The sequence below is a fragment of the Pseudomonas sp. P1_A1 genome (assembly GCF_056406935.1).
The window spans coordinates 1-57,671 of sequence record NZ_JBFTZE010000009.1; the positions used below are offsets into that span (position 1 = coordinate 1).

Annotated in this window: 42 protein-coding genes, 1 rRNA gene and 1 pseudogene; 23 read left to right on the plus strand and 21 right to left on the minus strand. The window is 57.0% G+C overall.

Annotated elements, in window-relative coordinates:
* Window positions 1–71 precede the first annotated feature (71 nt).
* The 7 genes from rrf to yfiB all read left to right on the plus strand — a co-directional run bounded on the left by rrf (window position 72) and on the right by yfiB (window position 12,054).
* Window positions 72–187, plus strand: a 5S ribosomal RNA gene (gene rrf, locus AC1D2Q_RS15010).
* A gap of 156 nt (window positions 188–343) precedes the next feature.
* A complete protein-coding gene (recC, locus tag AC1D2Q_RS15015) occupies window positions 344–3,796 on the plus strand; it encodes an exodeoxyribonuclease V subunit gamma (protein ID WP_477813686.1) in 3,453 nt (1,150 codons plus the stop codon).
* Window positions 3,793–7,482, plus strand: coding sequence for an exodeoxyribonuclease V subunit beta (gene recB / locus AC1D2Q_RS15020; RefSeq protein ID WP_477813687.1), 3,690 nt, complete (start codon window positions 3,793–3,795; stop codon window positions 7,480–7,482). Before recC ends, recB begins: the two co-directional genes overlap by 4 nt.
* Window positions 7,479–9,587, plus strand: coding sequence for an exodeoxyribonuclease V subunit alpha (recD, locus tag AC1D2Q_RS15025; protein WP_477813688.1), 2,109 nt, complete (start codon window positions 7,479–7,481; stop codon window positions 9,585–9,587). Before recB ends, recD begins: the two co-directional genes overlap by 4 nt.
* Before the next feature lie 117 nt (window positions 9,588–9,704).
* Entirely contained in the window at window positions 9,705–10,280 is a 576-nt protein-coding gene (gene yfiR, locus AC1D2Q_RS15030; protein WP_477813689.1) for a regulatory sequestration protein YfiR, read from the plus strand.
* Window positions 10,277–11,545, plus strand: coding sequence for a diguanylate cyclase DgcN/YfiN (gene dgcN / locus AC1D2Q_RS15035; protein ID WP_477813690.1), 1,269 nt, complete (start codon window positions 10,277–10,279; stop codon window positions 11,543–11,545). Before yfiR ends, dgcN begins: the two co-directional genes overlap by 4 nt.
* Window positions 11,546–11,550: 5 nt before the next feature.
* Window positions 11,551–12,054, plus strand: coding sequence for an outer membrane lipoprotein YfiB (yfiB, locus tag AC1D2Q_RS15040; RefSeq protein WP_477813691.1), 504 nt, complete (start codon window positions 11,551–11,553; stop codon window positions 12,052–12,054).
* Here yfiB and AC1D2Q_RS15045 read toward each other — a convergent pair.
* Window positions 12,051–12,998: a LysR family transcriptional regulator gene (locus tag AC1D2Q_RS15045; protein ID WP_258672309.1), complete on the minus strand. Its 948-nt coding sequence runs from the start codon at window positions 12,996–12,998 to the stop codon at window positions 12,051–12,053. The two genes, yfiB and AC1D2Q_RS15045, sit on opposite strands and share 4 nt — an antisense overlap.
* 163 nt (window positions 12,999–13,161) lie before the next feature.
* Here AC1D2Q_RS15045 and AC1D2Q_RS15050 point away from each other — a divergent pair, with 163 nt between their 5' ends.
* Together AC1D2Q_RS15050 and mmsB are read left to right on the plus strand one after the other, a co-directional pair.
* On the plus strand, window positions 13,162–14,679 hold the full coding sequence (locus tag AC1D2Q_RS15050) for a CoA-acylating methylmalonate-semialdehyde dehydrogenase (protein WP_477813692.1): 1,518 nt from the start codon (window positions 13,162–13,164) through the stop codon (window positions 14,677–14,679).
* Between the two features lie 10 nt (window positions 14,680–14,689).
* The gene (mmsB, locus tag AC1D2Q_RS15055) at window positions 14,690–15,577 is read left to right on the plus strand and encodes a 3-hydroxyisobutyrate dehydrogenase (protein ID WP_019582621.1); all 888 of its coding nucleotides are present in this window, start codon (window positions 14,690–14,692) and stop codon (window positions 15,575–15,577) included.
* 94 nt (window positions 15,578–15,671) lie between these two features.
* On the opposite strand, the gene AC1D2Q_RS15060 is transcribed toward mmsB, so the two are convergent.
* Window positions 15,672–16,016: a cupin domain-containing protein gene (locus tag AC1D2Q_RS15060; RefSeq protein WP_007900627.1), complete on the minus strand. Its 345-nt coding sequence runs from the start codon at window positions 16,014–16,016 to the stop codon at window positions 15,672–15,674.
* A 155-nt stretch (window positions 16,017–16,171) separates the two neighbouring features.
* On the minus strand, window positions 16,172–17,056 hold the full coding sequence (locus tag AC1D2Q_RS15065) for a LysR substrate-binding domain-containing protein (RefSeq protein WP_477813693.1): 885 nt from the start codon (window positions 17,054–17,056) through the stop codon (window positions 16,172–16,174).
* Between the two features lie 97 nt (window positions 17,057–17,153).
* Here AC1D2Q_RS15065 and AC1D2Q_RS15070 point away from each other — a divergent pair, with 97 nt between their 5' ends.
* On the plus strand, window positions 17,154–17,918 hold the full coding sequence (locus tag AC1D2Q_RS15070; RefSeq protein ID WP_018929422.1) for a sulfite exporter TauE/SafE family protein: 765 nt from the start codon (window positions 17,154–17,156) through the stop codon (window positions 17,916–17,918).
* Here the strand turns inward: AC1D2Q_RS15070 and AC1D2Q_RS15075 are convergent.
* Window positions 17,908–18,222 (minus strand): putative quinol monooxygenase, encoded by a 315-nt coding sequence (locus AC1D2Q_RS15075; protein ID WP_305411048.1) that lies wholly within the window; start codon window positions 18,220–18,222, stop codon window positions 17,908–17,910. The two genes, AC1D2Q_RS15070 and AC1D2Q_RS15075, sit on opposite strands and share 11 nt — an antisense overlap.
* 159 nt (window positions 18,223–18,381) lie before the next feature.
* On the opposite strand from AC1D2Q_RS15075, the gene mdaB reads away from it, so the two are divergent.
* The 8 genes from mdaB to AC1D2Q_RS15115 all read left to right on the plus strand — a co-directional run bounded on the left by mdaB (window position 18,382) and on the right by AC1D2Q_RS15115 (window position 26,818).
* Window positions 18,382–18,972, plus strand: a complete 591-nt coding sequence (gene mdaB / locus AC1D2Q_RS15080; RefSeq protein WP_018929424.1) for an NADPH:quinone oxidoreductase MdaB — start codon at window positions 18,382–18,384, stop codon at window positions 18,970–18,972.
* 55 nt (window positions 18,973–19,027) lie between these two features.
* Complete coding sequence (locus AC1D2Q_RS15085; protein WP_018929425.1) at window positions 19,028–19,939, plus strand: LysR family transcriptional regulator; 912 nt, start codon at window positions 19,028–19,030, stop codon at window positions 19,937–19,939.
* A gap of 133 nt (window positions 19,940–20,072) precedes the next feature.
* Window positions 20,073–21,518, plus strand: a complete 1,446-nt coding sequence (locus AC1D2Q_RS15090; protein ID WP_477813694.1) for a SulP family inorganic anion transporter — start codon at window positions 20,073–20,075, stop codon at window positions 21,516–21,518.
* A gap of 139 nt (window positions 21,519–21,657) precedes the next feature.
* The gene (locus tag AC1D2Q_RS15095; RefSeq protein WP_477813695.1) at window positions 21,658–22,392 is read left to right on the plus strand and encodes a hypothetical protein; all 735 of its coding nucleotides are present in this window, start codon (window positions 21,658–21,660) and stop codon (window positions 22,390–22,392) included.
* 252 nt (window positions 22,393–22,644) lie between these two features.
* Window positions 22,645–23,994 (plus strand): GntT/GntP/DsdX family permease, encoded by a 1,350-nt coding sequence (locus tag AC1D2Q_RS15100; RefSeq protein ID WP_477813696.1) that lies wholly within the window; start codon window positions 22,645–22,647, stop codon window positions 23,992–23,994.
* Window positions 23,995–24,009: 15 nt separating this feature from the next.
* Window positions 24,010–24,870 carry a MurR/RpiR family transcriptional regulator gene (locus AC1D2Q_RS15105; RefSeq protein WP_477813697.1) on the plus strand — a complete coding sequence of 287 codons (861 nt, stop codon included), beginning with the start codon at window positions 24,010–24,012 and terminating at the stop codon, window positions 24,868–24,870.
* Between the two features lies 1 nt (window position 24,871).
* On the plus strand, window positions 24,872–26,329 hold the full coding sequence (locus AC1D2Q_RS15110; RefSeq protein ID WP_477813698.1) for an N-acyl-D-amino-acid deacylase family protein: 1,458 nt from the start codon (window positions 24,872–24,874) through the stop codon (window positions 26,327–26,329).
* Window positions 26,330–26,449: 120 nt separating this feature from the next.
* Window positions 26,450–26,818, plus strand: a complete 369-nt coding sequence (locus AC1D2Q_RS15115) for a glyoxalase superfamily protein (RefSeq protein ID WP_477813699.1) — start codon at window positions 26,450–26,452, stop codon at window positions 26,816–26,818.
* Window positions 26,819–26,830: 12 nt separating this feature from the next.
* On the opposite strand, the gene AC1D2Q_RS15120 is transcribed toward AC1D2Q_RS15115, so the two are convergent.
* The 6 genes and pseudogenes from AC1D2Q_RS15120 to AC1D2Q_RS15145 form a co-directional block, all read right to left on the minus strand.
* Window positions 26,831–29,620: an RHS repeat-associated core domain-containing protein gene (locus tag AC1D2Q_RS15120; protein ID WP_477813700.1), complete on the minus strand. Its 2,790-nt coding sequence runs from the start codon at window positions 29,618–29,620 to the stop codon at window positions 26,831–26,833.
* A complete protein-coding gene (locus AC1D2Q_RS15125; RefSeq protein ID WP_477813701.1) occupies window positions 29,617–34,146 on the minus strand; it encodes a SpvB/TcaC N-terminal domain-containing protein in 4,530 nt (1,509 codons plus the stop codon). Before AC1D2Q_RS15125 ends, AC1D2Q_RS15120 begins: the two co-directional genes overlap by 4 nt.
* Entirely contained in the window at window positions 34,143–37,973 is a 3,831-nt protein-coding gene (locus AC1D2Q_RS15130; RefSeq protein WP_477813702.1) for a Tc toxin subunit A-related protein, read from the minus strand. Before AC1D2Q_RS15130 ends, AC1D2Q_RS15125 begins: the two co-directional genes overlap by 4 nt.
* Window positions 37,974–37,999: 26 nt before the next feature.
* The gene (locus tag AC1D2Q_RS15135; protein WP_477813703.1) at window positions 38,000–41,419 is read right to left on the minus strand and encodes a Tc toxin subunit A; all 3,420 of its coding nucleotides are present in this window, start codon (window positions 41,417–41,419) and stop codon (window positions 38,000–38,002) included.
* Window positions 41,420–41,631: 212 nt separating this feature from the next.
* On the minus strand, window positions 41,632–42,495 hold the full coding sequence (locus tag AC1D2Q_RS15140; protein ID WP_477813829.1) for a methyl-accepting chemotaxis protein: 864 nt from the start codon (window positions 42,493–42,495) through the stop codon (window positions 41,632–41,634).
* Window positions 42,496–42,537: 42 nt separating this feature from the next.
* Window positions 42,538–43,551 (minus strand): annotated as a pseudogene (locus tag AC1D2Q_RS15145) (methyl-accepting chemotaxis protein); the annotation flags it as partial.
* Between the two features lie 260 nt (window positions 43,552–43,811).
* Between AC1D2Q_RS15145 and pmrG the strand changes: the two are divergent.
* The gene (gene pmrG, locus AC1D2Q_RS15150; protein WP_477813704.1) at window positions 43,812–44,483 is read left to right on the plus strand and encodes a lipopolysaccharide core heptose(II)-phosphate phosphatase PmrG; all 672 of its coding nucleotides are present in this window, start codon (window positions 43,812–43,814) and stop codon (window positions 44,481–44,483) included.
* A 34-nt stretch (window positions 44,484–44,517) separates the two neighbouring features.
* On the plus strand, window positions 44,518–45,381 hold the full coding sequence (locus AC1D2Q_RS15155) for a phosphatase PAP2 family protein (protein ID WP_477813705.1): 864 nt from the start codon (window positions 44,518–44,520) through the stop codon (window positions 45,379–45,381).
* On the opposite strand, the gene AC1D2Q_RS15160 is transcribed toward AC1D2Q_RS15155, so the two are convergent.
* Complete coding sequence (locus AC1D2Q_RS15160) at window positions 45,332–46,771, minus strand: ArnT family glycosyltransferase (RefSeq protein WP_477813706.1); 1,440 nt, start codon at window positions 46,769–46,771, stop codon at window positions 45,332–45,334. The genes AC1D2Q_RS15155 and AC1D2Q_RS15160 overlap by 50 nt on opposite strands.
* 192 nt (window positions 46,772–46,963) lie before the next feature.
* On the opposite strand from AC1D2Q_RS15160, the gene AC1D2Q_RS15165 reads away from it, so the two are divergent.
* The gene (locus AC1D2Q_RS15165; RefSeq protein WP_477813707.1) at window positions 46,964–47,488 is read left to right on the plus strand and encodes a GNAT family N-acetyltransferase; all 525 of its coding nucleotides are present in this window, start codon (window positions 46,964–46,966) and stop codon (window positions 47,486–47,488) included.
* 220 nt (window positions 47,489–47,708) lie between these two features.
* Here AC1D2Q_RS15165 and AC1D2Q_RS15170 read toward each other — a convergent pair whose 3' ends face one another.
* The 8 genes from AC1D2Q_RS15170 to AC1D2Q_RS15205 form a co-directional block, all read right to left on the minus strand.
* Complete coding sequence (locus tag AC1D2Q_RS15170) at window positions 47,709–48,116, minus strand: PIN-like domain-containing protein (protein WP_018929437.1); 408 nt, start codon at window positions 48,114–48,116, stop codon at window positions 47,709–47,711.
* Window positions 48,113–48,805 carry a DUF433 domain-containing protein gene (locus AC1D2Q_RS15175; RefSeq protein ID WP_477813708.1) on the minus strand — a complete coding sequence of 231 codons (693 nt, stop codon included), beginning with the start codon at window positions 48,803–48,805 and terminating at the stop codon, window positions 48,113–48,115. The genes AC1D2Q_RS15170 and AC1D2Q_RS15175 overlap by 4 nt, the downstream gene beginning before the upstream one ends.
* A gap of 430 nt (window positions 48,806–49,235) precedes the next feature.
* The gene (locus AC1D2Q_RS15180; protein ID WP_477813709.1) at window positions 49,236–49,604 is read right to left on the minus strand and encodes a DUF6124 family protein; all 369 of its coding nucleotides are present in this window, start codon (window positions 49,602–49,604) and stop codon (window positions 49,236–49,238) included.
* Between the two features lie 241 nt (window positions 49,605–49,845).
* Window positions 49,846–50,886: a DMT family transporter gene (locus AC1D2Q_RS15185; RefSeq protein WP_477813710.1), complete on the minus strand. Its 1,041-nt coding sequence runs from the start codon at window positions 50,884–50,886 to the stop codon at window positions 49,846–49,848.
* A gap of 156 nt (window positions 50,887–51,042) precedes the next feature.
* Window positions 51,043–51,300: a hypothetical protein gene (locus AC1D2Q_RS15190; protein WP_477813711.1), complete on the minus strand. Its 258-nt coding sequence runs from the start codon at window positions 51,298–51,300 to the stop codon at window positions 51,043–51,045.
* A gap of 35 nt (window positions 51,301–51,335) precedes the next feature.
* Window positions 51,336–51,710: a DUF6124 family protein gene (locus AC1D2Q_RS15195; RefSeq protein ID WP_477813712.1), complete on the minus strand. Its 375-nt coding sequence runs from the start codon at window positions 51,708–51,710 to the stop codon at window positions 51,336–51,338.
* Window positions 51,711–52,094: 384 nt separating this feature from the next.
* A complete protein-coding gene (locus AC1D2Q_RS15200; RefSeq protein WP_477813713.1) occupies window positions 52,095–52,262 on the minus strand; it encodes a hypothetical protein in 168 nt (55 codons plus the stop codon).
* A complete protein-coding gene (locus tag AC1D2Q_RS15205; protein ID WP_477813830.1) occupies window positions 52,259–52,984 on the minus strand; it encodes a zeta toxin family protein in 726 nt (241 codons plus the stop codon). The genes AC1D2Q_RS15200 and AC1D2Q_RS15205 overlap by 4 nt, the downstream gene beginning before the upstream one ends.
* A gap of 801 nt (window positions 52,985–53,785) precedes the next feature.
* Here AC1D2Q_RS15205 and AC1D2Q_RS15210 point away from each other — a divergent pair.
* Both AC1D2Q_RS15210 and AC1D2Q_RS15215 read left to right on the plus strand, forming a co-directional pair.
* On the plus strand, window positions 53,786–54,265 hold the full coding sequence (locus AC1D2Q_RS15210; protein ID WP_477813714.1) for a ComF family protein: 480 nt from the start codon (window positions 53,786–53,788) through the stop codon (window positions 54,263–54,265).
* Complete coding sequence (locus tag AC1D2Q_RS15215; protein WP_460154116.1) at window positions 54,266–54,961, plus strand: hypothetical protein; 696 nt, start codon at window positions 54,266–54,268, stop codon at window positions 54,959–54,961. It begins immediately after the preceding gene.
* Window positions 54,962–55,367: 406 nt separating this feature from the next.
* Here AC1D2Q_RS15215 and AC1D2Q_RS15220 read toward each other — a convergent pair whose 3' ends face one another.
* Together AC1D2Q_RS15220 and AC1D2Q_RS15225 are read right to left on the minus strand one after the other, a co-directional pair.
* Window positions 55,368–56,492, minus strand: coding sequence for a hypothetical protein (locus AC1D2Q_RS15220; protein ID WP_477813715.1), 1,125 nt, complete (start codon window positions 56,490–56,492; stop codon window positions 55,368–55,370).
* Window positions 56,493–56,494: 2 nt separating this feature from the next.
* Window positions 56,495–57,499, minus strand: a complete 1,005-nt coding sequence (locus AC1D2Q_RS15225; RefSeq protein WP_460154114.1) for a nucleoid-associated protein — start codon at window positions 57,497–57,499, stop codon at window positions 56,495–56,497.
* Window positions 57,500–57,671 lie beyond the last annotated feature (172 nt).

Here is a 57,671-nt window from a genome sequence, read left to right on the forward strand (position 1 = left end):
CACAAAAGCCGCACAAACTATCGCATACCCAATTTGCTGAAGCGTCGAAAGACGGTTCGGTACCCGAATTTCTTGACGACCATAGAGCATTGGAACCACCTGATCCCATCCCGAACTCAGAAGTGAAACGATGCATCGCCGATGGTAGTGTGGGGTTTCCCCATGTGAGAGTAGGTCATCGTCAAGATTAAATTCCGAAACCCCTATCTGCGTATGCAGGTAGGGGTTTTGTTTTGCCCGCAGGAAAGTTCGTACAGCAACATCGGAACGGTCCCGGCTGTCACAGTCTGCCGACAGTGCTAAGGTTCGGCCCTAGCTTTTGTATTTTCCCAAGGAAGCCTTTATGCCGGACGCTACGTCCCTCAGTGCTGGTTTTATGGTGGTTCACGGCAACCGCCTGGACGAGCTGCGCAGCCTGGTGGTCAGTTGGATGCGGCGCTACCCGCTGGCTCCCTTGGACAATGAAATCGCCCTGGTGCAGAGCAACGGCATCGCCCAATGGCTGAAGCTGGCACTGGCCGAAGACCCTGAAGATGACGACATGGGCGGCTGCGGAATCGCTGCCGCCATCGATGTGCAGTTGCCAGGCAGCTTCATGTGGCAGCTCTATCGCATGGTGCTGGGACGTGACGAAATCCCGGCCAAATCCCTGCTCGACAAAGCCCCGCTGACCTGGCGCCTGATGCGTCTGCTGCCACAGTTGATCAACCAACCGCACTTCGAGCCCCTGCAGCGCTTCCTTACGAATGACACCGACTTACGCAAACGCTATCAATTGGCGGAGCGGCTGGCCGATCTATTCGACCAATATCAGGTGTACAGGGCGGACTGGCTCGAAGACTGGGCAGAAGGCCGTCACCAATTACGAAATGGCAGAGGCGAAGCCAAAGCCCTGACTCCGGCCAACTGCTGGCAAGCAGAGCTGTGGCGTGCGCTGTTGCTGGATGTCGGTGAACAAGGCATGGCGCAAAGCCGCGCGGGTGTCCACCAACGCTTTATCGAGCGTATCAATGGTCTCGACAGAGCGCCCAGTGGATTGCCTTCCAGGGTGATTGTTTTCGGGATTTCTTCACTGCCAGCTCAAGCCTTGGAAGCACTTGCCGGGCTGGCTCGATTCAGTCAGGTCTTGCTGTGCGTACACAACCCATGTCGCCACCATTGGGCGGACATCGTCGCCGATAAAGACCTGTTGCGGCATCAATACAAGCGTCAGGCTCGCAAGCGCGGCATGCCGGTTGTGCTTGATCCGCAAACGCTCCATCAGCATGCCCACCCACTATTGGCAGCGTGGGGCAAGCAGGGGCGGGACTACATCAATCTGCTCGACAGTTACGACGATCCCAACAGCTATCGCTCGGCATTTCGGGATGGGCGCATCGACCTTTTCAGCGATAACCAGCCTCAGAGCATGCTCAATCAGTTGCAGGACGACATCCTGGAATTGCGCCCCCTGAACGAAACACGCGAGAGTTGGCCTGCCGTCGATCTGGCAAAGGACGAATCGATCCGTTTTCACATCGCCCATAGCGCTCAACGCGAAGTGGAGATTCTCCACGATCAGCTGCTCGCACGATTCAGTGCTGATCCAGACTTAAGGCCTCGCGACGTGATCGTGATGGTTCCAGACATCGACAGTTACGCCCCCCACATCCGCGCTGTCTTTGGTCAGCTTGATCGCCACGACCCGCGCTTCATTCCCTTCACGCTCGCGGATCAAGGCCAGCGCGGYAGGGATCCGCTACTGATCGCTGTAGAGCATCTGCTCAAGCTGCCCGACAGTCGTTTCCCCGTCAGCGAAATTCTCGATCTGCTGGACGTTCCGGCATTACGCGCTCGGTTCGGCGTAGAGGAACGTGACCTGCCGACCTTGCACCGCTGGATCGAAGGCGCAGGTATCCGTTGGGGGATGAATGCCGAGCAGCGTGCGGGTCTGGGCCTGCCGGGAGAACTGGAGCAAAACAGTTGGCGTTTCGGCCTGCGCCGGATGTTGCTTGGTTATGCGGTGGGCAGCGCCAGTGCCTGCGAGGGCATTGAGCCCTACGACGAGATCGGTGGCCTGGATGCTGCGCTCATAGGGCCTTTGGTCGCACTGCTGGATGCGCTGGAGATTGCCCATCAGGAACTCACCCAACCTGCGCCGCCCAAACTCTGGGGCATCCGTTTGCAAGCACTGGTGCAGTTGTTTTTCCAGGCCAGTAACGAACATGACGACTATTTATTGGCCCAGCTCGAAGAGTTGCGTGAGACCTGGCTTGAGACCTGCGAGTCGGTAGGTTTGCAGGACGAGTTACCGCTGACCGTAGTCCGTGAAGCCTGGCTGACTGGCCTCGACCAAGGTCGCTTGTCTCAGCGCTTTCTCGCCGGTGCCGTCAACTTCTGTACCTTGATGCCCATGCGAGCGATCCCGTTCAAACTGGTCTGCCTGCTGGGCATGAATGACGGCGATTACCCTCGCGCGCAGCCGCCACTGGACTTCGACCTGATGGGCAGCGACTACCGGCCCGGCGATCGTTCCCGGCGCGAAGATGACCGCTATCTGTTGCTGGAAGCCTTGTTGTCGGCGCGGGACCAACTCTATATCAGCTGGGTCGGCCGCAGTATTCGGGACAACAGTGAGCGCCCTGCCTCGGTATTGATAGGACAGTTGCGTGACCATCTCGCCAGCGGTTGGCGGTTGCACGATGACGATGATGATCTGCTTGAGTCCATGACTCAGGAACATCCGCTGCAACCCTTCAGTGCGCGCTACTTCCATGAAGGCGATGATTTGTTCAGCTACGCCAGCGAGTGGCAGGTACTTCATCAGTCCAGCGGCATGACGCCTGCCATCGAAGTTCTTGAACCCTACATTCAGGACGAGCCGCTGAGTCTGGGTCAATTGCAGGATTTCCTGCGCAATCCGGTACGGCATTTCTTCAGTCAGCGACTCAAAGTGTTCTTCGAGGCTGCCGAAGCGCCTTTGGCGGATGAAGAGCCATTTGTACTCGACGCGCTGCAACGCTATAGCCTCAGCGACAGCTTGCTCGAAGCAGCGCTCGGGCAATTGGACCAAATCGATCAGGTGCTGGAAGCGCAGGCGAAACGCCTGCAAAACAGCGGGCTCTTGCCCATGGCCGGTTTCGGCGAATGTCTGCAGCGAGAGTTGATCGAGCCGCTGCCGGATCTGTTGCAGCGCTATCAGCAGCTCCTGGCGTTATGGCCAACCCCGCTCACCAGCGCGTTGCCGGTGAGTCTGGAACTGCATGGGCTGCGCCTGGAGGGCTGGCTCAGTGGCCTGCATCAACGCGCGGACGGTGGTTTGCTGTCGGTCACCACGATTCCCAACAGCATCGGCTCGCTCAAGACCCGCAAATGGCATCGTCTGACACGACCATGGATCAATCACCTGGTTGCCTGTGCCAGCGGGATGCCGATGACCACCGCGTTGGTGGCCAGCGACGACAGTCTGTTACTGGCGCCGTTGGCGAAGGATGCAGCACTTGATGCCCTGGGTAATCTGTTGCTGGCCTGGCAAGCGGGCATGCGCCAGCCGTTGCCGATTGCTGTAAAAACAGCCTTCGCCTGGCTCGCTCAAACCGATCCGATCAAAGCCGACGCCGCAGCCCGCAAGGCCTATGAAGGTGATGGCCAGACCTCTGATGGCGAGCGCCGCGAAAGCCCGGCACTGGCTCGGCAATACGCCGACTACGATGTTTTGATTGCCGACGAGACCTTCCCCGATTGGTGCGACGCTTTGTATCGGCCGCTGCTTGAGGCTCCCTGGCGTTCATTGACCAGCGAGGAGGCGCGCTCATGACCACGAAAACACCGCTGGCCCTGGCATTCCCCTTGCGTGGAAGCCAACTGATCGAAGCCAGCGCCGGGACGGGCAAGACCTTCACCATTTCTGCGTTGTACTTGCGTCTGGTCCTTGGCCATGGCGACGAGTCGAGTGGTTTTGGCCGTGAATTGCTGCCGCCGCAAATCCTCGTGGTGACCTTCACCGATGCCGCGACCAAAGAACTGCGCGAACGTATTCGTACGCGACTGGCTGAAGCTGCGCGTTTTTTCCGCGATGAGACACCGGCACCGGATGGCCTGATTGCCGAGTTGCGCGAGCAATACCTCCCTGAGCAGTGGCCAGGTTGTGCAAGCCGCCTGGACATCGCTGCCCAGTGGATGGATGAAGCGGCGGTATCGACCATCCACAGTTGGTGCCAGCGCATGCTGCGCGAACATGCATTCGACAGTGGCAGCCTGTTCACCCAGACCCTGGAAACCGATCACAGTGATTTGCTTGGCGAAGTCCTGCGCGACTACTGGCGACTGTTCTGCTATCCGATGCAAGGTGATGCGCTGAATTGGGTTCGCGGCAACTGGGGTGGCCCGGCGGCGTTGTTGCCGCGCGTGCGTGGGTTGTTCGCCAGCGAACGTGACAGCGTCGAAGGTAAAGAACCTGCCGAGTTGATTGCCGAGTGCCTGGAGGAACGACGGGCCGCATTGCTCGAGCTCAAGATGCCCTGGCGCCAATGGGCCGATGAGCTGCTTGCCATCTGTCATCAGGGCGTCGCGAGCAAAAGCGTCGATGGTCGCAAGATGCAGGCGCGCTACTTCGAACCCTGGTTCGAAAAGCTCCGGGCCTGGGCCGAAGACGAATCTCTGGAGCAACTGGACATTGGCACCGGCTTCACTCGCCTGACTCCCGATGGCATGGCTGAAGCCTGGAAAGGTGAAGCTCCCCGTCATCCCGGTCTCGATGCGATGCCCGGCCTCAAGGCCAGTCTCGATGGCTTGCCGACCCCCGATGCCGCCGTGCTGCAACATGCCGCCCACTGGGTCGGTGCTCGGTTCGAGGAAGAAAAGCGTCGTCGCGCGGAAATGGGTTTCGATGACATGTTGCTGCGTCTCGATGCGGCGTTGCAGTCCGATGGCGGTGAGCGTCTGGCGACCTTGATCCGCGAGCAGTTCCCGGTTGCGCTGATCGACGAGTTTCAGGACACCGACCCGGTGCAGTACCGAATCTTCGAGAGCATTTATCGCATCGAAGACAACAACCCTGAATCCGGTCTATTTCTGATCGGCGACCCGAAGCAGGCGATCTATGCCTTTCGCGGTGCCGATATCTATACCTATCTGCGCGCCCGGCAAGCCACCACTGGCCGCCTGCATACCCTGGGTACAAATTTCCGTTCCAGTCATGGCATGGTTAACGCGGTGAACCATGTGTTCCAGCGCGCTGAATCTCGTGAGCAGGGGCGCGGCGCGTTCCTGTTCCGTGAGAAGAGTGGCGAGAACCCGGTACCGTTTCTACCCGTCGAGTCCCAGGGGCGCAAAGAAGTCCTGCACATTGAGGGTCAGGTTGTGCCTGCCCTGAACATCTGGCATTTGTCCTCTGACCAGCCACTGTCCGGTGTGGTGTATCGACAGCAACTGGCCGCCGCCTGCGCCAGTGAAATCACTGCGTTGCTCAATGGCGGTCAGCAGGGGCGTGCGGGCTTCATACGGGATGGTAAGGATCTCAGAGGCCTGCTGCCGGCGGACATTGCGATTCTGGTGCGCGACGGCAAAGAGGCGCAGGCCGTGCGCGGCGAACTTTCCGCTCGCGGTGTGCGCAGTGTCTACCTGTCAGACAAGGACTCGGTATTCGCCGCGCAGGAGGCCCATGATCTGCTGACCTGGCTCAAGGCGTGTGCCGAGCCGGATGTCGAACGTCCCCTGCGTGCCGCGCTGGCCTGCATCACGCTGAACCTTTCACTGGCTGAACTGGAGCGGCTGAATCAGGACGAACTGGCCTGGGAAGCACGGGTCATGCAGTTCCGCGGTTATCGCGAGCTCTGGCGCAAACAGGGCGTGCTGCCCATGTTGCGGCGATTGCTACATGATTTTCAGCTGCCCCAGGCGTTGATCGCGCGCAGCGATGGTGAGCGGATATTGACCAACCTGCTGCACTTGTCCGAGTTGCTGCAGCAGGCCGCCGCCGAACTCGATGGCGAGCAAGCACTGATCCGTCATTTGTCCGAGCATCTGGCGTTGTCTGGTCAGGCTGGCGAAGAACAGATCCTGCGCCTGGAAAGCGACGAGCAACTGGTCAAGGTCGTGACCATCCACAAATCCAAAGGGCTTGAATATCCATTGGTGTTTCTGCCGTTCATTTGCTCGGCAAAACCGGTGGATGGCAGTCGTTTGCCGTTGCATTACCACGATGCCACGGGCAAGGCGCAAGTGAGCTTGAAGCCGACGGCCGAGTTGATCGCCCAAGCCGACGATGAACGTTTGGCCGAAGACCTTCGTTTGCTCTATGTGGCCCTGACCCGGGCACAACATGCGTGCTGGCTGGGTGTGACTGATCTCAAGCGCGGCAATAACAACGGCTCGGTCCTGCACCGTTCGGCGTTGGGTTATCTGCTGGGCGGTGGAGCGCCATTGGCTGAGTCGGCAGGGCTGCGTCGTTGGCTGGAAGACTTGCAGCAAGATTGTGCGGCGCTGAAATACGGTGAAATGCCCGACGCGAGCGCCGAGCATTACCACCCGCCACGCAATGAAGCGACCTTGCTGGCCCCGCTGATACCCCGGCGCAAGGCCAGTGAAAACTGGTGGATCGCTTCTTACAGCGCCTTACGCATTGGTGACAGTCTGAGCGTGGGCAGTGACGAGGCACCGGAGAGCGCGCAAGCACAAAAGCTCTTTGATGACGAACGCCTTGATCCCGAAACACCACGAGAAGTCGCCGCTGGCGGCGCAGATATCCATCGATTCCCTCGTGGTCCGAACCCCGGCACTTTTCTTCATGGATTGCTCGAGTGGGCCGGTGACGAAGGTTTTGCCGCTGCACCGCAAACCGTGGAAGACGCGATCGCCCGTCGCTGCAACCGCCGTGGCTGGGAAGGCTGGATCACCACGCTGAGCGGCTGGCTACAGCACTTGCTTAAATCCCCATTGCACATCGGTGGCGGGCAGGCGCCGGTGGTGTTCGAGCAACTGACTCAATACCGGGTCGAGATGGAATTCTGGTTCGCCAGTCATAAAGTCGATGTGCTCAAGCTCGATGAGCTGGTACGTCAATACACCCATCACGGCGTGGCCAGGGTGGCCGCCGAACCGGTGCTGCTCAATGGCATGTTCAAAGGCTTCATCGACCTGACGTTCGAGCATGAAGGCCGTTACTACGTCGCTGACTACAAATCCAACTGGCTGGGCGTCGATGACGCGGCCTATACCGAGCAGGCCATGGAGCAGTCGATTCTCGACAACCGTTACGATCTGCAATACGTACTGTACCTGCTCGCCCTGCATCGCCAGCTCAAGGCCCGGCTGGTCGATTACGATTACGACCGACATGTCGGTGGAGCGTTGTACCTGTTTCTTCGCGGTACTCGAGCGGCCAGCCAGGGTGTGTATTTTGCCCGTCCGCCACGGGAGCTGATCGAGCGCCTGGACCGGTTGTTCCAAGGCAAGCCAGAGCCCAAGGCCGAGCCTGCCTGGGAACAGGGAGTATTGCTATGAGTCGCACTTTCGCCGATTTGCTGCCTACGCCGTTGGCGGCCGAAAGTCTGGCGGACCTGGCCCCTTTGAGTCGTGCTGATGACTTGTTGCTGCTGCTCACGCGCTGGGTCGAACGCGGCTGGCTGCGGGCGCTGGACAAGGCCTTCGTCGCGTTTCTCCATGAGCTTGCTCCCGACGATGATCCGCTGGTGCTGCTGGCCGCCGCGTTGATCAGTCACCAGTTGGGCCACGGCCATGTCTGTCTGGATCTGTTCGAAACGTTGAAAGAACCGGACTTCGCTTTGTCGCTGCCGCCGGAAGGTGATTTGCAAAGCGGGGCGATGTTGCTGCCGTCGCAATTGCTCGAGACGCTGGACGGTGCCCATTGGTGCAAAGTGCTGGCGTCCAGTCGTCTGGTGGCTCTGGCCGTCGATGGGCGTGAGGCTGCGCAACACCGGCCGTTGGTGCTGTCGGGCAAGCGCCTGTACCTGCGCCGTTACTGGGCTTACGAACGGCGCATCGACCACGCGCTGCGCCAGCGCCTGGCGGCACACGAAGCAACGCCGGGTGATTTGCCCCAACGCCTGACCGGGCTGTTCGGTCCAGCCAGGCTTGATGACGTGATCGACTGGCAGAAGCTCGCGTGTGCCCTGGCTACTCGAAGTGCATTCAGCATCGTCACCGGCGGCCCGGGAACCGGCAAGACCACCACGGTTGTGCGCTTGCTTGCATTGCTCCAGGCTCCCGCAGTGGAGGCCGGTAAACCGTTGCGTATTCGTCTCGCGGCACCCACCGGCAAAGCTGCCGCACGATTGACCGAGTCCATCAGCCAGCAGGTTCAAACCCTGAAAGTGCCTGAAACGGTGCGCGAGAAGATCCCGTCGGATGTGACCACCGTGCACCGTTTGCTCGGCAGTCGACCCGGCACCCGGCATTTCCGCCACCACGCCGGTAATCGCTTGCCGCTGGATGTATTGGTGGTGGACGAAGCCTCGATGATCGACCTGGAAATGATGGCCAACCTGCTTGATGCGTTGCCGCCCCATGCTCGTCTGGTGCTGCTCGGTGACAAGGATCAATTGGCGTCGGTAGAGGCCGGTGCCGTACTGGGCGATCTGTGTCGAGATGCCGAAGCCGGTTGGTACAGCCCGCAGACCCGCCAGTGGCTGGAGGCGGTCAGCGGTGAAAGCCTCGATGCCAGCGGTTTGCGGGAAGACACCCACGGCGCGCATCCACTGGCCCAGCAAGTCGTGATGCTGCGCCACTCACGGCGCTTCGGCGAGGGTAGCGGCATTGGTCAGTTGGCCCGTTGGGTCAACCAACAGCATCCCGAGGACGCGCGCAAGTTATTGGCCGCTGCAAGTCATGACGACGTATTTTCCCTGCCCCTCAAGGGTGAGCAGGACCGGGCGCTGGAGCGCTTGTTGCTCGAGGGCCATGGCAGGGGGCCGCAAGGTTATCGGCATTACCTGAGTCTTTTGCGCAGTCAGCGACCACCGCTCGACCGCCCGCTCGACGATCCATGCTGGGCCGATTGGGCTCGCGTGGTGCTGCAGGCCTTTGACGCTTTCCAGCTGTTGTGTGCCGTACGCAAAGGGCCTTGGGGCGTGGAAGGTTTGAATCAGCGCGTGACCGATGCGCTGCTCAAGGCTCGGCTGATCGACAGCGACCATCAGTGGTACGAAGGTCGGCCCGTGCTGATGACCCGCAACGACTATGGCCTGGGTTTGATGAACGGCGACATTGGTATTGCCCTCAAGCTGCCGGAGCGTGAAGGCCCCGAGGCCGGGCGGCATGTGCTGCGTGTGGCCTTCCCGCGCAATGACGGGCAGGGCGGTGTGCGCTTTGTCCTGCCAAGCCGACTCAACGATGTCGACACGGTGTATGCCATGACCGTGCACAAATCCCAGGGCTCGGAATTTGCCCATACGGCGTTGATTCTGCCGGATGTTTTGAATCCTGTGCTTACCAAGGAACTGATCTATACCGGGATAACCCGGGCCAAAGACTGGTTCACCCTGATTGAGCCTCGAGCCGGCGTGTTCGAAGAGGCCGTGCGGCGCAAGGTCAAGCGCTTGAGTGGGTTAATGCTGGAGCTGGAAGAGGGGGCCTGGCCGAGCCATTGAGGGGCGGTGCCAGACGTCCGAATCTGTCCGATGTGCCGTGGTGTGTCGCCTCGCTGGGGTTTCAGTGCTGTGCTATCGTTGCGGCATCATCTTGTTGCGACGGTAGAGAATTCCTGCATGAAGTTGGCTGTCTGGGCGACAGAGCGTGTCGTTGGCTGCAAACAAGTGCTGCTTGCCAGCCTCCTCTGTTTGTTGACGGGCGTTGCCTGTGCTGAGTCGGAAACTATCGTGAGCAAAGCCGACCAACGTGCCAGGTCGGTCACTCAGGTGGTACTCGGGATCCTCAGTTATGCCCGATGGCCTGTTGAGCCCCAACAACTGCGCCTGTGCGTGGTCGGCCCCACTGAATACACCGATGACCTGGTCAAAGGCACCACACAAGCCACGGGTCGACCGGTTGCTGTACGACGGTTGCTGGCCGATAACCCGGCCATCGCCAGTGAATGCGATGCGGTGTACATCGGCAAGCTGACCAGCGATGAACGCAGTCGGCTATTTGCCTCATTGACGGGGCGCCCGGTGGTGAGCATCAGCGAAGGCGGCGATCAATGCACTGTCGGCAGTCTGTTCTGTCTGCGGGTCGGTGATGAACAGGTGTCCTTCGAGGTCAACCTCGACTCGGTCGCCCGCAGCGGTGTGCGCATTCATCCCAGTGTGCTGCAACTGTCGCGCCGCAAGCCGGCGGCGCCATGAATCTATTCAAATCTCGCATACGTCCGACCCTGGGGTCGGTTATCGGCCGTGGACATTTGATCGTCGCCCTGGTGGGCGTGGCCATGGCCAGTGTTTCACTGACCCTGCTGGGTGTTCTGGCTTTGCGGGTCTATGCCGATCACAACCTGCATCTGATTGCCCGTTCGATCAACTACACCGTGGAAGCCGCGGTGGTGTTCAACGACAAGGCCGCCGCCACCGAAGCGCTGGCATTGATCGCTTCCACTGAAGAAGTGGCTGATGCACAAGTGATGGACGAGCAAGGCGAGTTGCTCGCACGTTGGCAACGACCGGAAACGGGATGGCTCTCCGATCTTGAAATGCAGGTCGCCCGAACGATTCTGGAAAAACCCATCAGTATGCCGATCACTCATCAAGGTCAGGAAATCGGCAGCATCTTGCTCATCGGACACGGCGGCAGCCTGATGCGCTTTTTGCTCAGCGGTCTGGTGGGAATCGTCTTGTGTACCGCTGTCAGTGCCTGGGTAGCGCTTTATCTGGCGCGTCGGCAATTGCGAGGGATCACCGGCCCGTTGCGCAGCCTGGCTGCCGTGGCTCACGCCGCCCGTAGCGAGCGTGCCTTCGACCGGCGCGTACCGCCCGCCGACATTGCCGAACTCGACAACCTGGGCAACGACTTCAATGCTTTGCTTGACGAGCTCGAGTCCTGGCAGACCCATCTGCAAAACGAAAACGAAACCCTGGCCCACCAGGCCAGCCATGACAGCCTTACCGGGTTGCCGAACCGGGCATTTTTCGAAGGCCGCCTGATGCGCACCTTGCGCAATGCGGGCAAGCTGGATGAGGGAGTGGCCGTACTGTTTCTCGACAGCGACCGGTTCAAGGAGATCAACGACAACTTCGGTCACGCTGCCGGTGATGCGGTGCTGATCGCCGTGGCGACCCGGGTTCGTGCGCAGTTGCGTGAAGAGGATCTGGTTGCGCGTCTGGGCGGCGATGAGTTTGCCGTGCTGTTGACGCCGCTGCACAAGATAGAAGACGCCGAACGGATTGCCGACAAAATCATTGCCAGTATGGACGCGCCAATCCCGTTGCCGGGCGGTACCCAGGTGTTGACTTCACTCAGCATCGGCATCGCCGTGTACCCGGATCATGGGCTTACGCCGGGTGCGCTGCTCGATGCTGCCGACGCCGCGATGTATCAGGCCAAACGCCTTTCCCGAGGCGCTCACCACACGGCAGGGTCGGAGCACTCTGTCGTCCATCTTCAAACCAGGAGCTAATTTTTGTGTTCACATTCACTCAGCGTTCTCTGCGATTTTTTACGATTACCTTATTCATGACCTTGCTGGCATTGACCGGTTGCCAGACGACACCGCAGAAAGGACTGACCCCGGCGCAGATCGCTGTACTCAAGCAGCAAGGTTTCGAGATGACGGATGAGGGCTGGGCCTTCGGCCTGTCCGGCAAAGTGCTGTTCGGTAGCGATGTCGAACACCTCAACCCCGCCAGTACCCAGATCGTCGAACGCATTGGCAAGGCGTTGTTGGGCGTGGGAATCGAGCGAGTGAGGATTGACGGTCATACCGATGCCTCGGGCGAGGAATCCTATAACGAACAACTTTCCCTGCGTCGCGCGAAAAGCGTTGAAACGGTATTGACCGCTGTCGGCATAAAAGAACAAAACATCCAGCTGCGCGGCCTGGGCAGCAGCAAGCCCGTCGCCTCCAACGCCACCGCGGCCGGGCGCACCGAGAACCGCCGGGTGTCGATCGTGGTGAGTGCCGATTAATCGGCGAACACCATCTCCCGACTTTCCCCCATCAACAGTGCATGATTCTGCTCGGTGACGGTACGGATGTAGTCCCACAACAAGGTAATCCGCTTGAGCTTGCGCAGGTCCTCCCGGCAGTACATCCAGAACTGCCGGGTGATGGTGATCTCTTGCGGTAACACCGGCAGCAACCGCGGGTCCTGAGCCGCCAAAAAGCACGGCAGAATCGCCAGTGACCGTCCTTGCTGCGCCGCCACGAACTGCGCGATCACACTGGTGCTGCGCAGATTGGCACTGGCACCGGGCAGCACATTCGCCAGGTACAGCAGCTCCGAGCTGAACGCCAGATCGTCCACATAACTGATGAATTGATGCTTGCTCAAATCTGCCGGGCGGCGGATCGGTGGGTGCTTGTCCAGATAATCCTGGGTCGCGTACAGCTGCAATCGATAGTCACAGAGTTTGCAGCAGACATAAGGGCCGTGTTCCGGCCGCTCCAGCGCAATGACGATGTCTGCCTCGCGCTTGGACAGGCTGATGAAGTGCGGCAGCGGCAGGATGTCCACCGAGATCGCCGGGTAGGCGTCGACGAAATGGCTCAGCTGCGGGGTGATGAAAAAGCTGCCGAACCCTTCGGTACAGCCCATGCGCACGTGCCCGGACAACGCGACGCCTGAGCCCGAGACCTGCTCGCAAGCCATGTGCAGGGTGCTTTCGATCGATTCGGCGTAACCCAGCAGGCGCTGGCCTTCAGCGGTCAGGACGAATCCGCTGGTGCGGGACTTCTCGAACAACAGCGTACCCAACGAGGCCTCCAGCGAACTGATGCGTCGCGACACGGTGGTGTAGTCCACCGCCAAACGCTTGGCCGCAGTGCTGGCCTTGCGAGTACGGGCAACTTCAAGGAAAAACTTGAGGTCATCCCAGTTCAACGAGCCTAAAGACGTGATGTTTTTTTGCATGATGGACCGGCTTTTATGTGCGTTCTTATTAGAAGTTTGCACATCTATACTCCAAAAACAGTCCGACAACCAAATCGCGACACACGCCTCATCTCAAGGCGACTTTCTCGCCTTGGCTCCCAAGATAGCTCTCTAAATAAGAACAACGTCCCGGAGACCCAACATGAACGCATCGCTAGAAACCACCGTACAAAAGGTCAAGTTATTGATCGATGGCGAGTGGGTCGAATCCCAGACCACCGAATGGCACGACATCGTCAACCCGGCGACCCAGCAAGTGCTGGCCAAAGTCCCCTTCGCGACCGCTGCTGAAGTCGATGCCGCCATCAGCGCCGCTCATCGCGCCTTTCAGACCTGGAGGCTGACGCCAGTCGGCGCGCGGATGCGCATCATGCTCAAGCTTCAGGCGCTGATTCGCGAGCACTCCAAGCGTATTGCCGTGGTGCTCAGCAATGAGCAGGGTAAAACCATCGCCGACGCTGAGGGCGATATCTTCCGTGGCCTGGAAGTGGTCGAGCACGCCTGCTCCATTGGCAGCCTGCAAATGGGCGAGTTCGCCGAGAACGTCGCAGGCGGTGTCGATACCTATACCCTGCGTCAGCCGATCGGCGTCTGCGCCGGTATTACCCCGTTCAACTTCCCGGCGATGATTCCGCTGTGGATGTTTCCGATGGCCATCGCCTGCGGCAACACCTTCGTGCTCAAGCCTTCCGAGCAGGATCCGATGTCGACCATGCTGTTGGTGGAACTGGCGATTGAAGCCGGCATTCCGCCGGGTGTGCTCAACGTCGTTCATGGTGGCAAGGATGTGGTCGATGCGCTTTGCACCCACAAGGACATCAAGGCTGTTTCGTTCGTCGGTTCGACCGCGGTCGGCACGCATGTCTACGACCTGGCCGGCAAACACGGCAAGCGCGTGCAATCGATGATGGGGGCCAAGAACCACGCCGTTGTGCTGCCCGATGCCAACCGCGAGCAAGCGCTCAATGCACTGGTCGGCGCCGGTTTCGGTGCGGCCGGGCAACGCTGCATGGCCACCTCGGTGGTGGTGCTGGTGGGCGCGGCCAAACAATGGCTGCCGGATCTCAAGGCGCTGGCGCAGAAACTCAAGGTCAATGCCGGCAGCGAGCCAGGCACTGATGTTGGCCCGGTGATTTCCAAACGGGCCAAGGCACGGATTCTCGAGCTGATCGAAAGCGGGATCAAGGAAGGCGCCAAGCTGGAGCTGGACGGTCGCGACATCACTGTTCCGGGCTACGAGCAGGGCAACTTTGTCGGCCCGACCCTGTTCTCTGGCGTAACCCCTGAGATGCAGATCTATACCCAGGAAATTTTCGGCCCGGTGCTGGTAGTGCTGGAAGTCGACACCCTCGATGAGGCCATTGCCCTGGTCAACGCCAACCCATTCGGCAACGGCACGGGTCTGTTCACCCAGAGCGGTGCGGCGGCGCGTAAATTCCAGTCGGAAATTGACGTTGGCCAGGTCGGCATCAATATCCCGATCCCGGTGCCGGTGCCGTTCTTCAGCTTCACCGGTTCCCGTGGTTCGAAGCTCGGCGACCTCGGTCCGTATGGCAAGCAAGTGGTGCAGTTCTACACTCAAACCAAGACCGTCACCGCGCGTTGGTTCGATGACGACAGCATCAACCACGGTGTGAACACCACCATCCACTTGCGTTAAGGAGCCGGACATGAAAATCGCTTTTATCGGTCTCGGCAACATGGGCGCGCCGATGGCGCGCAACCTGATCAAGGCTGGCCATTCGCTGAACCTGTTTGACCTCAATCAAACCGTGCTGGCCGAACTGGCTCAACTCGGCGGCACCATCAGCACTTCACCGAAGGAAGCGTCGAAAGACGCGCAACTGGTGATCACCATGTTGCCGGCAGCGGCCCATGTACGCAGTGTCTGGCTGGGGGAAGACGGTGTGCTGGCGGGAATCGCCAAAGGCGTGCCAGCGGTGGATTGCAGCACCATCGATCCGCAGACGGCGCGAGATGTTGCCGCGGCGGCCGCAAAGCAGGACGTGGCCATGGCCGATGCCCCGGTTTCCGGTGGCACTGGCGGTGCAGCGGCCGGGACGCTGACCTTCATGGTCGGCGCCACGCCTGAACTGTTCGCCACTCTGCAACCGGTGCTGGCGCAGATGGGCCGCAACATCGTCCATTGCGGCGAAGTCGGCACCGGGCAAATCGCCAAGATCTGCAACAACCTGCTGCTGGGGATTTCCATGGTCGGTGTCAGCGAAGCCATGGCGCTGGGCAGTGCCCTGGGTATCGACACAACCGTGCTGGCGGGCGTCATCAACAGTTCAACCGGGCGCTGCTGGAGTTCGGAGATGTACAACCCGTGGCCGGGCATCGTCGAAACGGCGCCGGCCTCGCGCGGTTATACCGGCGGTTTCGGTGCTGAACTGATGCTCAAGGATCTGGGGCTGGCCACTGAGGCGGCACGTCAGGCGCACCAACCGGTCGTGCTCGGCGCGGTGGCCCAGCAGTTGTATCAGGCGATGAGCCTGCGTGGGGAAGGGGGCAAGGACTTCTCGGCGATCATCAACAGCTATCGCAAACCCCAATAAGCGTTTGTGGCGAGGGAGCAAGCTCCCTCGCCACAGGATTCATGCATGCCTTTTTACCGAGAGACCACGTCGGGTGGTCTCTCGGTTTTTTGCATCAGGCAAACACGAAATACTTGCGCACGGTTTCAACCACTTCCCACGTGCCTTTCATCCCCGGCTCGATGACGAAGATGTCACCGGCGCGCAGGTGGATCGGCGCCATGCCTTCCGGGGTGATGATGCAGTAGCCTTCCTGGAAGTGGCAGTATTCCCACTTCACGTATTCCACATACCACTTGCCCGGCGTGCAGATCCAGGTGCCCATGATCTTGCTGCCATCTTCGCTGGTGTACGCGTTGAGGTTGACGGTGTGCGGATCGCCTTCGAGCTTTTCCCATTTGCAGGCGTCGAGTACGGGCAACGGGTGAGTGTCGCGAAGAACGGTAATCGGTGCGGTCATGTGGACTCCGGGCCTTGGAATATAGAAAGTGGTACTGAAGAACTGAAGTCGCACCCTATAGCGCCCATGCTCCGCTCAGTTGTCTGTATTCGACATCGAGCTGTCCAGAAACGCGCAAACGCTCAAAGATTTTCCAGCGAGCAAAAACCTGCCCCTCAGGGGAGAGTCAAGGCGTTCAGCAAGGCCTGGGCATAACGGGGCAACACGGTGAAGTCCCGGGCACACAGCAACAGTTTGCGGCGAGCCCACGGCTCTTCCAGTGCGACGCTTTTGAACGGCGTTTCAGCCGGCCAGCGTTCGACCGCCGCCAAGGGCACGATCGCCAGCCCGGCTCCCCGGGCGACCATGCGCATCACGCCTTCGAAACCATCGGCGCGGATGCGGACCTGCATCCGCAAGCCGCTGTGCAGGGCTTGTTCTTCCAGGTAAACGGCCAAGGCGCTGTTGGCGTTCAGGCCGACGTAATCGTGGTGCAAGGTGGCGCTGAAGCTTAATGGTCCGGTGTCAGCCAAGGGGTGATCACGCGGCAGGACCAGCACCAGCGGATCGTCGCGGAAATAGCGGGTATGCAGGCCGTCGGTATCCACGGCGTCGGACACGATCCCCAGGTCTGCTGCGCCCTGGCGCAAGGCGTGGGTGATGCGTGTGCTGGGCAGCTCCTGCAGGTCGATGTCGAGGTTCGGATGGTCGCGCAGAAAGTCCGCCAGCAACTCCGGCAGGTACTCGGTGATCGCAGTGGTATTGCACAGCAACCGCACCTGGCCTTTGACGCCTTTGGCGTATTCGACCAGGTCCTGCTGCATGCGCTCGGCCTGTTGCAACAGGACTCGGGCGTGCTGCGCCAGCGCCTTGCCGGCCGGAGTGGGGCTGACACCGCGGCGACCTCGCTCCAGAAACTCGATGCCCAGTGAGGCTTCCATCGCGCGGACTCGTGCACTCGCCGCCGCCAGTGATAAATGGCTGCGGACGGCACCGGCGGTAATGTTGCCGGTGTCGAGGATGTTCAGGTAGAGGCGCAGGTCAGTGAGGTCGAAGTGCATACAGTGTCCCGGATCGTTTTTAGCCTCTACCGATTCAAGAGGCAGCCTCAGTATATGGCAGATTTTCAAGGCACCCTTCAGGGCCCACGATAGCCCCATGAATACACTTGCCGCGTTCTATCAACATCTGGGCTTGGCCCTATCCTTATTGATTGTCGCCACCTTCCTGCTGGCCGGGATGATCAAAGGGGTGATCGGCCTTGGTCTGCCGACCATTGCCATGGGCCTGCTCGGCCTGGCTATGGCGCCGTCGCAGGCTGCGGCGTTGTTGATCATTCCCGCGACGCTGACCAACGTCTGGCAACTGGCATTCGGCGGTCATTTGCGCGGGTTGCTCAACCGGTTATGGCCGATGCTGCTGGCGATTTTCATCGGCACTGGTGCTGGCACAGTGTGGATCGGCATGGCCGGTGGACATTGGGTGGTTCGGGGGCTGGGGGCGGCGCTGTTGATCTACGCCTTGAGCGGGTTGTTCCTGCCGACCTTGCGCGTCGGCGGTCGCACCGAGCGTTGGCTCGGTCCGCTCTGCGGTGTGCTGACGGGCGTCATCACCTCGGCCACCGGTGTCTTCGTGATTCCGGCGGTGCCTTATCTGCAAGCACTGGGCTTGAACAAGGATGAACTGGTGCAGGCGCTGGGCCTGTCGTTCACTGTCTCGACTCTCGCGTTGGCCGCCGGCCTGTTATGGCGCGGCGCCCTCGGTGGTGGCGAGTTGAGCGCGTCGCTGTTGGCGCTGATCCCGGCGGTGCTCGGCATGTTGCTGGGGCAATGGCTGCGCCAGCGGATCAGCGCCGTGTTGTTCAAGCGCGTGTTCTTCATCGGCCTCGGCGTGCTCGGCGGCCACTTGCTGATCAGCGGCTAGCGGACGATGTGCTGAGCATCTCGATCGGGCGGATATCGAAATCCTGCTCCAGATACTCCATGCGCATGTCGAGGAACTGCTTCATATGGGGCAGGTTCGAGTGCACGTCCAGATGGGCCTGGGATTGCCAGATCTCGTAGAAGATAAACAGCGTCGGGTCCTGTTTGTCTCGCAGCATGTGGTACTCGATGCAACCGGGTTCGGCGCGACTCGGTTCGACATAGGCACGGAAGAACGCTTCGAAGGCCTCGGCTTTATCCGGGCGGGTCTTGGCGTGCAGGATGAAGCCTTGCAGCTCGCTCATCAGGATCTCCTAAACATTCAGAATCGGCGCAAGTTTATGGCAACAATCGCTTGTAGATTCGTGCGTATAGGTCAAATGAATTTTGCGGATGGAGCGCTTATTCCGCGCGAGGCTGATCGTTAGGCTGCCGCCATCGATTCCAACCTTGCGAGATTTCTCATGAAAAAAGTCCTGTTGCTCAATGGCGGCAAAAAATTTGCCCACTCCGATGGTCGCTACAACACGACGCTGCATGAAGCAGCGTTGAGCGTGCTGGATCGCGGTGGTGTGGATGTGAAAACCACATTCATCGACGAGGGCTACGACGTCGCCGAGGAAGTCGCCAAATTCCTCTGGGCCGATGTGATCATTTATCAGATGCCCGGCTGGTGGATGGGCGCGCCCTGGACGGTCAAGAAGTACGTCGATGAAGTTTTCACTGCAGGCCACGGCAGCCTCTACGCCAGCGACGGTCGCACGCGCTCCGACGCGTCGCAGAAGTACGGCAGCGGCGGCTTGTTGCACGGTAAAAAGTACATGCTGTCGGTGACCTGGAACGCCCCGCAGCAAGCCTTCGACGACTCGACCGACTTCTTCGAAGCCAAGGGCGTGGACGCGGTGTATCTGCCGTTCCACAAGGCCAATACCTTCCTCGGCATGACCGGTCTGCCGACCTTTTTGTGCGTCGATGTGATGAAGCGCCCGAATATCGAAGCGGATGTGGCGCGTTATGAGCAGCACTTGACCGAGGTGTTTGGCCTTAAGGCATGACGCTCGGCTACTATCGATATCTGAAGCAGTGCAGGACTATCGATAAGGGACACACGTGAAAGCCAGATCCGATGAGTTGCAGATTTTCGTCTGCGTGATTGAGTGCGGGTCGATTTCGGCTGCGGCTGAGCAAGTCGGGCAAACGCCGTCGGCGGTCAGCCGCACGCTGTCGCGGCTGGAGGCCAAGCTCGATACCACGCTGATCAATCGCACCACGCGGCGCATGGACCTGACCGAAGAGGGCAAATATTTCTTCGAGCACGCCAAGCTGATTCTCGATCAGATGGACGAGCTCGAAGAGCGTCTGTCCTCACGCCAGCAAACTCCGTCCGGGCGACTGCGGATCAACGCCGCGTCGCCGTTCATGCTGCACGCCATCGTGCCGTACATCGATGAGTTCCGCCGTCTCTACCCGGACATCCAGCTCGAACTCAACAGCAACGATTTGATCATTGACCTGCTCGAACAAAGCACCGACATCGCCATCCGCATCGGCACGCTGGCCGACTCGACCCTGCACGCCCGCTCCCTGGGTTGCAGCCCGCTGCACATCGTCGCAAGCACAGCGTACCTGGAGCAACACGGCGTACCGAGCGCTGTCGAGGATTTGAGCGAGCACACGCTGCTGGGTTTTACCCATAACGAAGGTCTCAACCAATGGCCACTGCGCTATGTCCATGGTGACCGCTGGCCGATTCAAGCGTCGATCAGTGCGTCGAGTGGCGAGACGATCAGGCACCTGGCGCTGGCCGGCCAAGGCATTGCCTGCCTGTCGCACTTCATGACGATCGACGACATCCGCGCCGGTCGCTTGCAGGTGCTGCTGGCGGAGTTCAACAGCGGATATCGCCAACCCATCAACGCGGTGTACTACCGCAACTCGCAACTGGCCCTGCGGATCCAGTGCTTCCTGGACTTCATCCAGGGCAAATTGGCGGCTTATGCGATTGCGGATTTCAGGGGCTGATTCGCAGACCGCGTTATCGTTCATCGCGAGCCTGCTCGCGATTGCATTTTCGGCCACCCATTCACTGGCCCGCCCGCCGTCAATTCCGTAACATCCGCGTCCCTCTTTTCCCGCCTGTATTTTTAGGTAAGCCATGAAACCCAAACGTCTGCGCGCCGATGTCCTGGCCGGACTCACCACCTCTTTCGCCCTGCTCCCCGAATGTATCGCTTTCGCGTTGGTGGCCCACCTCAATCCATTGATGGGGCTTTACGGCGCTTTCATCATCTGCACCCTGACTGCGCTCTTCGGCGGGCGGCCGGGGATGGTGTCTGGTGCCGCCGGCTCGATGGCGGTGGTGATCGTTGCGCTGGTGGTGCAGCACGGTGTCCAGTACTTGCTGGCGACGGTGCTGCTGGGCGGGCTGATCATGCTGGCGTTTGGTCTGTTGAGGCTGGGCAAGCTGGTGCGCATGGTGCCGCACCCGGTGATGCTCGGCTTCGTCAACGGTCTGGCGATTGTCATTGCGCTGGCCCAGTTGGAGCACTTCAAGAGCGGTGAGGCCTGGTTGAGTGGTGCGCCGCTGTACATGATGATCGGACTGGTGGTGCTGACGATGGCCATCGTTTACCTGATGCCGCGGCTGACGCGGGCCGTGCCGCCGGCGTTGGTGGCGATCCTGGGCGTTGGGCTGGCGGTTTACCTGCTCGGCCTGCCGACCCGTACCTTGGGCGACATGGCGCACATTGCCGGTGGCTTGCCGGGTTTTGCGCTACCAGACATCCCTTGGAGCCTGGAAACCCTGCGCATCATCGTCCCTTACGCGATATTGATGGCGGTGGTCGGCTTGCTGGAAACCCTGCTGACCCTGAACCTGACCGACGAGATCACCGAAAGCCGCGGCTACCCGGATCGCGAGTGCGTGGCCTTGGGCGCTGCCAACATGGTTTCTGGTGTGTTCGGCGGCATGGGGGGCTGCGCGATGATCGGGCAAACCATGATCAACCTCAGCTCCGGCGGTAGCGGTCGGCTGTCCGGTGCGGTGGCCGGGGGGATGATCCTGCTGTTTGTGCTGTTCCTTTCGCCGCTGATCGAGCGCATTCCGCTGGCCGCATTGGTCGGGGTGATGTTCGTGGTGTCGCAACAGACGTTCGCCTGGGCTTCATTGCGGGTACTGAACAAGGTGCCGCTGAACGATGTCTTGGTAATCATCGCGGTCACGGTGATTACCGTGTTCACCGATCTGGCCATCGCCGTGTTGTGCGGGATCATCATTGCGGCGCTCAACTTTGCCTGGCAACAGGCCCGCGAGCTGTATGCCGACAGTCACGTTGAAGCCGACGGCAGCAAGCTCTACCTCCTGCACGGCACGTTGTTCTTCGCCTCGACGACGCCTTTTCTCAACCAGTTCGATCCCGCCAATGACCCGTACGTGGTCACCGTCGACTGTCGCCACCTGAGCTTCGTCGACTATTCGGCCATCGCCGCGCTGAAGACATTGCGCGAGCGCTACACCAAGGCCGGCAAGCAGCTACGCGTGCTGCATTTGTCCGAGCGCTGCAAGAAACTGCTCAAGCGCGCCAGCGAGCATCACGACTGAAATCGATGGGGGGCGTTCCTGTGCTATGTGTCACGAGTGGTGGCGAATTATGGACAGTGTGATGGCTACTTAGTAGCATCCGCCGCATACGGATCTTTCTCCTGCGCGTCGATCGACGTGGGTCTATCAAGGAATCGAAATGCACAACTTTACCCATGGCGATAAAACCGTTTCTTTCACTGTCTTGAGCGGTGAAGTGGTGGGCAGCGAAAAAATCAGCGAGACCCGTGTGACATCCACGGGCGGCGTTCAGGTGAACGGTAACGACGGTGATGTGACGCCTGTGCGCATCAGTTCCGTTTCGATCATCAATCATGAGATCTGGGTCAAAACCCCGGACGGTATCGAGCACGATGTAAAGCTGCGCGGCATGGACATTCCTTTGCGCACAGGTCAGGAAATTTCTTTGATCAGCGCCTTGAAAAAGGATGGTTCGCCTCTGCACACCATTTTGCAGAACCACACAGCGTCCAAGCGCTGGGTGCTGCGTGACGCGAGTGCACTGAATACCGAACTGGAGCTGTCGCCCTTTAACTGGAAGACAGTGCTGATCGTGCTTGGATTGTGCATCGCCGGTCTTGCTACGGCCGGGCTAGGCTTCCTGGCGGCGGCGGGCTATTTTTTCTACGCGTGGTATCGGGGCGCCCAGCGCAAGAAACTGCTGATCAACGATTTGAACGCCTTTATCGAGACGCTGGACAATCGGGTCGCCAGTCGCGGTCAGGCGCCAAGCCCTGTTCAAGTTGAAAGCCCGGCCCAGGCTGAAATCTCTTTCCAGGTCGAAAGTCCTGCACCGGAGCAATCCCCTGCCGAGACTGAAAGCCCTGCGCTGAACAGTGATAGCGTGCGCAGGGCGCTATCGCGCAATCTCTGATGACTTGATCTCGATACAGCAGACTCAAGCCTTGCATCGATAGTGAAACTGTCATCCCTCTACGCTGATCGTTCCCACGCCGAGGGATGAAAATTCCGCTATCCGATTTTCATAACCCGCGATCTCCCATACCTCTGCACGACATCCCTTACCCCTCCACGAAAATTACTTTCACTTCGTTTGAAAGTAGCCCGTCGAAATGATTTATGAGTTTCACAACCCATTCGACGTGGCCCTTTCGAGGAGTACCGCATGACGCTTTCCTTCGGCTATTGGCTGTTGGTTTACGCCGCCATCGCCATTATCGCGCTCATCGTTCTGATCGCTCGTTACCGGATCAATCCCTTCATTGTGATCACCCTGGTGTCCATCGGCCTGGCGCTGTTGGCGGGGATGCCGCCGTCGGGTGTGGTGGGGGCGTATGAGGCCGGGGTTGGCAAGACGCTGGGGCATATTGCGCTGGTGGTGGCGCTGGGCACGATGCTCGGCAAGATGATGGCCGAGTCTGGTGGCGCCGAGCAGGTGGCGCGCACCTTGATCGACCGTTTCGGTGAGAAAAATGCCCACTGGGCGATGGTGTGTATCGCCTTTCTTGTAGGGTTGCCGCTGTTCTTCGAGGTCGGTTTTGTCTTGCTGGTGCCCATCGCATTCACCGTGGCGCGGCGGGTGGGCGTGTCGATTCTGATGGTCGGTTTGCCGATGGTCGCGGGGCTTTCGGTGGTCCACGCACTGGTACCGCCACACCCGGCGGCGATGTTGGCGGTGCAGGTCTATCAGGCGTCGGTGGGGCAGACCTTGCTCTATGCGATTTTGATCGGTATTCCGACCGCGATCATCGCCGGTCCCCTGTACGCCAAGTTCATCGTGCCGCGCATTCAACTGCCGGCCGATAACCCCCTGGAGCGCCAGTTCCTGGAGCGTGAGCCGCGCGATGGCCTGCCGGGCTTCGGCGTCACCATGGCCACCATTCTGTTGCCGGTGGTGCTGATGTTGGTCGGCGGCTGGGCCAATCTGATCTCCACGCCGGGTAGCGGTTTCAATCAGTTCCTGCTGTTCATCGGCAACTCGGTGATCGCCTTGCTGCTGGCGACCTTGCTGAGTTTCTGGACCCTCGGGCTGGCCCAGGGCTTCAATCGCGAGTCGATCCTCAAGTTCACCAATGAATGCCTGGCGCCGACCGCCAGCATCACCTTGCTGGTCGGTGCCGGTGGTGGCTTGAACCGGATTCTGGTGGACGCTGGCGTCACCAATCAGATCGTCAGCCTGGCCAATGAATTCCAGTTGTCGCCGCTGTTGATGGGTTGGCTGTTCGCCGCGTTGATGCGCATCGCCACTGGTTCTGCCACCGTGGCCATGACCACCGCTTCGGGGATTGTCGCGCCGGTGGCCGTTGGTCTGGGTTATCCCCATCCGGAGTTGTTGGTGCTCGCGACGGGGGCGGGGTCGGTTATCTTTTCCCACGTCAACGACGGTGGCTTCTGGTTGATCAAGGAATACTTCAACATGACCGTCACCCAGACCTTCAAGACCTGGACAGTGCTTGAAACGCTGATCTCGCTGGTCGCCTTCGGCCTGACCGTAGGCCTTTCTTACCTGCTTTAGTCGGAGCCATCCGCCATGGACATCCTCTATCAGATCCGCGCCCGTCAGGAATCCTTCAGCGCCGGTGAAGGACGCATCGCCCGGCTGATGCTCGACGACGTAGGATTTGCCGCCTCCGCCAGCCTCGATGAGCTGGCGCAGCGAGCGGAAGTCAGCACTGCCACGCTGTCGCGATTCGCCCGCACAGTCGGTTGCCGCGACCTGCGGGATTTGCGCCTGCAACTGGCCCAGGCCAGCGGCGTCGGCAGCCGCTTTCTCGACCCGGCGGGCACGCCCGAACAGTCGGCGTTCTACGGGCAGATCGTTGGCGATATCGAGTCGACCTTGCGCGAGCACCTGGCAGCGTTCGAAGAGTCGCGCTTCGCCGATGCGGTGAAGTTGCTGGGCAAGGCGCGGATGATTCACGCCTTCGGCATGGGCGGCTGCTCGACCCTGTGCAGCGATGAACTGCAAGTGCGCCTGGTGCGCCTCGGCTACCCGATTGCGGTGTGCCACGACCCGGTGATGATGCGCGTCACCGCCGCCAGCCTCGGTGCCGAACACGCGGTCATCGCCTGCTCGTTGACCGGCATTACGCCCGAGCTGCTCGAAGCGGTGGAGCTGGCGCGCAGCTGCGGCGCACGAATTCTCACGATCACCCGGGCCGGCTCGCCGCTGGCGCAATTGGCCGATGTTCTGTTGCCGCTGCAAAGCGCCGAGACGTCCTTCATCTACAAACCCACGGCGGCGCGCTACGGCATGTTGTTGGCCATCGACGTGCTCGCCACCGAGCTGGCGCTGGCCAGGCCTGAAGACAATCAAGAACGTCTGCGGCGGATCAAACTGGCCCTGGACGATTACCGCGGCGGCGACGATCACTTGCCGCTGGGAGACTGACATGATGTACGACACGCTGATCCGTAATGCATTGATCATCGATGGCAGCAACACCCCCGGTTACCCCGCTGATGTGGCGATTCTGAATGGCCGCATCGCGCGCATCGGCGACTTGCACGAGGCCTCCGCCGGCGAAGAAATCGACGCCGCCGGCCGCGTGCTGGCACCCGGTTTTATCGACGTGCACACCCACGACGACACGGTGGTGATTCGTCAGCCGCAGATGCTGCCCAAACTCAGCCAGGGCGTGACCACCGTGATCGTCGGCAATTGCGGAATCAGTGCATCGCCGGTGAGTTTGCGCGGTGATCCGCCGGACCCGATGAACCTGCTCGGCACTGCGGCGGCGTTCGTTTATCCGCGCTTCAGCGACTATCGCGCAGCCGTCGAAGCGGCGAACACCGCACTGAACGTGGCCGCGCTGGTGGGGCACACCGCGTTGCGCAGCAATCACCTGGACGACCTGTTTCGCACGGCGACCGCCGATGAAATCAGCGCGATGCGCGAGCAACTGCGTGAAAGTCTTGAGGCCGGCGCCTTGGGTTTATCCACCGGTCTGGCCTACGCCAGTGCATTCTCGGCATCCACCGACGAAGTGATGCAACTGACCGAAGAACTGACGGCATTCGGTGCGGTGTATACCACCCATTTGCGCAGCGAATTCGAACCGGTATTAGAGGCCATGGACGAAGCATTCCAGATCGGCCGGCATGCGCAATCCCCGGTGATCATTTCCCACCTCAAATGTGCCGGTGCCGGTAACTGGGGCCGTAGTCCGCAACTGCTGGCCTCGCTTGAGGCGGCTGCGAAATCTCATCCGGTGGGTTGCGATTGTTATCCCTACGCGGCGAGTTCTTCGACGCTGGACCTCAAGCAAGTCACCGACGCCCATCGCATCACCATCACCTGGTCCACGCCGCACCCGGAACTGGGCGGCCTCGACCTGATGGACATCGCCGCGCAATGGAACCTGCCCTTGCTCGAAGCTGCCCGCCGCCTGCAACCGGCCGGCGCGGTGTACTACGGCATGGATGAGGCCGATGTACGAAGAATCCTCGCCCATCCGTTGTCGATGGTAGGGTCTGACGGATTGCCGGAAGATCCGTTCCCGCATCCGCGCTTATGGGGCGCATTCCCACGGGTGCTCGGGCATTTCAGCCGCGACGTCGGGCTGTTTCCATTACACACCGCCGTACACAAAATGACCGGGCTGTCGGCGGCGCGCTTTGGCTTGAAGAAACGGGGTGAAATCCGCGAAGGGCATTGGGCGGACCTGGTGTTGTTCGATCCGGTGACCATTCGCGACGTGGCGGATTTCACTGACCCGCAACGGGCGGCGGAGGGGATTGAAGGTGTTTGGGTCAACGGTGTGTTGAGTTACAGCGAAGGCCAGGCGAACGGGAAACGGGAAGGACGGTTTCTGGCGCGGGAAGGGGATCTGTGTGACGGGTTTCAGTAACCATTCCGAGGTGTCAGTCACACTGGTGGCGCATTGCGACTAAAGAAAGCCATCGCCAAGCCGAAGCGCTGACATCCTGCCCAACTACACTGGGTGTCTTTTCAGTCAGGGAGCAACCCTATGAGCTTCGGCAAAACCACCCCGATCCTGCGGATTTTCGACGAAGCCAAGGCCTTGGATTTCTACATCGACTTCCTGGGCTTCACCGTCGACTGGCAGCATCGTTTCGAGCCAGGTTTACCGTTGTACCTGCAAATCTCCCGTGGCGAATGCGTGCTGCACCTGTCCGAGCACCATGGCGACAGCACGCCGGGTTCGGCCTTGCGGATCGAGACCGATGAGCTTGAGGCGTTCCAGCAGCAGTTGTTGGCCAAGCAATACACGTTCGCGCACCCACAGATTCAGGCCATGCCCTGGGGAAGCCAGGACATGACCATCAGTGATCCGTTCGGGAATCGGTTGGTGTTTACCAACGCGATCTGCATATAAAGCAACACCAACTTATGGGTTGGCGGCGCGCAGGTAATGGGTTCTGGATGACCGCATCGATTGCACATGCGCGGCGTAGTCAATGGGTTCCAGTCGTCCGGTGGGGATGTTGATGTCCCTTGGGATCAAGGCATTGCAGTTCATGCAGGTGGGGAAATCGGTGGCTTGCCGGGAATCGGGTACCCCCTTGAGTCGTTGAGTCATCACAAATATGTTTTCAGGCAGAGCGCTTGCGCCCACGGGATTGTGGAGCAACGCGTTCCTGCTCCGGACTTCGGCATGGCGTCCGGGAGTACCGGATTTGATGGGGAATAGATGACCGGAGTGTCCTAAATGGTCGCGAATATCCCTGGCCAATGTCGGGTGCAGGGTTGCGTCATGATTGGCGTAATCTTTTTCAATCTGCTCCATATAAGCTTCTGGCCGGGTGACTTCGAAGATACCCAAATCCGATGACTCGGTAGAGGAGGGGAAAGGGTTGCGATAGATGACAACCCCCGGATAGGGCGCGTCCCCCAGATGTTCAGGGAAGTTGAAATGCTCCCAGGACGAAAAGCTGCCGGTTGCCGTAGTGACCGCTGCATGTGCGGTGTATTCATTCAGTTTCTTTTTCGAATAGGCCTTGAACGTTGGATTGGCAGCTTCGATGCTGGTGATCTCTTTGTTCGACAGAGCATGCTTGCGGTTGGGGAATTTAGCTTTCAGTTCTGCCAATGCCGTTTCTTTTGCCTCTGTAAACTGTCGCGAAGCATCGGTCATCGAAACGGTTCTCGCTGAAAACCGATCGTAGTAGTCGAGCACTATGGGAACGTTTGCCAAGTCATCGCGCCCCATCCCTTGATAGTCGGCAAATCTCACAGGGTTGTTCCCCACCATGCAATACAGGTTCAACCCGTCCGCCGTGCCCGTCGGGTCCGGGCTGATCCATCGTTGCAACCACGGTGCGTAATAGCGCTGGCCGTAGTAATACAACCCGCTGGCATCACGCTCCTTGCCCGAGTAACGGATCGTTCTGGATTTAGCTTCCAGCACATTACGCGCCGCTCTCCACGCCGTGCCGCCAAAGGGGTAATAACCTTCCTCGCTGATGAGATTGCCTTCGGCATCCAGCTCCAGGGTGTTGGACCCCAAGTGATCATCGAAACTGAAGCGCAATGCATCATTGTTGATGGCGGACGGTGTTCCCAGGCCCCAGTGCAGGCATCGAACACTGCAGTTTCCCGCCTGAACAGTGATGACCTCGAGTTTTTCCGTCGTACTTTCGCGGATTTCCAGGCCAGGCAAGTAAAGCACGTCGCGGCAATGGGTGAGTGCGCGGGCCTTTTGGGTTTGTCGTTTGCGAACACGCTGGCCGTTGCCATCGTAGAGGTAGCTTTCCGTATCGGCTTCCTGCTCTGCACGCTCCACCAGGGTCACGCTTTGTAATCGGTTACGCGCATTCCACGTCAGGGGTTGCCCGGTTTGCAGGGCTTGCAGATTACCGTTGGCATCGAAGCCAGTCGCAAAGTCGGGTGGCGGATCATCTGTTTTCCAAGACAGTCCACGATTGCTGTCGGGGGCGATGCGCATCTGGTGAGTGTAATTGTTGCCCTCACGCTGATGTTGAAGCTGGATCAGGTTGGCGCGTTCATCGTAGGTGTAGAACTGTGTGAAATTGAGCAACCGGCTCCGGTCACTCGGGCTGGAGGCCCAGGCGGGAAGCGCCGCGTGGATGCTCGCTCCCTGCTCTTCTCGTCCCGTTGCCTTAACCAGCTGGTACAGACTGTCATAGACATAAGCGCTGCCCGGTTTTACAAGCTGGTTGGCATTGTGCTGCTCGGATTTGCTGTGGTCTTCGACGCTCAACACGTTGCCGACCGCGTCGTAGGCGTAATGCAGTTTCTGCAGAATGTGGGCGGTTGAGCGTGAAATGCTCCGCTGAATCATGCGGCCGTTTTCAGGCGTGTAATCCGCCGCGCTGGTGATCTTGCCCCCCAGCACCTGCGATTCAATCTGACCCTGCGCGTTATAGCGGGCCTGATCGAGAATCAGCCTTTGTTGAGTCGTGCCACGCAGTTGCAGGGTGACTTTCTCCAATTGACCGGCGACATCGAACCAGAAGCGTTGCGTATGCCTTCTGGCGTCCATTTGCTCGAGGACTTCACCGGTCGGAGCGTAGCGCCAAGTGGTGGTATGGCCGGTGCCGCTTTCGAGCAGTCCCTTGCGCCCATCGAGATCTTCCGGCCAGTGGGCGGCGTGCTGATCCTTGAGCAGATGGCGCGTTTGGCTTAGCAGCTTTCCCGTCAGGTCATATTCGGAAAAAAGCACGCTGCCCGCCGGATCATCGTGGCGAATCATCCGTCCACACTGGTTGGTTTTCCCATCGTTGGTTGCGCTGGCGGCATACGTGAAACGCTCGATGACCTGACGGGATTGTTGCGCGGCCTCTTCGTGGATCGCTATTGGGCGTAATTGGTTGTCATAGTCGGTTTGCCAATGGCTACCGCGCGAGTCCCACGTGTCCAGCGCCTGGCCGGCTTCACCAAAAAACGTCAGGCGCTTGCCGGCGTCGATGCTGTCGATCAGGAGCGTGGCCCCCGACAGGCTGCTGACTTGCCTCGAGTCTGCGGTGGTCAAGCCGACCGGGGCTGCGGGCGAGTAGTGCTCAACGGTCTGACCGCTGATGTCGTGCTGGTAACGCGTGATACGGGCTTCCGGCGTCGTGATCGCTTCATTGCACAAATAGCGGACTTCGCGCAGCGCCAGTCCACGGCCGTCGATGACGTTCAGGGTTGGGGTGTGGCGATGAACATTGACGCTCATTGCGCACCTCCTTGAGCTGGCGGGTCGGGCTGGGTGTCGTTCTCGTCTGCGGTGATGGAGTACCAGGGGTGCCAGGTGTGATGGCGTTCGTCACCCTTGGCATTGATGACTCGAATGAGTCGCCCCAGGGGGTCATGGAAATATTGATCGCAAAGGCCTGATTGGCGCAGGGATTCATCGTTGATGTAGCGGTGCCGGTCACTGAAGTACGGCCGATAGGTACGCGTCACCAGGCCCTGGTTGTTGTATTCAGTGCGTTCGCTGACACGCCAGCGAAGGTCGACTTCGTGTTCCTGCGGTTTGTCGTCTACCCACTTCAATGTGCCGTCCTGGTTGACCGCTAAAGCTGTTCCTGGCCCGGCTTTCTGTTTGCTTTGCAACGACCGGCCAAAGCCATCCCAACACTCGACGCCGATGCGGATTTTTTTGCTTTCGCAATCGTTGAGGTATCGATCTGCCTGCAATGTGGCGCAGTGGACCGGCTCGCGCCGCACGCTTTCAATCTTTGTCTGCAGTGCTTGTTCATAAGGTGTTTTCTTGATGCCGCTACGGGCCAGACGCGCACGGGTGCTGGCGCGGATGTGCCCCCCGGGCAGCAGATCGCCCATGGCAATTGCCTCGTTGCTCCAGGCCTGTTCTTGCGGTGTTGTGAACGCAAGGCGTCCCATCCAGCTGAACGCGTCGTAGAAGTAAGCGCTGGCGACTTGTTGTAATGCCTGGTCCGGGTTTTCGATAGCGAGGTCAGGCCGGTCGTGAAAGCGCCGGATATAGGTGCAGAGCGGGGAGAACCCGATAGTGCCATCGTCACTGCTTTTGAAATGGCTGATGGCTTGAGCCTGTCCGAATGCATCGTACGAGGCTTCCTGAACAACGTTGTTGGCGTCGGTGATCCGAGTGGATTGAAGTATTCGGTAATCAATATTGGAAGCGGTGGTCGTGCAGTCGTCCGGCAGTTTGATGCTGGTGGTCAGGCAGCCGTAACGGTCATGGGTGAAGGTGGTTGGCCCGTGTTGCGGGCTCTGCTTAACACTCAGTGGTTTGAAAAAACCATCCAGTTTTTTGTACGTGACGAAGTGGCGTCGGACCGACCACAGTTTGCCTTGCTTATCCCACTCGCTGTCGCCCGGTAAGGCGATGGGCATTTTCTTGTAGCCGGCGTCTTCCAGGCGTCGGGTCAAATCAAAGGAGGGGGCCAGCGGTTTGAGTACGTCGTAAACCTTCAACGCCACCTCATTGAGTTCGGCTGTTTCCGTGTGATCGAGCAACGCCTCGACACTGGCCTGCCCATCCGCCAAGGGGCCACTGGCATCAGGATTTCTATACCGATGCAAAGACAGGCCGCTCAGGACCTGACGTGCTTTCCATGCAGCCGTAGCACTGCGGATCAGCAGTGCCTCATGGTTGATGGCAGAAGGTTCCAGGCCTTCGGCCAGCGGTGCTTTCGGCAGTTTCAGAGTATTCGTACGTCGCAGATAAGGCAGGCCCAGCCGCCTGTTCTGCGCGGTGTTGATGTGAATGAATTGGGCTTTATGTTCGGTCAGGTAATAGAACTGCTGGGCCTCGTCATGGGCGTCGACCCACCATTTTTTCTCCCAGGTATCGGTGAACGGGCAGGTATCGAGCGCTGTCGTGCGCCGGGCATAGCTGATCTCCAGATGGTGGATCAGGTAACCGTAGGCGTCCCAGTTCAGATTGATCGTGTGGGTACAGCGCGGATCCTGCGCGAAGCGCTCGTACTGATAGTGAATCGACTCAACGAGTACCGGGTGCAGGATCGAATAAGGGCTGTGCCTGCCCACGCCCTTGCGTTCGTTGATCTTGTAGCGATGTTGTTGCACCGAGTACGGGAGCTTTGACTTGTCGCCCTGATCCTGGCCGTAAACTTCTATCCGCAAGATACGTCCATTCAGCGCCCGGGCCATTTCGCGCCGGCGGGCTCCAGACCAGGTGTTGGCCGGGACATGCTGGTCGCCGCGTGGTGTCCAGCTTTCTCCCAGGTTCTGGATGGTGCCTTTGAGCAGTACGGCTTTTTCGTCGCTGTAATCTCGATCATGGATAACGGGATCGACTTCGTTGCCGGTGTGGAACCAGGTTTTGGTCAGTGTCGGTGCGGTCTGCGGATTGCGCTCTTGATCACCACCACGGCGTGCAGGACTGTCTGTTTGAACGATCAGGCCGAAGCCCCGGAATTCGCGTTCGGCGCCGTCGTAGAAACCGCGTCGATACTTGAATGCCTGGGTCAGCTGATTGCCGGTGATTTCGTCGAATCGAATCTGCTTCTTGACCAGAAACAGCGGAAACGGCAAGCGTGAAACCGCCGGTCTTTTGTTTTTGAGTACCTGCTTTTTTTCGTCCAGCCACTCTTGTGCCGAACTGCGATAGTTGATGCTGCCGCCGGCGCCCATGTTGTTGTTGGTCGATTGCAGCAAGTAGGGTTTGGTGCTGACGAAATCGCATCGCCAATGCCGAGGCGTTGCCCCCGGTACGCTTAAAACCAGGCTGGAACAGCCCAGTCCTTGCAGGTCGGTGGCGTTGACCTGGCAGAACCGGTCATAGCTCAAACCTGTGGGCCATGGCACGTCGATCGCCGGGCTCAGGCCATTGCCGCACAGGTTCATGAAAATGCGCGCGCAGTGGGGTTCCAGATAAATGAGGTCGGCGCTTCCCGAGCCGTCCAGGTCTGCGAGCAAGAGACGTGAGGCATCGAACTCTTCCAATGAAAGCTCCGGCGTGGCGATCACCCGGCCCTTGCCGAAGCGCCCGCGACCGAGGTTGGGCCAGCATTTCACTTCGTTATGGCGGATACGGACCAGATGCTGTTGTCCGCTGCCCAGAAGATCACTGAAGGCCACCAGTTCGCTGAATGAGTTACCGGGCAGGGGCAGGTCATCCTCATCAGCCCCGCGATCGACTTCGGTTGCAGCGGCGAAGCCCGCGCCTTGCTGGTTGGCATACAGCCGAACACTGCGCGGGCCAAGCATCACCAGGTCGTTGAGCCCGGCGCCCATCAGATTGGCCAGTTGCCCTTGAGGATGGAAGAACTCCGTCGGCACGGCGTCAAGCGAGGTGAAGTTCGACCAGGTGCCGTTGGGTTTCAGTGTGAAGAAACCACTGAGCCCCGGTTGTGCCAGGATCCAGTCCGGGCGACCGTTTGCATTGAGGTTGCCGAGAAACTGTCGGGTGGGTTTGCGGCTATCGGCTGTCGGCAATTGCGGCAGCTCGCTCAACACCTTGTACGTGACCCAATCTCCTCCGTTGTCATCGCGCATCGGTTGGCCATAGCACCAGCTTTTGTCGGTACGGTGCAACACACCGGGCAGTCCTTCCCCCAGTAGATCGACGAACTGAAAGCGCTGTTGATGATTGAGCCCGGACAGCGCCTCGAATGGTCTGAAGCGCTGAGCACCAGGTTCAAGAGGGAAGTCGGTGTAGGTGAACTCGAGGGGCGGGCGGAGACCGTCGGTGTTTTCGCTGTAAGCCTGGTCCAGTGCTGCGCTCAGGCAGCTATAGGAATGAGGGCTGGTCCGATACTGGATCACGGTGCGGCGGACCAGCACCGGCTCGGGGCCCATTGATGGTTCATCGGGGAAGTCATGAAACATCAGGATCTGCCGGCATAGCCGTCGGGTTCTCAGCTCAAACCCATAGGAAAAATCCGAAAAGGGATCGCTGCGGACCGGCGACGGTTTTGTTGCCCGATACGCAGGTTTTTCATCCAGTGCGGTGCTGCGCTCACCGTAGTCGAAGCACAGGTCGAAGTGCCAACGTACATCCTTGAGTCCGGCGTCTGTGCATAAGTACAGCTGAGCGTCAGCTTCGACATTGCCGTAGCGTATCCGCCCAAGGTAACGCTGGGCACGGGCGTCGGCAGGGCCCTGCGACGAGGCCGGGTCTGCGTTGTACTCATACACAATGTGCTCGCCATGAGGGTTCATGCTCTCTTCAAGCAACCACTCGCCCACCCGCGAGGGCGCATCGGGATCCGCATGGCGTGCCGATCGCGTCTTTCCAAACAGATGCTGGCTGCCGTCGGCGTTACGTATCAGCCAGAAACCCGGTTTGTGCGTAGTGCTGGACCAATGCTCGATCAGGTTGAAGGTGGTTTCGATGCGGGGGCGATAGCGCACGACCGTGTGTTTCACCTGTTGTGTGCCGTCGCTGCAATACTTTTGGAGGGATTCAATGACGCCGGTTGCCCGGTTCCGCTCAGGCATCAAGACCTCGCCGTCGGGACCGAGGAACAAGTCATCACGGGTGTAGGCCGGAACGCCCAGCTGGGTGCGTCGGGAGATGATCGGCAATGACAGTTTCCAACCCAGGCCGAAAACCCCGTTGCCTTGAGCACTGCTGTAGCGCAAGGCAAGGGCCGGGGCATATCCACGACCTGGTGAAACAGGTAGCGGAATCTCGCAGGAAGCGGTCCCGTGGGAGCCGATTGCCCCCAGGCCGTTACCGCTGCTTTGGATCGCTCCCCCGCCCTTTGGCAAGGCAGGAGGGGTGACAGGGAGGGCGGCGTGTTCGTTCATTGCGCACCTCCAGTTGCCCTGGCCGTGTACTGCACGTGCACGATGATATCGGTCAGGGATTCGAGCATGCTTTTCTGAGCGGTATGATTAGGGAATGACAACTGCCACTGGGATATCGCGCCGGTGTATTCAAAAGGCAGGTAGCGTTCATCCTGAAAGCTGAGGGTGAACAGACCGCTGTCGTCGACACCTGTCGACAGGGCAATTTGCTGGTTGGCCCGCAGATTTTTCATGCTCTTCTTGTCAGGGCCGGGCAAGAAAACTTCGCTGCTGGTCTGGGTCAGCGTGGCCCGGATATCTTCATAAGGGCCGAGGACGGCCGGCAGGGAAATGCTGATGCTCTTGATCCGGCGCAGACGATGCCCGGGGTAATCGTCTTCAAAAAGGGTCTCCGTCAACTCGAATTCGCATGAGCCGTTTTTGATCAGGGTGGATTTAATGTCCTCCCAAGGTTTATTGATTGATTGCTTAGACGCAGATGCAGATGCAGGTGTATCCGTGACGCTTTCCCTGATCTCTTCTTTCGCATGGAGCAGGCGTAACGAAACGGTCTTGCGGATTTCAAGCTCGCGCTCGTTGCCCAGCAGCCAGGCATTCTTCATCTTCATCAATCCCAGCTTCATTCGCTCGCCCGGGCCAAGCCCACGATAGGTGCTGTTCCAGCTCTGGTTCTGAAAGAACGCTTGAGTGGTGCTGTCGGCCGTTTCGTAACGCCAGCTGCGTTCGGTGAACTGGCATAAAGAGAACGTCGAGTCATACACCTGGTAGTAGAAGCTGGAGAGTTGGTGGGTGAACCATTGGTAAAGCTGTGAGTTGGTGAAGCGCTGGCTCAGTAAAGTGTAGGCGGTCCGGGCTTGAGCCAGCGACGTTTGAGTCTGTTGCAGCAACAGTCGAGAAGCCGTCTCTCGTTCAACCTCTACCGCAAGCTGTGCATCAATCTGGGCAATTTCGAGCTTTGCCTGGTCGCGGGCGAGGGTCCAATCCTGGTGGCGGCGCCGATACTGTGCGGCACGCTCCAGGGCTTCGCCCGCGCCGTAGGCTGCAGTCGCCACCCCTTGCGCCATGGCCATCATGGCGAGCGCGCCGCCCTCAAGGCGCGCCCCGCCGTCCGCCAGGCCAAAAATGTTGGGAACCACTTTCAGGCCCTGACCACCGGCATGAGCGGCATGGGCGCCTGCTTCAGCGATACGCCCCTCCAGATGGAAAGCGGCGGCCGTCACTTCTTCCTGGTTGACGACCTCGTTGACCAGCTGACTGTAGTAATCACGGCGGTTCTCGACGATGGCTTTACTGGCCAATAGTGCTTCCCGGTTTTTCTGATCGATCTTCAGGGCCTGGGTCTGCAGGTCTACCGCAAGGGTGGCGATATCCCAGATGTGCTGTTGCTGAAGTTCCTGATAGCTGGCTTGCTCGCTGCGTTCGATGAATGACATGAGCGTTTCGCCGAACTGGATCACCGTGTCTACCGCACTCTGGGCATGGGCATGCAGGGTACTGAAACGGTAAGGCGGGATCTCGGTGCCCAGGCGCTGGGCCAGTCCGGGCTCCGCAGCGCGTGCAGGATTGGCGCCGAGCTGTTTGTTTGAAGCGGCTGGGGCCGCGAAGAGCGCAAGCCTCAGGGGGCGCCCCACGATGTCGAGGTTATGCCGCAGGTTGTGCAGGCGGCTTTCGAGCTTTTCCCAGCGTGGAAGCAACACGGGGTTGAAGGGCAAACGTGAATGTGGCGCGTCAATCGCGTGGCCAGAATGTGAATGGACGTAAGGGCGGATACACACTGGAGGGACCTGCTCAGAAGCGCTAGTTGTCGGGAGGTGCATGCCCTGTTCCCCCAAGGTGTTTTCAAACTCGCGCAGTTTTGTATTGGGCTCCTCGCTGAATGCTTTCAACGTGAGTGTTGCCCATAGATCGGTTTGCCTGATATCCGGTCGCGGCCCCAACAGATCTTGTGCGCGCAGATACCAGAGCTTCGCGTCGGTCAGGCTGTCGGGAGACAGTTGCCGGTAAGCGGTGTCGCCGCGATTGAGCAGAATATCGAGGTAGAGCATGTACAGGGCTTTGCGAAAGTGCACGGGATGACTCAGTGCAATCTGGTGCGGATCCTGTGGCCCCTGGAGGGCGTAGCTGGGTTGGCCGGGTTTGGAGGATGTGCCGGTGATCACTGGCACCGCGTTCCAGTAATCAGGGTTGCTGCCACTGGCTGCTTTTCGGGCCGGATTGAACAGGTACTGCAACCAGTGTTCGGCTTCACCGTATTGGCGCTCCTGGTTAAAACGGTGTGCCACCAACCAGGGCAGGTAGAGGAACAACTCGACGAAGTAGCGACCGTAGGCGCCGTAGAAGTCCAGTTGCTCAGGTGGTTTTCCGTCTTCTAGGGGGGGCTCTTGCAGGTGCTGAGAGGACCAGCTCAGCAAGGTGTCCATACTGTCTTCGGCGCGTTCGATCAGGTGTCTGGCGAAGGTAATGTTCATTCGAATGGGTTGGCGAGGCGGGGCTTTCGGGACCTCGCTGTGTGTTATTTCAGACTCCTTGAAGTCGATGAATTCTGTCGTACCTAACGTGCGGTCCAGACGTGACTTGATATCTGGCGCTGACGTTTTGGCGGTGATGAAACTGCATTGGAGCAATTGCGGTTTGGAGGATGGCCAGCGCTCCAGCAGTGCAATAAGCGTCTCGTCTTGCATGGCATCCAAGTTTTTGCGAGGCAATACCTTTGAAGTGATCAAAGAATCTTTGTCGATCACCAGCGACATGCAGAAGTCGACATATGGAATATTAAAATCTTCGCGCTCAAATTCACCGATATGCAAAACAACGCAGAGTGAGGCGGACGATTGATCACAGGTCGCGATGGTTCTTGTGATCTCTTTCAGCTTCGCCAAGTTCCGGCCTTTAATGGCTTCGTCCGAACCGTAACCTTGCACGCATGTCTGCGGTGTACTCCAGCTCCCGTCATATTTTTTGAAACACATGTTCAGACGAAACAAGGGAAAGGTTTTGTTCTTGTTATCTTCATTGCTTGCCTGATCCTGATAGATACATTCAGCCCAGATCACATATAAGCGATTGTTGAACATGACCGGGCGAATGGTGTGTTCAATGGTGCTGTCGGAAACAGGCAGATTGATGCGATGCCAGTCGGACCACGCTTGCGGTTCCGGGGCATCATATTTGGCAGTCCGGGAGCCGGGTACGCAGGGGCGACAGGCCATGTCCAGCGAGCGCCAATACCACGTGTTGGCGGCACGGGATCTGGCAATGAAGTAGTAAGTGCTGTTGGCGAAATCGCTGCCGTCGATATAGCCATTGACGATTTTCAGGTTGGCCACTTCCTCGAGTCTGTTCAGATAGGCCAGCACCGCCGTTTGCACGGATTGGGCCGTGAGCTGATTGCGGTTGAGGTCGTTTTCCAGTTGCTCGAAGCTTGCGGTTCGGGTCTTGCGCAGCGTTGGATCAAGGTAGGCAGCCGGAAAATAGTAAAGACGCTGATTGGTMGCCCATGTCTGATAGTGATGCATGACGGTGCGCCAGGTGTCGACCTGGTCGGCTGGAATCTGCGCGGTGTGATAACCCGGTTCCATGTTGGCCAGAATACTGTTGATGTACTGCTGAAGACTGGCAATCGCGCAGGCTACCGGGCTGGTCGGCACGTCCTGGCTGACCAGTACATCAAGCAGCCAATAGTGGTAAAGGTCATCGGCCGTTTTGAGGTGCTCTGCGATCTTCAAGGCTTTCAGCGTCGCGTCTTGTGGAGCGATCGCCGACAGATAGAGCCCGAGCTGCGCATCACGCAGGCTTTCGTTAAGTTGTTTTTCAATTGCAACAGACATGTTCATTCCTTGAGCATGTATCGGGATTAGTGACTGGCCGCGATGATGGCTTCACCGACCGTTTTCCATTGAGCGGCCGAACTGGTGTTGTGGAGAGCCGCAGCACCCAGTAGCGCGGTCGTGCTAAGCCCGGTGGCTTTACAGGCGCTGTGACAGCGCATGACCCAATCGATGTCCTTTATCGTTTGGGCTCTCTTGAGCGGGAGCTGCGAGGTGAGCGCGGTGACTTCTGCCGACGTCCAGTTCAGGAGTTGGGCCAGACGTTCGTTGACGACGCTTGTCTCGCGACCGAAGACATTGGCGAACTCCAGGTAGCTCAGCAGGTTTTCTTCTGGCTGCTGATAAGTGCTCATGAAGTGGTTAAAGCGATCGAACAAGTACAAGGTTTTGAACGACAGCGTCAATTGTCCATCAGGTAAATCCAGCCAGCGGGCAGTGCTCAGCAGTGCGCGCAATGCCTTGTTGCTCAACTGCAACCGGACAGCGGCCTCGGTGTGGCGCAGAAGCGGGTGCAATGTGCGTGCAAGCTCATGTGAGTCTTTAGAGTCCAGGGCCGCGGTGAGAATCTGATGGACTGGGGTTTGCGCCCATATCACTACATCTTTTGCACAGTTCATGGGCAGGAGGAAAATTTCCTGCAGAAACGCTTCGATCAGATGTTGCTGGCGATCATGGGCCAGCAAGAGAAGGTTCTTGAGTTTTTGCTTGCTGTCGTCTTTGAGCTTCAGATTTTTTACGGGATCCTCGTCCAGCTTGAATGTTTCGTCATCGACTATTTTGCTCAGTGCGTTGGTCAGCGTCCGCGGTACATCGTGTTTGATCGTAGGGGCGAAATTTTTTATCAGCCCTGTATCATCCAGCAGGGTATTGGCCAGCTTCGCTCGCCAATCGACGTTTACTGGCAATGCCAATGTCGCCAACTCTTGCGCGGTGACCACGCATTCGCGGGCGTTGGCCCTGAATTGAGTGAGGTATTGCTGCAAATTTCCCAACGGGTAATTGTTGTTGCTTTGCGGTTCAAGAACACGTTGCAACATGGGGATGTCGTAGGCGGACTCTTTGATCCAGCGGGTTATCCAGTCCAATTGCATCAGGACGTCGAGGAGTTTGAATGCAGAAACTCCCTGTGGGGCTTCATGACTCAGGATTACTTCATTTATGTGGCCAGTCGAGGTGCCAATCGAGGTTAATCCTCCCCCTTCTGGAACAATGGATTGCAGTATCAGAAGCGGATTTTTTCGGTGGGAAAGTTCATCGAAATCAGCGCCACCCCATTTGATGTTCTGGCCTTCCAGTGAGGTGGTGCGCGTCCGCTCGGTGGTTTGAATCTGGTTGATGTAGATCCACGGCACATCATTTTCGCCTGACTCTTTGGTAAACCTGAGGTCAAGCCTTTTGTCTGTTTTGGCATCGGCAAACCATGACGTGTTGGTCCGCAGGCTGGATCCGGCAAGCAGGGTGGCTTCACCTGCGCCACCCTGTTTCGGGAGCTGAAAGTGTGCGACCAGCTCAAAATACTGATCTCTTTTTTGGCCCCTTATTCGAAGTATCCGTTTGCCGGTGTCACCGGTTGCCAGACACCTGGAAATACCTTCCCCACCCAGCAAACTAACCAGCGTCGAACTTTCGCTGATCGATAGACCGAACATTCGTGCGATGCGTGCCTGGCGATAAAGGGACGACAGTGTGCGCAAGTCACACTTGAGCGAGCCCAGGTATTCCTGCGTGTTTTTGACGACCCGCAATAGCGAGTCCTCTGTCAAAGGCAAGCCAAGGCTGATGCTCAAGTGTTGGAGAATGGTGTGAGAGGCGGGGTCCGAATTGTCCGCGCGAAAGACACGACCATCGAGCTTCAGGGGCGTGTCGAATACTCGGGTTTGATTGAATACCTTATCGAACAGGGAGATGTTATCGCCCGTCGCGCAGGGCGATATTTGGTGCAGTAGCGCGGCGAACTCCTCGGCCTTGATCGAATATTTGCGATTCAGATAACGATAAACCCCCAGCGCCTGAATGACATAACCGTCAAGTTGCATCGGTGCGTTGCGCGGCCGCCGTGATTCAAATGCGCTGCATATCAGGGTGTCCAGCTCGGTAAAGGGGATCTCCAGCCAGCGCTGGAGGCGAATCATTCGATGCAGGCGTTCGAGTTGGTCCTCGGTCGCATTTGCGATTTCTCCGGGGCTTTTCTCTGTGTCCAGCGTCATGCTCTTTTCAGTAGCCGGGAGCGGACCGTTGACGTAACGGGCTCCATAGGGCTGGGGGTAAGGCGCCGACAATAAATAATGTGCAGATGTGTATGGCGAGTGTTTGCCTTGCGCCAGCAATGCCTCTAGTTGCTCGGCTTTAAGTTCGACTCGCTCAAGGAAGGGCTGTATTTCTTTCAGGTCGGAAATGGATGCAGTGCCGTAGATCTTTTTCCAGTAATCGTCTTTTTGCTTGCTCTGTTCGTCATGAGGGAGTTTGGCGAACTCCATATCGCTCAGGATCTTTTCAGCCCATGGAAGTTCTGTAAGCAGCGCCTGTTGTTTCGGGCCCAGTCCGGACATCAGCTTCTGAGCTTGATCGGAAGAGGCGTTCTGCACCGTGCCATACCGGGAACCGTAGTATTGCGTGACAGGAAGGTAATCGCTGACGAGGTAATTCAGCTCTCCGAGCGATGGTTTGTCCGAGCTCAGTCCCAGCAGGCACTGATGATGGAAAAACTCATACGGAAGGGCAAAGGGGTAATACCGTTGCGCTAACACGTCATAGGTCGATTTGCCCTGTTCGTCGGTGGTCTTCAGCGCCTCCTGAATATTCTGGTCCAGGATCGCATTGACGATGCCGAGCATCGGTTGCGCGGTGAAGGTGCTTTGCTGGTCAATCGACAAATCAGCGAGATCCGGACGGCGTTTTGCCAGCGTGATCCGGTTGGCTTTTTCGTCTGCTGATGACGAGGCGCTCGATTCCAGTTGCAAGGCAAATCGGTACAGCGCTCTCAGGTAGGCGACCGGTGAATCGATGGCGGCGATCGAATCGTTCCTGCAAGCGTCGTCCCAGTTCTCTTTGAACAGATGGGTGTAGGTGGGACCCTGTTTCTCGACGGCGCGAATGCCCAGGGGATGCCACTGATCCTGCGCCGTTCCATCCGACGTCCGCTGCTCCCGGTAAAGGTGGCTGATCTGGGCGGCGTAACATCTGGCGTCTTTGTAGAGCGCTTCGACAATGCTGTCGACGTGCGTTTCGAGCGTCTCGTCGTTATCGATCGCGATCGTTAGACGGTGCTTGAAGTCGGCCTCGGTCATCCTGGTGATATCGAACACCGAGATGATCTCGGGCGCGGCCTTAAAAAGTTTCGCAAATTCTGTTGATTTGCCTTCGGGGGCGTAGGCCTCGATCAACGTATCGAGCAGGGATTTACCTTTGTTATCGGTGGGTGTGTTGACTGGGGGATTGTCGTCCATGCCGATGAGCTTCCAATGAGTGGAGATATCGACATTACGGCGTAGTAGAGGGAAACGCTGTCAGCTCTTCCGTTCAAAGGCGGCTGGAAGTTTCGTCACTGGGCAGGGGAAGAGGGGCAGGAAGGCTGTAGGATTTGGAAAGATGTTTGGCAATGGATTCGTTAGTAAGTCCCTGACCCGGCAGTAGGTACTGGCGGGTCAGGAGGAAGGCGTTACACCCGGAAGTGACTCACCATCATCTGCAACTGATTGCCCAACCGCGCCAGTTCAACACTGGACGCGGCGGTTTCGTCGCTGGCGGTGGCGGTCTGTTCGGACACGTCGCGTACGTTGATGATGCTGCGGCTGATTTCTTCGGCCACGGCGCTTTGTTGCTCGGCGGCGGCAGCGATCTGCTGGTTCATCGACTGGATGTTGGACACCGTGCGGGTGATGTTTTCCAGTGATACGCCAGCCTTGCGGGTCAGCGCCACACTGCTGTCGGTCAGGGTGCGGCTGTTGTTCATCACCGCCGCCACTTGTTGAGTGCCGTTCTGCAGGCCGGCCACCAGGCCTTCGATTTCCTCGGTGGATTTCTGCGTGCGCTGGGCAAGGCCACGGACTTCGTCGGCAACCACCGCGAAACCACGACCGGCTTCACCGGCACGGGCGGCTTCAATCGCGGCGTTGAGGGCCAGCAAGTTAGTCTGTTCGGCCACGGCCTTGATCACGTCCATGACGCTGCCGATCTTGTCACTTTCCTGTTGCAGCACGCTCATGGCTTCAGTGGAACGCGCCACTTCGCTGGCCAGGCGCTCGATCTGGGCGATGGCTTCGTTGACCACTTTGTCGCCTTCGCGAGCTTCGCCGTCAGCGGCCGCCGCGGCCTGGGAGGCTTCTTCGGCGTTGCGCGCGACTTCCTGCACGGTGGCTGTCATTTCGTGCATGGCGGTGGCCACCTGATCGGTCTCGATCTTCTGGCTATTGACCCCGGCGCTGGTTTGTTCCGTCACGGCCGACAGTTCTTCGGCGGCGCTGGCGATCTGGGTAACGCCATCGCGGATGCCGCTGATCAAATCGCGCAGGGTTACGCCCATGCGCGCAATGCCTTGCTGCAATACGCCGAGTTCGTCGCGGCGGGTGACTTTGATGTCCTGAGACAAGTCACCACCGGCGATACGCTCGACCACTTTAAGGGTATCGCGCAACGGGCCGGTGATCTGCCGGGTGATGACCACGGCGGCAATGATGCCCACCAGCAATGCCAGCAAGGTGCTGATCAATTGCAGTGTGCGGGCCTGGGCGCTTTCGGCATCACGGCGGTCGAGCTGGAATTGATACAGCTGATCGCTCAGGGTCACGATGGCGGCGCCCTGGTCGGTCATTTCCTTACGCGCCTGCACTGCATCGCTGTTGGCGGCTTTATAGGCTTGCAAGGCACTGCGGTAGTTGCTCAGCGCGGTTTCCAGCTGACGCAGGGCGTCTTGCTGGGTCTCGGCGAAATGCACGTTCAGTGATTTCAGGCTGGCGATGGCCGCATCCAGTTGGGAAACGGCTTTCTGCTCGGTCTCGGCATTGGTGTTGGCGGTGTAGCCGCGCACTTCATAGCGGGCAAGGATGAACGCTTCCTTGGCGGCGGTGATGGCCAGGAACTGTTCGAAGCGCTGATCGCTCAGGGGCATTTGCTGCACACGGATGTTGATCGCATCGATCAGCTTGCTGGCGGTTTCGGCGTTGGCGCCCATGGCGTCGCGGGCGCTGTTGCCGGTGCGGTAGGCGCTGCGCATTTTGTTCAGCGACGTCTGATAAGCGGCGATGGTCGCGGCCTGCTCTTTGAGCATTTTGACGTTTTCAGGATTTTTGAAGCTGCCCAGCAGCGCTGTTTGCTGAGCCACAAAACCGTCCAGGGTGGTTTGTACATTCTGTGCGGCGGTTTCGTCGCCGTTGGTCAGCATGTATTGCAGGCGAACCACGCGCAGCTTGGTCAGGCCGGCATTGAGCTGAGTGATGTCGCTCATCCAGTTGCTGCGGTCAATCAACCCGCCCAGGCTGGTCCAGCCGGTCAGGGCGAGGATGCAGGTCAGTGCCAGGACCAGGCCGAATCCCAGGCCCAGTTTCAGGTTCACGCTGATGTTGCCGAACCAGCTATTCATCAAATTCCTCCAGGAACGTTGCGCTTTTGATCGTCGGTTGGCTGGAAGATTTTTGTTTTTGGGAGCCAGCAAGGTGTGTAGCAGGTATGTATCGGCCGCAATCCCGGGAGCTGAAAGGATTTTGTCGGATGGAGTCTGTAACAAGATTTTTACGCAGGTCTTAAGCTTTTTTTCACATGGGTTTCACCAGCAGCCGACGCGAGACTCTCTACTCTGGTGGCTTTGTATGATTGTGATGCATGCCGGCGAGGCGGCTAAACGTGGAATTGAGACTGAGTCTGTTCGGGATAAAACGCTCGATCGATGTGAGCCGTTTGGCCCGTTATCGAAACGCCGTGATCATCGTGGCCTCGCTGCTGCTGGTGATTCCGCTGACCGTGTGGCTGTTGCGACCTGCGGCTGTGCCCGATCTGTCCCATGGCAATGTGGCGGGTGCCCGTGCGCTGGCTGCGGGTTGGGCCAAGGGCGACATGATCGTGCTGGTGCGTCACGTTGAGCGTTGCGATCACTCCACCGCCGCCTGTCTGATTGGCAACGATGGCATTACAGATCGCTCGCGCAGTGTGGCAGTGGGGGTCGGTGCGCAGTTTGAGCGTCTGGGGCTGAACAAGACCGATATTTATAACAGTCCGATCATCCGTGCGGCACAGACCTCCAGTTATATGTTCAACAAGGTTGGCGTCGGCGAAGACTGGTTGATCAACTGCCGGGGCAGCATGTTACGTGATGCTCTGGCGCACAAAGTGGCCGGGCGCAACCTGATTCTGGTGACCCACAGTGAGTGCATGGCGCAACTTGAAAAAGATCTCAAGCTGCCGACGGCTACTTTAGGTTACGGTGCTTCTCTGTTTATCTCCGCTGAAAAACCTCAGGAACCTCGCATGCTGGGTTCCATCGAAGCCTCTGACTGGCATTCGGTGAGCACCGAATGAGCTTCTTCATCATCCCTCTGGATCTGGACGTACGATGCTGACTTCTTCCCGTTACCGCTTTTACTGGGTGAACTTTGGTATTCCGCTGGCCTGCGCGGTCGCGGTGTTCCTGATGTTTGACATGACTAAAATCGACATCGCGTTCAGCGATCTTTTTTATGATCCGGCTACCCAGGTATTTCCGTTGGAGCATGTCCGCCTGTTCGAGCTGATCACCCATAAATGGGCGCGCATCATCCCGAACTGGACCGGTGAGGTCGCGATCATCGGTGCCTTGCTGTCGTTTCTCTGGCCGCGATTGAAGACTGAAAAGCATTCGAAGATCATCGCGTTCCTGGAAAAAATCAAAGTCGCGCCCGTGCTTCGGTTCGCCAGTAAACACCGCCGGGACTTCCTGTATGTGGTGTTCGCGTTTTCCATCAGCACCGGCGTTATCCACTACCTCAAGAGCCACACCAGTGTGTATTGCCCGGTTGAAACCACTCAGTACGCCGGGAAAATCGAGCACAAGGAGTGGTACCAGAATTTTGACCTGCTGAAAGAAGCCGGTGACGGTCGCTGCTGGCCGGGTGGGCATGCCTCGGGCGGCTTCACCATGCTCGCGCTGTACTTCGTGGCTCGGCGCTACCGCTGGCGGCACGCCAAAGCGGTGATGTACGGCTCGCTGCTGCTCGGTTTCGTCTACGGCACCACGCGGGTTCTGCAAGGCTGGCACTACATGTCCCACACCTTTTGGTCCGGGATCTTCGTGTGGCTGGCGTGTTTGCTGACGGCATTGGCGTTCTATGGGCGGGTGCGACTGGAGCTGCCGGTGCTGCAAAAGGCTGCGCTACCCGTCGCTGAGCCGTTTACAGAGTTACAAAGTAGTAAGCCTGACGCCCCACCATCATTGTCTTGATCACCTTTAAGGGCGCAGCGGGTTCATTTACACCAGACATGAGTGCCACATTAGCCGGTGAGGCACTCAAAAAGTCATGCAATTGCGCCTCGGTATCCAGGCCTTTGAGTACGCGCCGGGTGTAGAACACACTGGCGCCGCCCACCCGCTCGTTGGCTTGAAACAACGCGACCTGCTGCCCGCTGGCCTGGAATGCCTGAATCTGTTCGGTCAGCGGCAGGAAGGACAGTTTGCGATCAGCGTGAGGCAATGCCCATTGCGCCGCAGCGACGTAGCTGCCGATCACCACGGCCAGTACGCCAACACCTACACCACGACGATGCCGGACAATCAGCCCCGGCAAGGTCGATGCACCGGTGTAGGCCTGAAGGCGCTCGAACAACACGCTCGCATATTCCGCGGCAATCACCGCCGCTGCAGGCGTCATGGACATCAGGTACACCGTGCGTTTGCTCGACGCCAGGGTCAGCATGACGAACTGCGCCAGCAGCCACACCGTGAAGAACAACAGGTAACGATTGGCCATCAGGCTTTTGCGAAAGTGCCACAGCCCCAGGTACACCAGAATGTTCCAGGGCGCGAAGGTCTCCGGCAGCTTGGCCAGGTAGTAGTAGAACGGTTCGTAATGCCCGGCCTCGACGAAGGAGCCGCTGAAGCGCCCGACGCTATTGGTCAGCAACACTTCCCCCACGGCATGCACACCATCGCGCTGATACAGCACCGCGAGCCAGATCATCAGCGGCACCAATCCCAACAGTGTCAACAGGCCGGGGCGCAACCAGTCCGAGGGCTTCAGGCGCTTGTCCATCAGGGTTCCGGCCAGCAGATACACGAAGATCACCACCCCCGGCATCGCCAGCCCCAGCACGCCTTTGCTCAAGGTCGCGATGGCGATTCCCGATGCAAACAGCAGGGCATTGCCGACAGTCGAATACCGTGTCCCCTGAAAAAATGCCAGCAGCGCCATGCTCACGCCGAAGGCCAGCAACGCGTCTTCGCCGACGCTGCGCGTGTTGCTCCAGTAACTGGCCATGGTCGCCAGCAAAATCCCCGCCGTCCAGGCAATAACCTTGGGCCGGTCGAACCGCCGCAGCATCGCATACAGCAACATTACGCTGAACAACCCGGCAAACGCCGACGCCAGCCGCACCGTCCACGGCGTACCGCCGAATGCGCGAATCGCCCCGGCGTCGAGCCACAAGCTCAAGGGCGGTTTTTCAAGAAATGGCTCGCCGAACAAATGCGGGGTCACCCAGTCGTTATCCAGGTGCATCTCCATGGCAATTCCGGCGACCCGGGCCTCCGTGGAACCTTGTAATTGGTGATTGCTTAGGGCGAAGAAGAACAGCAGGGCGGCGAGCAGGAACAGTGAAGAGACGGGGCGTGACATGAACTTCTGGCTAACCGAGCAGGGGACCGGGAACCCCAAGCATACGAGTTGAATGCTTAACGAAACATGAACGGCCGGCGAGAGGTGACGGGTGACGTTGGGGTAGCACTAACGGGGGCGATCTGAGTAGCAGCGTCCTTCCAGGCGCTGTTATTGTCTGACGTCATGGAGTTTGTAGCTAAGGATGATGCAATGGAGCTTGTGCTGACGGTTGGCACTCACGCATTGAGATTGAGCGCCCCCGACCCCGAATGGTGTAAAGCGTTGCAGCATGCGCTGAACGCCAGTTTTACAGTCCACTGCGAATTTCTGCCCTGGGCCAAACCCTACACCACCGAGGACGAGGCACGATCGTTCCTCGCGCGGGCAGTCGATGAATTCAAAAGCGAAACCGGTGAGCGGCGGTTGTTTATCGTCGACGATGCCGCGCACGCGATCATCGGCTGCATTGGCTTGAAGCCCCACCGTCGCAACCGGTATGTCGTCGGCTATTGGGTCAATACCGATTATTCAGGCAAAGGCTATATGCATACGGCGCTTGAAGCGTTGATCAAAAGCATGCCCGGATTCACGTTTTACCTGACCATCGCCTCGGCCAATATGGCGAGCCAGCGGCTGGCCGAAGCGGCCGGGTTTGGTTTGATCAGACGGTGTTATCAGAGGCCTTGTTTGCAACCGCATGAGGCGCAGGATACGTATTTGTATCGGTTGAAATGATGGTGGGAGCAGTCACTGGAACCGACCGCTAACCAGATCGCAGGCAAAAAAAAGCCCGCGGGAGGGCGGGCAAACCGTAGTTTCTTGAATGAGCGAGGGGAATGTACAGGTTGGAGGGAGGCGGTGGGGTGAAGAAAAATTCATGTGGATGGAAGGCTTCAGTCGTTCGTAGTTTCACCAAAGGTTTGAATGAAAAAGAAGCCCTGTCACGGTCCGGGGTTTATATTTTTATTTGATCAAATTTTCCGTGCGCCGGACATTTCCACGGTACGCGGAACGCAGCGCCACCTCCATTCAGATGTGCCTGACTCATGATCGACGGCCACCATCGCACCAGGTTATGCGCTTTGTTCCAATAGGATTCGTTTCCCCAATGTTTGGCCAAACAGAAGACCGGCAGTCCGCACTCGCGGAACGCTCTCTTTTCAATATCACCTTTTGTGAATTTGTCTTGAGAGATGACAGCCCATCCACCTTCTTCTCTCAGTACTGATATCCATGCCACATCAGCGGTGCTTTGCGGAAATTTATCCCTTAAAGACAGCACCGAATGGCCCTCAGCTTTAGTCAGTTCGTTCAACGCTCGGGCCAACGCAGGGGGAAGATTGTTATCCAATAGGAACTTCAAGCCGCATTCCTTTGCTCAAAACTGACCGCTGCCTCAACTGCAGCAATAGGTATTTCATAGAGGCGGGCTACACGTTTGACGTCTCTGCCTTCAGCTCGGTAGGCGCTAAAAATGGCTGCTGTGTCAATTCCCGTACCTGACAGGACAGGTTTTCCAAAGTTTAGAGAGGGGTCGAGAACGATGGCTTTGTTGCGTTTGACCGGATACCAGCGCTGTGCTGAGCCTGATCCTGTGTAGTCGATACCTTCATAGAGCGAAGGTTTGATGACTTGTTCGAATGCATACTGTCGCTTGATCAAGTCCAGAAGTGCCTCATCCCCTGTTTCACCCATAACCGTGGCGAAGATGCTTCGTCCGTCGGTTTGAAAGCGTTTGCAGGTGAATGGGTACGCTTGGTTAAACAACTCTTTTGCTTGCTGCGAGGCACTACGGATGGCTTGCAGGCTTACGCCGTGTTGGCGAAACGCATGAACGAAACGAATTTCCAGTAAGTCATGAAAACCTAGAACGCACTCGTTCACATCAGACAGCTCTGAGTCCCAAAGCCCCGGATGCTGAACACCGTGGGCGGTGTACCCGAATAACCAGCGGCGTATATCGGTAGCTGGAATCCCAGTGTAAAGCGAAGCTTCTGCCGGGGTGTACAAGCCAATGCCGACAAGGCGGCTAGGCAGCTTAATGTTTTGCATGTTGGCCTCCTTGTCAGCAGGTGATCCGATGGATGGATTCTGGTCGTAAGGGTGAACTCAAGCAACTGGTCGGGGACGAACCGCTGTTTTGTTTGGGCAGAGTAGGTTTGAAGCGTGAGCTACACAATCAGCTTGGAGTCGTCACGGCTTGCAGGAAATTTCTGAAAACCCTGCCCTGTAAGTCGCTTGGGCGAAAACGTGGCTAATCTGTCGTCTATTGAGTCGACAGTAAGTTACAGATTATGAAACCTACTGTTGAGTCATCTGACACTGCATTGTCTCGTATAACTAACATTCAGCTTCAATTGTCACGCATACAGAACATCTCTACCCATTCAAAGCCCAAAAAGGCACCTGCGATATTCTCGTCAGGTGCCTTTTTGTGTTGGGGGAGCGGTAAAGACTCCATTTGATCAACGAGCGCGATCACTCAGTGAAGAACGGGAGGCTCGCCCACGGCCACCGACGCGTTTGGATCAAGGTTGTCCTTCGCTCGGTTGACCAAAAGCTCGGTCAACATCGTCAACTGCTGAAGCGCCAGTGCCACATTGCGCTGTGGGCCTTCGAGTCGGTCGGCAAAGTCCAACGTCATCACGTTGAGGGACGCCAGGGTTTCGCTGGCGTGAGCGAGCAGGGTGGGCATGTCGACGTCGGGGCGGACGCTGAAGATGTTCCTGTTCAGGTTGCGCCGGCGGGCGCTGACGGAGCGTTCGGTGGTTTTGGGCTGTTGTGTCGGGTCGAGGGTTTCAGGCTGTGAAGTGGCCGGATTTTTCAGTGGGAGTCGGATGATCTTTTTCATAAGGTCGTTCCATTGGTTTAGGGATCCTTACGTGAGTTCGGCTTGTCAAAACCGTCCGCAGGGTCGCAGCGAAGGGTGAAGACTATCTTTCAGAAATGTTGTTCACCAGTTCATGGCAGTCGCTACGGGTTGCAGGAAAATTCCCAGGATGACGTGGTTCTAATCTGTCAGAAAAATCCCTGTTCACTGCGTATGGTCCTGAGCAACCGCCGGGCCTGATACTCCTCCGTCGCAGTCTCGCTCAGTGTTTGTGCCTGTGATGGATGTCGGGATAGTGCGGATGGCTGTGTTGGATGGGCGCGTGGTCGTGCAAATGGCTATGAGGTTCAGTGCCGTCCCACTCAAAGGCATGTTCATGTTGATGGTGCGCATCGTGAATATGCGGATGGTCGTGTGTTTGCGGATCGTGTTGGTGCTCGTGAGAATGGCTTTCGGTCAGGTGTATCCAGACGCCAAGCCCCATCAGGCCTGCCGCCACCCAGAACACCCACGTCACGGCTTCGCCTAGCAACAGGATGGAAATAGCGGCCCCCAAAAAGGGAGCAGTCGAGAAGTACGCACCTGTGCGTGCTGTTCCAAGCCCCCGCAATGCCAACACGAATAGCACCAGGCTGACGCCGTAGCCTAAAAAGCCGACGAGTAGTGTTGGCCCCAGTAGAGACCATTCAGGGAGATGCATGCCAAGAGCAATCCCTAACCCGCAGTTGACGACCCCGGCGACCAATCCTTTGATGCCCGCGATGAACAATGCATCCGATGCGGAAACCTTCCGGGTAAGGTTGTTATCGATGGCCCAACAAAAACAGGCAATCACCACGGCGACCGGGCCAACCCACCCATGGATCCCTGCGGAAGTTTGAGGCCAACCCAAGAGCACGCCACCGGCCACTATTGCGATCATTCCAATGACGATCCGCCGGTCGGCGTTCTCCTTGAACACCATCCAGGCAAGCAGGGCGGTTAACACCGCTTCAAGGTTTAGCAACAGCGATGCAGTGGTTCCAGGCGTGAGGGTAAGGCCGAACATTAGAGCCACCGGCCCCAACACGCCGCCGAACGCGATAGCGCCGATGAGCCATGGCCATTCGGATATTGTTAAACCGACAGGCTGCCAGCCGCGATCACGGATCAGCCGGGTGACTGTAAGACCCAAGCCACTTCCCAGGTAAAGCAAACCGGCGAGCAAGACGGGGGAAACGTTCAGCCCGAGGACCTTGGCAAGCGGTGTGCTGGCACCAAACAGCGCTGCAGCCCCCAAGGCGTATAAAACGCTTTTGTTCATCATCTGTTCCGTAGCAAAAGGCAATGTTGAGAAACACGATACTCGTCATGCATCGACAGCGCATTGAATCGAATCCACAAAAAAGGCACCTGCGATATTCTCGTCAGATGCCTTTCTGCGTTGGGCGCGCGGCAACGATGTCCTGTGCCGGATTCGTCAAGACGCAGAAACCTGCCTCTGCAACCGCCGCCCCACCACATCCAGCAAATCGCAACCATCACGCAACGAAGTCACCAACACCCGCGCCAGCTCACTGTGAATGCCTTCACTAACAGCGAAGCTCTCCAGCAATTGAGTCGCCGTGCGGATGCGGTAGGCCGCCGTTTCATGCAGCACATCCAGCGGCGCTTCGGTGTCGATCAGCAGCGACGCGATAGTGCAGTCGATGCCGGTGATCGGCATGTATCGATCCATGACAAAACCTCCATTCGATCAACGAGCGCGATCACTCAGTGGCAGACGGGCTCGACCGCCGGCATGGGCGAATCGAGGTTATCCAGCGCTCGATTGATCAACATCTCGGCCAGCACGGCCAGTTGCTGCATCGCCAATGCCACGTTGCGATGCGAGCCTTCCAACTGGTCGGCCAGGTCGGTGGTCATGACATTCAAGGAGGCCAGGGTTTCGCTGGCGTGACCGAGCAGGGTGGGTGTGTCGACGTCGGGGAGGATGGTGAACACATGGCTCACGGGGTCGGGCTGTTTCGGGTTGCGCAAGCGGGCGCTGACGGCGCGTTGGGTGGCTTGGGAGAGTTGGGTCAGGTCGAAGGTTTCGGGTTCAGAAGGGGTATCGGTTTCTGGAGGGTTGGGGGTGATCTTCTTCATGGTGGAGCTCCTGCGTTGTTTGGAGGAACTGCCAACACCCTGCTGTCAAACAGATTGGTGGCAGCTGTACGCGGGTTGACAGACCGGAAACGCAGGAAACCGGTGCATCCGAAGATGCCCCACGCACAGCCGCCATGAAAAAGCTGCATGCGCGCAAGCATGCCGTTTTATCAGGACGAGTGGAAGTTTCCGGTTTTCAGCCTGTCAAAGCCGATCGCTGATTTGCAGCGACACCTGAAGGCTATCTTCGATGAGCAGCGCCCGCTAGTTCATGGAAGGCGATACGTTTTGAGGGAAATTTCCTAGGACGGTGAGTACGAGCTGTCAGGCAATAAAAAAAGCCCGGCATCTGGCCGGGCTTCTCTTTGATTCTATGTAGGTCTATCAGGCTTGCTTTGCCTCGGCTTGCATCATCACGAGGTTTTGTTGTTTGGTCGCCTCGGTCAAAACCTCACTGTAAACGCGCTTTTTTTGCTCTGACTTCGCGTTACGAATAAAGTCGGCAAATGGGCTTTTAACACCCTTGGTTAAGCCTAGCTTAATCGAAATCATGAATGCCCTCCTGATGGTAACCCGAGCTCGGCCTCTAGATCGGCCCGCGTATGGTGCTCAGGTATATGGTAGTCAATCTTATCGACACCAGCTTTGTAAAGTCGTCCCGAGTTGTCGATATGCTTGAGCAGCAGATCCACGTGGACATCGCCGCCGTACTCTAGCTTAAGTGCGTTCACAACGTCACGCGCCGCGAAATACTGATCGATGAAATGTTCCTTGCGAATCCTTCTGCCCTCGGCCTCCTCTCGAGCTTTGACAAAGCCCCATGCAAGGTGAGGATTCTGATAGACGTACAAAATTTGCACAAATCTGCCCTTTTTCAAGGACCGTTCGACATTTCTTCTGGCTACATCGATGTTGGAGAATGTCCCGTCGAGCAGAAAAGACTGTCTCTGATCGATAGCAAAGTCGAGAATTTTTTCAACCAGGATCGAAACACCACCCTGAAAAAGCCAGGAGTTTCCACCCGAGTATTCAGGAAATTCGTTTCGAAGCTCGTCTGGATCAATCCTCAGGATCTTCGTGTCAGCGAAAAGGTTCACAAGCGCGATTGAGGCTTCAGTTTTACCCGCCCCTGGAGAGCCGGCCATGAACACTGATACGGGAGCTTCCTCTGGCGGATAAATGGTTTTGTCAGTCCGGCGCTTGGCGATTGCTTTCTTGTGCGCGCGAGCGAAGCTGACTGCTTTAGCCGAAGTCTCTAGCTCTTCGGGTGTCATTACTTGCCTTGCTGGGGTTGCCTCATTGGCCACAAATAAACTCCTCCTTGTCGGTTTCGTACCGGCCCCGGAGTCGCCCCGGAGACCTACTGATTACAAAGCACCATATCAAGAACCGTTCAGCACACTCAAAAGCAAAGGAGCCCGCTCCCATTTAGGGGGACGTGTGAGCCATCGATTACCAAACCCCGGATGCAACAAAGCCCGCACTTGGCGGGCTTTGTCGTTTTCGGATTGGTGGGCCGGGGTAATCTGGTTTGGTCTCCTATATTATTGAATTTTATAATAAATATTAGTTTTGTGTTTGGTTTGGAATACCAACTGGAATACCGCGCGAAACAGAACTCCATTTGATCGCCCGCTTGTATTCGATCTGGCAGCCGTGCACATCTGCGCTGCCTAGCGTGCTTCGTATCGATGATGAGCGGTGAACTTGTTCTAGCTTTCGGGACAGCAGGTAGCAATCCAGAACCCAAAGCGGCCTGTCGAAAACATGCAGGAAGTCAGGGGCCCTTTGCCTATCAAATATTGGCGTTACCTGAAGTGCTGATGAGTAGCAATTATAAAAAACTCGAAGCGTAAAGGTAGGCTCTGGTCGGCAGCTCAACTGGAGGATATGATGAAACAGCCTACCAATGCTTGCGTAGGCTTTCGATGATCGAGACATCGAAAACTCCATTAATACAAGGACGAAAAATGGTAATCATACAAATACCCAGCACAGGCGTATGGGGTTACGCGGTAAGTCTTGATAAGCATAAAATACGGAGTGTCCCTATCGGCGAGAATGAATATGGGCATATGCAATTCGATACCCTGAGAACGGATATAGGAGAAGCTGTTTATCAGCTTAAATATAAAGGTGACTTTGCCCAAGTCGATTTCTTAGCCGAGTCAATAATTGAAGCGTTGCAAGACAACAGATTCCCGAAGATACATATAGTAATCCCTATGCCCGCAAGCAAAATACGCGCTAACCAGCCTGTATATGCTGTTGCTAGCAAAGTGGCTGACATGTTGGGCGTTGTTTATAGCGACAGTACGCTAGTTAAGGTTAAGTCCACTGGTGCTATGAAAGATTTGAAATCGTATGATGATAAAGTGGCTGCACTGGAAGGGTGCTTTGAAGTTAAAGAGAATCTTAATGATTCAAATTGGAATGCGCTGATAATTGATGATCTTTATGACTCAGGTGCTTCTATAGAAGCAGCTTGTACGGCATTAAAGAAATACGCTAAAATATTCAGTATATCGGTTATTGTTTTGACGCGGACGGGCTGAATGAAGAATTTGTTTATATCCGGATCAATTAAAATTAAAAGGCTAGATGAGGTAGTTAGATCTAGGCTGGATAATGTTATTTCTTCGGGAATGACCGTTTTGATTGGTGATGCTGGAGGGGTTGATAAGTCTGTTCAGCAGTACCTTTTAATGAATGGTTTTTCTTCGGTGAAAGTCTATTGCACAGGAAAAACACCTAGAAATAATGAAGGAGGGTGGCCTGTCGTATGTGTAGACCCTCCTATTGAATCAAAAGGAAGGGACTACTATGTAGCGAAAGATTTGAAGATGGCTGATGATTCTGATATAGGGCTTATGATTTGGGATTGCAAAAGTCCAGGTACACTTAGTAATGTCATGCAGTTACTAAGACAGAAAAAGAAATCTGTGGTCTATGTTTCTTCAAAGAAAACATTCTTGACAGTAACATCAGAAACAGATTTCAAGACATTAGTCGATCAGATGGAGCTTGAAGATTATATTTCTGTAGACAAAAAAATATCCTTTAGCTCAATATTAAATTTTCAACCAGTAAACGGTCTGACAGACGAGCTATTTGATAAGGCTGAAGGCTTGCAACGATTGATCGCTAGTCACCAGGCTGAAATCGTTAGTCATGAAAAAACCATTGCGGAGTTAAAGCGGCAGTTAGAGCAATTACGTGAGCCGATGGATGATATGTTTTCAGCGCTGTAGTGTGGTCCTCGCAATGCGACTACTTGAATTGTCCCAGATTTCCTAGATGCATCCGAATAGCAGCTTCTGGCCGCTCTCTGCCGGTCACTACAGGCGGGAGTTGGCTAGTTACGTCAGTCGCCACTGGACGGCTCTCACACAAAAACAGACTCTGGACAGGGCCTAACAACTTCGTAATTTACAATGGCACCCGACACAAGCGGCGGTTAATGTTCAGAAATTTTTTCCGTCAGCTTATAGTTTGGTATCATTGTGATATATAGCAGCGCGGAAAGAGAAACAATCGGTTTATGTATATGCCTCGAAGCAATTGGAGATATTGTAAATCAAGCACTCCTGATGTTTCGCGAGGTGTCGAGTTTTCCCGGAGAAGCAGAAGTGCTCTTCCATTCGAATACGGGCCTTATCAAAATCCCCCAAGCGTCAAAATCATTGTAAAAGCAATAATTGTTGACACTGAAAACTCAATGATAAACATTTTTAGATTAAATTTTTTACTTCGATCAACTAGCGGGAGGAAAATTTCTTCAATTTGCGGTTTGATTTTGGCGCTAATTTTTATGTGTTTTAGTATCTCCGCATCAATCTCGTGCTGAATCGCGCTCATAGAATCTTTTTGGTTTCGCACCAAAATATCCATTAATACCCCGAATATTAGAACCCCAAATATCAAGCTTATCTTTGAGATGTCAAACCCGGCGCCGCTCTTAAACTGAGTGCCAACAAAAATAAATGCCGCAGGAATTGCTAGCAATTGATTCTGCATTTCAGAAATAAGTTTATTGATTCTTATATGAAAGTCTAACTTTTCCTTAGTTGCATCCTCGAGAATTTTCTCATAAGAAAACTCGCTTACATATAGCGCATAGCCATGTTCCACTGAGCGCGAAAATGCTGTAAATTTCTTGAGCAGCAAGGCAAAAATTTCATCGGCTGCACCTCCTCCGACAGCCTCCTGAAGGCTGGCTTTTATAATTGAGTGACGTTGATTCTTATGCTTATCAGCATCTTGGAGGAATAGCTCAACCCCTTTGATGTCCTCCTCTATCAGCGTAACGTTTAAGTCGGAATAAATGATAAACATTTCTAATTTTTTCTTGCCCAAGTATATTAACTTGCGGCTAGAGGCATCAGGATCAACGTAATCAGCCGCCAATTCAAGAGCGCGCGCAACTCTAACGATATTTGCGTAATTTTCCCGGTGAGCCTGAGAGCTACCTTTTAGTATGAAATACTCAGTAGGTGGATCCCAGGAAAAGCTTCCAGTCGTTAGTAAATCCGTCCAGTCTTCAGCATAAAATGCATTAGAAGTTCTAGGCACATCTACAGAAATATTAACCCTGTCACCGTCAGACCGCCCAAACACTTTTGTACGATCAAGAAAGTGATTCGAGGATTCCAGATTTTTAAGGATTGCACGTAATTCAGCTGTCAGCTGAAAATCGCCGTCAAGGCTCCCGTCGGTAAGGGAGGGAGTTCCCATTACCTCAGTAAGTCTGACGCATGCGGCAAGCCATTCATCTTGAGTCATTGTCAGTTACTATCGAGTTCGTCTTTAAGCTCTTGAGGTAGCTGTTTAATTAATAGCTCACCCTTGACTTTATCATAGACTACGCGCTTTCCCAACAAAGATCTATTGAAGTTAATCGTCAGATCTTTATCTTTGCCTCCAACACGCTTCAGATGTTTATATGCATCCTTAATTGGATCAAAAGAATCGGGCACAGCCAGTAGGTTGTCGTCTATATACTTGATAAATGCTGTTGGGTCTTTTTCATTTATTCTAGTTGCGAGTGCGGCCAAAGAAATAGGTTGCCCTTCTTTTTTCTTCTCTTCACAGTAGAAAAATACTTTTTCTTTTATTTCATTTGCTTGTTCAAGGGTTAGTTTTAGGCTGTCGCAATAACCTTCAACAGCCAGGACTAATTCGTTAGTCTGTGCTTTTGCATCTTCGAATTCATCGCAGCCTATAAAATCTCTAAAGTATTTAGTTGGTTGCGAGTTGCTTGCTTTTTTTACAAAGGATATATACTTTCCATCCGCCGCTCGCCAATTAGCGACGTTGATTCTAGCCGCCTCATGCAGGTGGTCGATGTCTAAGTTTATATTTTCCATTACATCTAAAGTTATCTCGTCAATGCCTGTTCCGGGCTTTATCTTAAGTTGCATTATAAGCAGAAAATCTGACTGGTTGAGCTTGTAATGGCAAAATAGAATGTATCCGCCAGTGGCAAGAGCTTCCTTGGTCATCTGCGCTTTCAAGATATCCATCGCAGATATAGAGAAAGTCATGAAGTCGCATGAGTTGGTTAGATATTTATCAAGTTGATCAGAAAAGGGGTACGCAATTACACTCTTCTGAAAAACTGCATAACCTTTCGAACTTGTTTTCCGAAATGCACTAACTGCGCCGCCAAGCAGATCAATGACGGCTTGATCTTTGGTGTCAAACAAAGTTTTTCGTGGTGTGATTGTGACGACTTTCGTTTGCTTGGAATCTTTGTGAATTTTGTGAAGAATGCTGGATAAAATATCCATTTGCTTTCCTTTGCCATTAATTCAAAAGCAGCAATATGATGGCACCTCGATACCATGTCAATCAGACCTTGGCAATAGATGCTCAAAATTCTTAACGTTCACGCGCCACGCGCCGCTAAAACGGTGTATCCGCATTTTTCGCATCTGAGTCGCCCGGATTTTGTAGGCACAG

Bases quoted from the DNA above. Each gene is read 5' to 3' on its own strand.
- recB (WP_477813687.1), top strand. From the start codon at position 3,793: ATGACCACGAAAACACCGCTGGCCCTGGCATTCCCCTTGCGTGGAAGC.
- recD (WP_477813688.1), top strand. From the start codon at position 7,479: ATGAGTCGCACTTTCGCCGATTTGCTGCCTACGCCGTTGGCGGCCGAA.
- yfiR (WP_477813689.1), top strand. From the start codon at position 9,705: ATGAAGTTGGCTGTCTGGGCGACAGAGCGTGTCGTTGGCTGCAAACAA.
- dgcN (WP_477813690.1), top strand. From the start codon at position 10,277: ATGAATCTATTCAAATCTCGCATACGTCCGACCCTGGGGTCGGTTATC.
- AC1D2Q_RS15045 (WP_258672309.1), bottom strand. From the start codon at position 12,998: ATGCAAAAAAACATCACGTCTTTAGGCTCGTTGAACTGGGATGACCTC.
- AC1D2Q_RS15050 (WP_477813692.1), top strand. From the start codon at position 13,162: ATGAACGCATCGCTAGAAACCACCGTACAAAAGGTCAAGTTATTGATC.
- mmsB (WP_019582621.1), top strand. From the start codon at position 14,690: ATGAAAATCGCTTTTATCGGTCTCGGCAACATGGGCGCGCCGATGGCG.
- AC1D2Q_RS15060 (WP_007900627.1), bottom strand. From the start codon at position 16,016: ATGACCGCACCGATTACCGTTCTTCGCGACACTCACCCGTTGCCCGTA.
- AC1D2Q_RS15065 (WP_477813693.1), bottom strand. From the start codon at position 17,056: ATGCACTTCGACCTCACTGACCTGCGCCTCTACCTGAACATCCTCGAC.
- AC1D2Q_RS15070 (WP_018929422.1), top strand. From the start codon at position 17,154: ATGAATACACTTGCCGCGTTCTATCAACATCTGGGCTTGGCCCTATCC.
- AC1D2Q_RS15075 (WP_305411048.1), bottom strand. From the start codon at position 18,222: ATGAGCGAGCTGCAAGGCTTCATCCTGCACGCCAAGACCCGCCCGGAT.
- mdaB (WP_018929424.1), top strand. From the start codon at position 18,382: ATGAAAAAAGTCCTGTTGCTCAATGGCGGCAAAAAATTTGCCCACTCC.
- AC1D2Q_RS15090 (WP_477813694.1), top strand. From the start codon at position 20,073: ATGAAACCCAAACGTCTGCGCGCCGATGTCCTGGCCGGACTCACCACC.
- AC1D2Q_RS15095 (WP_477813695.1), top strand. From the start codon at position 21,658: ATGCACAACTTTACCCATGGCGATAAAACCGTTTCTTTCACTGTCTTG.
- AC1D2Q_RS15100 (WP_477813696.1), top strand. From the start codon at position 22,645: ATGACGCTTTCCTTCGGCTATTGGCTGTTGGTTTACGCCGCCATCGCC.
- AC1D2Q_RS15105 (WP_477813697.1), top strand. From the start codon at position 24,010: ATGGACATCCTCTATCAGATCCGCGCCCGTCAGGAATCCTTCAGCGCC.
- AC1D2Q_RS15110 (WP_477813698.1), top strand. From the start codon at position 24,872: ATGATGTACGACACGCTGATCCGTAATGCATTGATCATCGATGGCAGC.
- AC1D2Q_RS15115 (WP_477813699.1), top strand. From the start codon at position 26,450: ATGAGCTTCGGCAAAACCACCCCGATCCTGCGGATTTTCGACGAAGCC.
- AC1D2Q_RS15120 (WP_477813700.1), bottom strand. From the start codon at position 29,620: ATGAGCGTCAATGTTCATCGCCACACCCCAACCCTGAACGTCATCGAC.
- AC1D2Q_RS15125 (WP_477813701.1), bottom strand. From the start codon at position 34,146: ATGAACGAACACGCCGCCCTCCCTGTCACCCCTCCTGCCTTGCCAAAG.
- AC1D2Q_RS15135 (WP_477813703.1), bottom strand. From the start codon at position 41,419: ATGGACGACAATCCCCCAGTCAACACACCCACCGATAACAAAGGTAAA.
- AC1D2Q_RS15140 (WP_477813829.1), bottom strand. From the start codon at position 42,495: ATGGGCGTAACCCTGCGCGATTTGATCAGCGGCATCCGCGATGGCGTT.
- AC1D2Q_RS15155 (WP_477813705.1), top strand. From the start codon at position 44,518: ATGCTGACTTCTTCCCGTTACCGCTTTTACTGGGTGAACTTTGGTATT.
- AC1D2Q_RS15160 (WP_477813706.1), bottom strand. From the start codon at position 46,771: ATGTCACGCCCCGTCTCTTCACTGTTCCTGCTCGCCGCCCTGCTGTTC.
- AC1D2Q_RS15165 (WP_477813707.1), top strand. From the start codon at position 46,964: ATGGAGCTTGTGCTGACGGTTGGCACTCACGCATTGAGATTGAGCGCC.
- AC1D2Q_RS15175 (WP_477813708.1), bottom strand. From the start codon at position 48,805: ATGCAAAACATTAAGCTGCCTAGCCGCCTTGTCGGCATTGGCTTGTAC.
- AC1D2Q_RS15180 (WP_477813709.1), bottom strand. From the start codon at position 49,604: ATGAAAAAGATCATCCGACTCCCACTGAAAAATCCGGCCACTTCACAG.
- AC1D2Q_RS15185 (WP_477813710.1), bottom strand. From the start codon at position 50,886: ATGAACAAAAGCGTTTTATACGCCTTGGGGGCTGCAGCGCTGTTTGGT.
- AC1D2Q_RS15190 (WP_477813711.1), bottom strand. From the start codon at position 51,300: ATGGATCGATACATGCCGATCACCGGCATCGACTGCACTATCGCGTCG.
- AC1D2Q_RS15195 (WP_477813712.1), bottom strand. From the start codon at position 51,710: ATGAAGAAGATCACCCCCAACCCTCCAGAAACCGATACCCCTTCTGAA.
- AC1D2Q_RS15200 (WP_477813713.1), bottom strand. From the start codon at position 52,262: ATGATTTCGATTAAGCTAGGCTTAACCAAGGGTGTTAAAAGCCCATTT.
- AC1D2Q_RS15205 (WP_477813830.1), bottom strand. From the start codon at position 52,984: ATGACACCCGAAGAGCTAGAGACTTCGGCTAAAGCAGTCAGCTTCGCT.
- AC1D2Q_RS15210 (WP_477813714.1), top strand. From the start codon at position 53,786: ATGCAATTCGATACCCTGAGAACGGATATAGGAGAAGCTGTTTATCAG.
- AC1D2Q_RS15215 (WP_460154116.1), top strand. From the start codon at position 54,266: ATGAAGAATTTGTTTATATCCGGATCAATTAAAATTAAAAGGCTAGAT.
- AC1D2Q_RS15220 (WP_477813715.1), bottom strand. From the start codon at position 56,492: ATGACTCAAGATGAATGGCTTGCCGCATGCGTCAGACTTACTGAGGTA.
- AC1D2Q_RS15225 (WP_460154114.1), bottom strand. From the start codon at position 57,499: ATGGATATTTTATCCAGCATTCTTCACAAAATTCACAAAGATTCCAAG.